Genomic DNA, 55133 nt, shown 5'->3' on the forward strand with positions numbered 1-55133 from the left:
ACGATCTCGCCCGCATGCACGTCGAGCGACAGGTGATCGACCACCGGCGGCCCGCCGCGCACCGTGCTGGCGACGGTCAGGTCCTGGATCGACAACACAACGTCACTGAACTCCCGGTGGGCAGGGGGCGAGCCGAGGTCGAAATTCTCGCCCGCCATATGCCGCACGATCCAGGCAAGATCGATATCCGCCACATCCGCGCGCGCCGTCATCGCACCGTCGCGCAGCACGACGGCATGGTCCGTGATATGCAGCGCCTCCTCAAGGTGATGCGAGATATAGACGATCGCCACACCGCGCGATGTCAGGTCATGAACAACGCGAAACAGCAGTTCCACCTCATGCGCGCTCAGGGCGGAGGTTGGCTCGTCCATGATCAGGATGCGGGCATTGATCGACAGCGCGCGGGCGATTTCAACCACCTGCTGCTGGCCGAGGCGCAATTGCTCGACGGGGGTGAGCGGATCGATATCCTGGTTCAGCCCGTCCATGAGCTGGCGGACCTGCCGTTCCTCCTCCGCGAAATCGACACCTCGTGTCGTGCGGATTTCCCGGCCCATGAAAATATTGTCGCGCACGTTGAGGTTGGGCGCGAGCGAGAGCTCCTGATGGATGATGGAAACGCCGCGCGCCCGTGCGTCGGTGGACGATGCGAAGGAGACCGGTTTGCCGTCCAGTTCGATCGTGCCTCCGGTCGGCTGTTCCACACCGGAGAGGATTTTCATCAACGTGGATTTGCCTGCGCCGTTCTCGCCGAACAGCGTGGTGACCTTGCCCCGCCGGATATCGAAGTCGACACCCTTGAGCGCATGCGTGCTGCCATAGATCTTCGTCACGTTGCGGGCCGAAAGCACCGTTTCGTGCGGATCATGGTCCATTTGCAGGGCGACGCTCATGGCGTGCCGACCTGTACCGGCGTCACCAGCCAGTTCTTCGGATTGATGAGCTGAAAGACGCCGACGACCGTGACGTTTTTTCCGGCCAGATTTTTCGTATCGATTTTCGACAGGACCTGCGTCTTCATCTCCTTGTTAAGCGCAGCACCGGCATTCTGATAATCGATCTGATTGGTAAACTGTCCGAACGTTACGGTTCCGGTTGCATCACGCAGGTCGGTGCCATTGATGGCAGGGCCCGTCTGCACCCGGACATGAATATCGTCCGGCAGTCCCGGCACTGTCACGGGATAGACGCCGGAAACGGGCGTGCCGGCCGTTCCGGTGAACTTCACCGAAATTTCCGGACCGATATTGCCGGGCACGCCATACTGGCTGGCGGCCTTGTCCTTATCCGCCATGACGGCCTTGGCAAAGACGGGAGCGTCGACGGCCTTCCTGACGACCTCGGCCTGGATTTTCGGAAATTCCGTTTTGCCGAAAGTCTCCGGCGAGAACGCCACCGCCCCGCCGGACGACGCGCCGATCCGGACAAAATGGGTGCTCAGACCCATCGCCACCAATAGGGCAATCGCGGGAATGGCAATCACGACGCCACGCCGGAGCGGGGATTTCATCATACCCATATCGGTGGGAACCGTTGCGGTTGATAGGCTCATTGCAACCTCCTAGAAAGCTGCGTTCGCGGTGCGTGCGGCTCTCGCTGCCGCCACCTGCGCGACGATGTTCAGATAGCCATCGACGTTCCATGCCGAACGCCCGATGAACAGGCCGTCGATATTTGGGCAGAGCGCCAGTTCCGTGCTGTTACCGGGATTGACCGAGCCGCCGTAGAGACATGGCACGCGCCGTCCGAGAATTTCCGCCGCAACGCCGACGATGCGTGCCTGACGGGCATCCGCGTATTCCGCGCTGGCCGGTATGCCGGCCTCACCGATCGCCCAGATCGGTTCATAGGCGAATAATATCGGCAGATGTCGCGTCTCGGCCGTCACGGCGCCGAGCGCACCTTGTACCTCCCGCGCCAGGATGTCGTCGGCCCTTCCCGCTTCCTTGTCCGCCAGGCTTTCGCCGACGCAGATCAGGGGGATAAGGCCGTGTTTCAGCGCCGCCGCGACTTTCAGCCCGACCGTCTCGTCCGTTTCGCCGAAGAATTCACGACGTTCCGAATGCCCCAGTTCGACGAGATCCAGCCCGCAATCCGTCAGCATCGACGGCGATATCTCCCCCGTCCAGGGGCCGTTTTCCGCCCAGTGCATATTCTGCGCGCCGACCAGGACAGGCAGATCGCGCAGCAGGTGCTTGACCTCACGAACAGCCGTGAACGGCGGGATAACGAAACGTTGTATGGCATCGCCCCAAGGCGCGGCCTTGCGCAGCCCCGCCGCGAAGGCCGTCGCTTCGGCAAGGGTCTTGTTCATTTTCCAGCTCGTTCCGACCCAGAACCGATCGGAACGGTCTTCGCCGGACGTCGCCTGCCGTGTTTCGGGCGTCAGCGAAAAAGACTGGATGTTTGTCTGCCGTGTCATCGGTCTGTCCAACGTGCGATTTCCAGATATTTGTCGTGCATGGCTAACCAACACTCAGGTCATGCGCGCCGGTGTCGATATACGGCGCCCAGAACGCCACGGACTCCGCCAGTTGCGGAATAACCTGCCGATCCGTGGGTTCGCGTTCGCGAAACGACAGTTCGAGACAGATTTCGTTGTTTTCCGCGCCGCCATCACGTAGCGCCGCAAGGAGTTGTCGCGGCTCGATCCGTCCGCGCGCATTGAATTCCGCCGTGAACGGGCGATGACCGCCCTTGTCCATCAGGGATTGCTTGATGTGGATGATGGGCGAATGACGCGGAACGGCCCGCGCCCACGCATACGGATCGTAATCGTCCGGATCGGCGCTCGTGACATCGCCGTGGTCGATATCGGCCATCATTTTCAGGGGAATGGCCAGTCCGGCGCGATCCAGCCGCTCCTGAAGCGCGCAGGCCTGTGCGATCGTCTCGCCGAACTCCCGGCCGACGGACATCGGCTCCCAGAAAAGATAGCGCAAACCCGCCGCCTTCGCCGTCTCCGCGACCTCGCCCCAGCAGTCGATGGCCGTCCGTACGGCGCTCTCGCGTCGCTCCGGATCGTCGAAATCGCGATAGGCCAGAATGGCGAATTGCGTGCCGATGGACGTGCCGCCAAGATCGGCGATGATATCGGCAAACCGTTGAAACCAGCCGATGTAATAGCGACGCACCGCCGCATCCGGCGCCCCGAAATGGCTCAGGCGACCGGAAGGGCCGGTCATGCCGGAGGTGATGCGCACGCCGGTCAGCATCTGCGCGCGCTGCATCTGCCGCGTGATGTGCCGGATCGTTTCCGCCGGCCACGCGGGATTGACGAATTCATGCGTCAGCTGCACGTCACGCACGCGGATATCACGCGCGATGGTGGTCAGCAGATCGTCCGGCGCCGCAAAGCGGTTCACCAACGGATTGGTGTTGATCGACAAGCTCAGCGCCATGTCACGCTCTCCCCTTCCGTGCCGATGTTCATGCCGCGTGCCGTATCTGGCGTTCGAACCACTGGCTGAGCGCCGCTTTTTCATCGTCGCTCATGAACATGCCCTGCTTCGTGCGACGAATGAGGATATCGTCCGCCGTTTCGGCCCATTCCTCGTCGATCAGATACCGGACTTCCGCCTCGTAAAGCTGCGCGCCGAAATATTGTCCCAGCCCCGCCAGATCGCGGGCGGCACCAAGTATCCTGCCGGTCAGCATGCCGTAGGTCCGCGCGTAATGCGCCAGAACATCGCGCGGCAGCCACGGCGCGATCTCACGCAGTTTCTCGTCGAAGAGAACCGGATCGCCTTCGGGAATATTGCCGCCCGGCAGGAAGCTTTTCGCTGTCCAGTCCTTGCCCATATCCGGAAAGAACGGCTGCAATTTCTGCACCGCATGCTCGGCAAGCTTGCGAAAGGTCGTGATCTTTCCGCCGAAAACATTCAGCAGCGGCCCGCCATCGACCACTTCGAGATCGAGCACGTAGTCGCGCGTGACGGCAGAGGGATTGCCCTTCCCGTCGTCGTAAAGGGGACGCACGCCGGAAAAGCCGAGCAGGATATCGTCCCGACGCAGTTTCTGTTTGAAGTAGCGATTGACCGCCTTCAGCAGGTAATCGATCTCGCCCTCGTCGATCGCGACATCCTCGGGCCGCCCGTCATAGGGAATATCGGTCGTGCCGATCAACGCGCGGTCGCCTTCATAGGGATTGATGAAAATCACGCGCTTGTCGTGGTTCTGCACCAGATAGGCCTGCGGCCCCTCCCAGAATTTCGGCACGACGATATGGCTGCCTTTCACAAGGCGCACCTTGCGTGGAGAAGCCCCGCCCTCGACACGCCCGATCACGTCACGGACCCACGGTCCGGACGCATTGACCAATGCGCGCGCCTGTACCTGCCGTCTGGCGCCGGTGCGCTGGTCCGTGATCTCGATATGCCACGTGTTTCCGGTCCGCACCGCCCCGGTCATGGCCGTGCGGGTCATGACGGTCGCGCCGAGACGGGCCGCATCCACCGCGTTGAGCACCACCAGACGCGCATCGTCCACCCAGCAATCCGAATATTCGAATCCCTTGCGGAAACGCTTCAGGATCGCGGCACCTTCAGGATCGCGCCGCAGGTCCAGAACCCGCGTTCCCGGCAACCGCTTGCGACCGCCCAGATGATCGTAAAGGAACAGCCCAAGCCGGACGAGCCACGCGGGGCGGTCGTCCGGGCTGTGTGGCAGGACGAACCGCATCGGCCAGATGATATGCGGCGCGCTGGCCAGCAGGACCTCCCGTTCGATCAGCGCCTCGCGCACCAGCCTGAATTCGTAATATTCCAGATAGCGCAAGCCGCCATGCACGAGCTTGCCGGAGCGCGAGGATGTGCCCTCGGCCAGATCGCCCTTTTCGCAAAGCGCGACCGACAGGCCGCGCCCCGCCGCATCCCGGGCAATGCCGCATCCATTGACGCCACCGCCCACGACGAAAAGATCGAATACCTCGCTCATGCGAGCCTCTTCTGCTGATCGGGAAAATTATTGCCGCTGCCAAGCGACGCGGGCGTCATTATGTCCCAGACGGGCGCGAGGCTTTCGCGCGCCTGCCGATAGGCCTGGAAACTCCGGCCATACAGCGCCGCCAGCGCCGGATCGGGCAGTTCGATGGCGCCCAGTCGCGGTGTCACCCAGTCATCCAGACAGTCGTCCATGGTGGCATAGGCGCCGATGGCGACAGCCGCGACCATGGCCGCGCCAGCCGCGCCGGCCTCCTCGCGATCCGTCACGCGGACGGGTGTGCCGAGCGTCGAGGACAGGATGCTCCGCAACGCGCGTGAGCGCACGGCACCCCCCGTCAGCCGCACCTCACGCGGGATCGGCCCCATGGCTTCGTAACAATCGCGGGCGGCCATTCCCAGCCCTTCCGCCGCGGCGCGGACGATATCGGCAAAGCGATGCTCGTCCGTCAGCCCGATGATCGAGGCGCGCGCGGCGGGGTTGACGAAGGGCCCGCGCTCCCCGGCTTTCGAGATATAGGGATGGTAGATCAACTCGCCCGGCCTGCCCGCCAGCAACCATTCGTTGATATGCGGAACGAGGTCGGCTTTGGTCACCTCCGGGTAGAGATGGGAAACGAGGTCGCTGGCGAGATGCAGGAGCCAGTCGATATTCAGCGTGGACGCCATGTTCGACTGGATCTGCGCCACCATGCCCGGCACGGGCAGGGGAATGACATAACCGGTCCGGTCCTGGTTCAGCTGCACCGCTTCGGCAGGCATGGCGCGCATATGCATGCCCGTCGATCCGACGATCGAACATGCCGATTGCGCGCCACGCGTGTAGATGCCCGCACCCAATGCGGTCGAGACGATATCGACGAAGCCCAGACAGACCGGCGTCCCGGCCAGCAATCCCGTCTCGCGCGCCGCTTTCGCCGAGAGCGGTTCGCTCGATTGCGTCCCGTCTATGATGTCAGGCAGCAGATGACGCCACGCCCGCAATCCCAACGCGTCGATTACCGACTCATCATAGCTGCGTTTGCGAAAATCGCCGAAGGTGAAGCTGGTCTCGGATGGATCCACGCGCCGCTGGCCGGTGAGCTTGAGATACAGCCAGTCCTTGCAATGCAGCGCAACCTCCGACCTGCGCAGGAGGTCCGGCGACGTCGCGGCCATATGTGCCAGTTGCGCGCCCTGCTGGCAGGCCGCAAGGCCGGTGCCGGTGGCGTCGAAGCGGCCCCGATCGGCGAATGTCGAGCGCAACTGGTTGACGGTCGGCGCGGCACGCGCGTCCAGCCATAACCACGCATCGCAGACCGGTTCGTCATCCGCGCCGACCAGCCATGTGCCATCGCCCTGCCCGGTCACGGCAATGGCGGCGCAACGGGACGGCAGATTATCGATCTTTTCGCCTAACTGGCGCAGGGCGCGCGCGCAATCCTCCCATGTCTGGCCGAGGGATTGCGTCACGGCACCGCCCTGGCCCGCGACATAGCGGTTCGGCGCGGCGGCGCAGGCTATCTGTTCGCCACTGAAACTATAGGCGATGGCCTTGATGACGGATGTTCCGGCATCGATGCCCACCAGCAAATCGGCCCGTGTCTGTTTCATGGTGATATCTCGACTGGACGGCTCGACATGACCGATGATCGCGCCATTCGGCGATCTCCGGCCGTATCCGTCATGGCAGGAGGAATGCTCAGGACGCGGGCCGTTGTTTCATCCGTGATGAGGCCCGACAGAAGCCCGCTCTTCAGCACGGACCGGAGGGCCGCGACCTTGCCCTCACCGCCCGCGATGGCGACGACGCGGCGATCGCGCAGGGCTGAAGCGGGCATGGACAGGATGCGTGCCGAAAGCGGTGTTTCGACGATCGCCCCGGCAGCATCGAAAAAATGCCCCAGCATTTCGCCGACACCGCCTAGCGCGACCACGTGGGCCATGTCATCGGGCGAAACGATCCGGGACGAGACAAGCTGGCCCTCGATATCCGCCGCGCCAATGCCGACGACCATCAGGCTTGCTGAATCCGCCATCGCCAGAACCTCCCGCACGCCCCGTTGGGCGAGGATCACCGCACGATCCTCCGGCGTATTGGCGAAGAACGGCGCAGGCATCGCATAGGCTTCGGCCCCTGTTTTCTCGGCGAGCCGGTGCATGACGTCGAAAGGATTTGCCGCGTAGTTGCGCGTCAGACCGCCGAGCAGCGAGACGAACCGCACATCTTTCGCCGCGATGCGCGACATGGCGGTCACCGCCGCCGCCAGGGAACGACCATTGCCAATGCCGATGACCGTGCTGGACGCCTTGTCGATTTCCGCATGCAGGAACGTGGCGCCCGCCGCGCCCAACGCCGTCAGCGGCAAGCCGGTCTCGTGCAGGTCGGGCACGACCTGGCACATCGTCAGGCTGTACAGACCACAAAGAGCATTTTCCAGGGCGACGCATTCGACGATGTCGCCTTCGACACGCACCTTGATCGCACCGCTCTGCTGCGCCCGTGCGATCAGCCGGTGCGCCTTGACGCCTGGAATTCCCAGCCGCGTCGCCACTTCCGCCTGCGTCATGCCGCCGACATAGTGCAGCCAGGCGGCGCGGATCGACTGACCTTCCTCAGCGTTGCGTGACATATGGCTCATCAGCCTCCCACTGGGACATGTGATAAATTCCAGTGGGTGAAACTTATTTCATAACACTCGTTATGTTCAACCTAACGTTCTAACTGTTATTTTCACGTTTGCGTGTTTCCGAAATGCGGACTGAATCTATCGCGGTCTCAGAGAACAACCCCCGAATATGCTGGCGACACGGACGACTGTCTTCGTCGCGCGGCGCGTCATGATCGGTGCGTGTTATCTGAACGGCGCCTGACATCGTCCATATGGGTAGTTAAGGACAGCGATCGTCTGATCCGGCGTTGAAACGGGTCCGGACTCTCTGACGCGTCTGCGCGGATAATGCTTCGATCAGGCAGAAACCGCCTGACCGCCCGCAAGCCGAATGGCGTGCGCATCACGGGCCGGTGGAACGCCGAACATACGCCGGTATTCGCGACTGAACTGCGACGGGCTGTCATATCCCACGGCAAATCCTGCTTCGGCAGCATCGACAGTGGCACTCAGGAGCTGTCGACGCGCCTCCTGCAAGCGCAGACGCGTGCGGTATTGCAATGGGCTCATCATGGTGGCGGCACGAAAATGCCGATGGAATGACGACGGACTCATGCCGGCGATCCGGGCGACGGTGGCGATATCGAACGCCTCCATATAATGGGTGCGTATCCAGCCGATCGCACGATTGAGTTGCGACAGATTGCTTCCCGCAGTGGCGATCTGTCGCAGGACATACCCCTGCGGCCCTTGCAGCAGTCGATAGAGAAGTTCGCGGATGATGGCGGGTTGGAGGATCGGAATATCCTGCGGATTTTCCAGCAGCCCGACAAGACGCGTAACAGGATCGAGGATATCGATGGTCAGGGCGCTGACGGTCATGCATGACGGGCAGGCCGTTCCCGTGGCGGGAAAGGCGTTTTTCATCTCCAGCAGCAAATCCGCAATCTGTGCGGGATTCAGCGAAAGGCAGAGTGCGAGATAAGGCTTGCCCGGCGAAGCCTGCGTGATGCGCCCGGTGACCGGAAGATCGACGGCCGTCACGAGATATTTGCTGGCATCGTAATCGAACACCTGATCGCACAGCATGACCTGTTTCGAACCCTGTACGATGACGCAAAAGCGCGGTTCGTAGACAACATCCGCAGGCGTCGTGGGCGCATCGGCGCGAAACAGCATCAATCCCGGAACAACCGAGCGCGTGGTGGGCTCGACGCAGTGCCGGTCGATCGTGTCACGCAGCCGCAACAGCATCTCATGCATGGGGAATATTCCGGTTTCCGTTCAATCGGACGAAGCGCCCATAGTATAATCATGCCTGATCCGGCCAAAAGAATAGCAGGGCAATTCTGGTCGGATTGTGCAAGCATATGATCGGATCGGGCATCATTCCATATCCTGCGAGCGACGTCTTGCAGCAAAGTCCTATGTCCGGCGGGACTTTTTCGATCCTTTTTGGTCAGCATGGACATTCCATTGCCGACGGTGCGGCAGGATCGTGCAATCATCTGATCGGATTGCTCTACCGGCGCACATCAATGCGGTTGCATGATCCGCCCACGCCGTGAATTGCGGAGCAGGTCGAAATGGCGCCGGATGTCTCCGACGCCGTGACGGGCACGCGACACGGCACTCTGACTGTCATGGCGAAAAGCTTGCCGATTTGTCCGCGCACCGCGCTGCGCCGGACAAGCGGGATGTGGATTCCGCATTCCAAAGCCATCCGAATAGAGACATTCAATGGGGATCGTCGCCTTTGCGCTACGGCGGCCTTACACGTTCCTTGTCGCGGGAGTCCTGATCCTGCTTCTGGGCGTGACAGCCGTCTTCCGAACACCGACCGATGTGTTTCCGAACATCGACATCCCGGTCGTGACCGTCGTCTGGTATTATGACGGGCTGGACGCCACCGAGACCGAGAAGCGGATCAGCACCTATACGGAATTTTCCGAAAGCTTCTTCGTCAACAACCTCCGCACCATCGAGAGCCAGACCACGCCAGGCCTCGTTCTGCAGAAACTGTATTTCCAGCCCGGCGTGAACGTCGATCTCGCCGTGGCGCAGACCGTTTCGGCAACGAACTCAATTCGCGCCCTGCTGCCACCGGGCGTTCAGCCGCCGATCATCATGCAATACAGCGCATCCAGCGTGCCGGTCCTCCAGCTTTCCCTCTCCTCGGAAAAGCTGACCGAAAGCGAACTTTACGACTACGGGATATATCGTGTGCGCCAGCAGCTCGCGCCCATTCCCGGAACGATGCTGCCGCCACCCTATGGCGGAAAAATCCGACAGGTGATGGTCGATATCGATGCGACGAAACTGGCCGGCGTGGGTCTGACACCACTCGACGTTTCCAACGCAATCAATGTCCAGAACCTGACCTTGCCCGGTGGAACGGTGAAATTCGGCCCGACGCAATATGACGTGCGCATGAATGGCATGCCGGATGTCGCTGCGCGCCTGAACGACGTGCCGCTCAAGCGCGACCCGAAAACCGGCGCCATCGTGCGCATCGCCGACGTGGCGCAGGTGCGCGATGGCACGGCGGTGCAACAGAACGTGGTGCGCCGCGAAGGCCGCCGCTCGGTGCTGCTGTCGATCATGAAGGCGGGCGATGCCTCGACATTGAATGTCGTCAACGCCATCCGCAATCAGGTTCTGCCGGTCACGCGGGCAGCAGCCCCGGCAGGCATGAAAATCGAGGAGTTGTTCGACCAGTCGCTGTTCGTGAAAGCGGCCATCACAGGCGTGGCGTCCGAAGCGGTGATCGCCGGGCTCCTGACGGCCGTGATGATCCTGGCATTTCTGGCCAGCTGGCGCTCGACGCTGATCGTGGCGGTGTCCATTCCGCTGGCGATCCTCTCCTCCATCGCCGTCCTGTCCTGGACTGGCGAGACGCTGAACCTCATGACGCTCGGCGGCCTGGCACTGGCGGTCGGTATTCTGGTGGACGACGCGACCGTCACCATCGAGAACATCCACCGTATCCGCCATGACGGCGTGGAGCTGCGTCAGGCCGTGCTCGACGGCGCGGCGGGTATCGCCCTGCCGACGCTGGTCTCGACGCTGGCGATTTCCAGCGTGTTCGTATCGGTTGAATTTCTTGTCGGACCATCACGCTTCTTGTTCACGCCGATGGCCCTGGCCGTGGTCTATGCCATGCTGGCGTCCTACGCGATCAGCCGGACACTGGTGCCGATTTTCGCGGCGCTGCTCCTGCGCTCCGAGGAGCGCCAGGCCGCCAGACGACGCGCCGCGGGATTGCCGCCAGATTGGATCACGCGCTTCGGTCTGGCGTTCGACCGGCGCTTCGACCGGTTCCGGGACGGGTATGTCCATCGGCTGCACGGGCTGATCGAAAGCGGCTGGAAAGTCCCGCTGTTCGCGGGCGTCACCATGACGGCCGCGGTCATCCTCGCGACGCAGGTGGGGCAGGATTTCTTTCCCGCCATCGATGCCGGCGAATTCAAGCTGCATGTCCGCGCGCCTGAAGGCACACGCATCGAGACGACGGAGCGGCTGTTCGATCGGGTCGAGGATGTCATCCGCAGTGTCGTACCCGAACGTGAACGCGCGCTCATCCTCGATAATATGGGCATCCCGTTCCGCTACTCCATGCCGTTCGACGACGGCACCACGGTCGGCCCCAATGACGGGCAGATCATGGTCGCACTCAAGGAGGGGCACCGTCCCACGGCGGACTATATCCGCACGCTCCGGACGGAGCTGACGCGACGCTTTCCGGAATGCGTGTTCTATTTCCAGCCTGCCGACATCGTGACGCAGATCCTGAATTTCGGCTTGCCGGCACAGGTGGATATTCGCGTGTCCGGATACGATGCGGCGAACAACCGCAAGGTCATGCAAGAGGTGCGGCAGGAGGTTGCGCGTATTCCGGGACTGGTGGACGTGCATCTGCACCAGCAGATCGCAGCCCCCGAACTGGCTGTGGCGATCGATCGCGAACGGTCGCTCGACCTTGGGCTGACACTTAACGACGTGGCGCGCAACGTAATGGTGTCGCTTGCGTCGTCCAATACCGTCACGCCCAATTTCTGGGTCGATCCGGCAACGGGCATCCAATACCCTCTGGCGGTGCAGACCCCGCAATATCGCGTCAACAATCTGGGTGACCTGCGCAATACCGTGATCGCGTCCGCTGTGGGCGCGCAACGCTCTTCGGCATTGTTGAACAACGTCGCGACCATCAGGCGTGGCATGTCCCAGAACGTCATTTCCCACAGCAACATCCAGCCGACGCTGGATGTGGATGCCAGCGCGGAGGGGCGGGATCTGGGCAGCATCGCGCGTGATATCGACCGGGTGATCGCGCGTCATCGTGGCGAGCTTTCGCCCGGCAACGTGATTGCCGTGCAGGGCCAGATCGAGAGCATGCGTTCCGCTTTCGCCCGGCTGGGGATCGGTCTGATGGTGGCCGCGATCGCCGTCTATCTGCTGATGGTGGTCAATTTCCAGTCGTTCATGGACCCGTTCGTGGTGGTGCTCGGCCTGCCGGGCGCGATGTGCGGGATCGTGTTCATGCTGTTCGTCACGGGCACGACGTTCTCCGTGCCGTCATTGATGGGCGCGATCATGAGCGTCGGCGTGGCAAGCGCGAACTCGATCCTGCTGGTGACCTTCGCCAAGGAGCGCCGCGCCGAAGGCATGAGCGCCGTCGAGGCCGCCATTGCCGCCGGTCAGGCCCGATTACGGCCGATCCTGATGACATCGCTGGCGATGGTGATCGGCATGTTGCCGATGTCGCTCGGGCTGGGCGATGGCGGCGAGCAGAACGCTCCGCTGGGACGCGCCGTCATTGGCGGGCTGATGGTGGGCACCTGCGCCACGCTGTTCATCGTCCCGTGGCTCTATACACGCCTGAGAAAACGAGAAAGCCGCATTCTTGAGGAATACAGTCATGTCTGATCCCGTCCTCTCCCGGACCGGCGACCGTGAAGAACGGCGCGGTCGTCCCGTCGCCCCCTTCGTGGGTCTCGGTGTCGTTCTTCTCCTGGGCTACGGCATCTACGCCCATGTGGAACGCGGCATCGCCGTGCGCGCCCTGGCGGATGTCCGCCAGAACCAGTTGCCCGATGTCGGCTATGTTGTGGCACGCGTGGAGACGGCACCCGTCGCCCTCGATCTTCCCGGTGAGACGGCGCCGCAGGAGACGGCCGCCATCGGCGCACGGGCATCGGGCTACGTGGCGGAACGGCGCGTCGATATCGGCGCGCATGTGAAAGCGGGCGATGTGCTGGCCATCATCCACGCACCGGAACTGGACCGTCAGGTGGCGCATGCGCAGGCCGCCCTGGCACAGGCCCGGGCCAATCTCGATCTTGCCCGCGTGACGGCGCGCCGGTCGGGCGGGCTTGTCGGCGGCGGCGCGGTCAGCAAGCAGAATTTCGATACCGATCGTATCACGCAGCAGGCGCAGGACGCCGCACGCGCCGCCGCCGATGCGGCGCTGGCCGAGACGGCGCAACGGCGCGCCTATACGACGATCACGGCGCCGTTCGATGGTGTCGTCACCGTGCGCAATGTGGAAGTCGGCGATCTCGTCAGCGCGGACAACGCGCAGGCCGCGCCACTGTTCGTGGTGACACGCACGGACCGGCTGCGCGTGCGGGTGCATGTGCCGCAGGAGGAAGCCGGCACGGTGCATGTCGGCACGCCCGTCAGCCTGACGGTGCCGGATCGGCCCGACGGAAGCTTCACAGGCACGGTGACGCGCACGGGCCATGCACTGGAACGTGACAGCCGGATGCTGCCGGTCGAGATCGAACTCGACAATCGCGAAGGCAAACTGGCGGCGGGCATTTACGGCGTCATTCATTTCGACCTGCCCCGACCGACGCCGACAATCCTGATCCCCGCGGAATCGCTGATCTACAACGCCGATGGATTATCGGTCGCCACGGTGGACGACGACAATCGGATTCGCCTCCACAAGGTGACGGTCGGGCGCGACTACGGCGACCGGATCGAAATTCAGGGCGGCCTGCCGGATGGCAGCCGACTGGTCATGCATCCGCCATCGGCCCTGGCCGACGGCCGTCGCGTAGTGCCACACGACGCGAACGCGACGAAGGGAGCGTAACGATGCGCGCCTTCATCAGACAACTCGGCACAGGCGCCTTGCTGTTGCTCGGCGGCTGCACGATGATCCCGGCCTATCATCGCCCCGCGGCCCCCGTCGCAGCGACATGGCCTGGTGAAACCGCTTCGCATACGGATCCGGGGGTCGCCGGTTTTGACGACTGGCGGACGTTTTACCGGGACCCGGTCTTGCAGACGTTGATCGCCACGGCGTTGAGCAACAACCGCGATCTTGAGATCGCGCAGCATCAGGTCGAAGCATCGAGCGCACAATTCGATATCGAGAATGCCGCGCTGTTTCCGACATTGAACGGCACAGCCGGCGCGAACGTGCAGAAAATGAACTCTCGCATCTGGAGCCTTTCCCAGGGCAACGGCCCGTTCTACATGCGACAGTATGCTGTCGGGTTCGGCGTCTCGGCATATGAGATCGACTTGTGGGGACGCATCCGCTCGGCCTCACATGCCTCATTCGACCGCTACGTCGCCGATGCACTCGGGCGCGAGAGCATGCGCCTGAGCATCATCGCCAGCGTGTCGACGGCGATGCTGAACTGGGTCGCCAATAACCAGGCACTTCTGGTCACGCGGAACGTGCTCGACAACCGCCGTCACACCTACGACCTCGTTCAGCAGACGGCGAATATTGGTTCGGGAACGCAGCTCGACGTCGCGGAAGCGGAGTCCGCCTTGCGCGACGCCGAGACCAATCTCCAGATTTATACGCGCCAACGCGAACAGGCGATGAACCAGCTTGAACTGCTGGTCGGCACGCCGCTGGATGCCGCAACACGCGCGGCGCTGGAACGCAAGTCCTCGCTTGAAGGCATCGCGCCCTTTCCCGACGTGCCGGAAGGGTTGCCGTCGGACATGATCGCACGACGACCTGATATTCTTTCCGCCGAACAAACATTACGTGCCGCCAACGACGACATCGGCGCCGCCCGTGCCGAATTTTTCCCGAAAATCCAGATTACGGCCGCCAATGGAACAGCGAGCAACAATATCACACGGCTTTTCCAGAGCGGCATGGGCGCGTGGAATGTGGCGCCGCAGATCACGCTGCCCCTGTTCGATGCCGGGCGTCTGACGGCGCAACTGCATCAGGCGAAAGCGCGCAAGAAAGAGGAAATCGCGCGGTACGAAAAGACGGTGCAGACCGCGTTCCGGGAAGTGGCGGACGCACTGGCCGGGCGCGGGACCTATCTGGAGCAACTCCGTGCACAGGTCGCACTGGTCGAAGCGAGCAGCCGGCAATATCGGCTGGCGCTGGCCCGGTTCAAGGGCGGTTACGACCCCTATCTCGACACGCTTGTCGCGCAACGAACGCTTTATGCGGCGCAGCTTGGCGCCATCACCACGCGCCTGCAACAGATCTCCAACGCCGTGACACTCTACAAGACATTGGGTGGCGGATGGAGCGAGACAGTCGCGCCACGCAGAAGTCCGATAACGGACCATCTGCTCTGACGGAGTACGGTAAAGCGACGGTCGGTCGGCTTGCCGACCACCGACGATCCGTTTTATCCAAAAGGCGAACGTCGTCAGGCGTGATGTCCAAATTCTCGCACGGCTCTGCAAGCACATGTTTCAAAACGCGATGATCATTTGCGGCACAGTCCATATCTTCAGGACGCACCTCGACATCCTCAATCAGACGAAGCGGATGCGTCTTGCTCTGGGCCAGACGAACGTGCAAGGCCTCCAAGCAGCTTTGCGGGATGGAACGGAGGGCCGGTCTTAAAAGAAAAATTCGCCAAACCGGACGTCCGCCCCGACGACACAAAATCTCAGTTTCTATCGACAGCCGAACAAACCGCCGGAGAAAAACTGACGATCAGAAATCGGCGCTAATCGTCCCGAAGAACTGCCGTGGCGCACCGAGCACGACCGACTGATAGTCGCCCGTAAGTGGGAAGCCATTCTGGCCCATGGTCGAAATGTAGTGCTCGTTGGCGAGATTATAGACATTCAGATCGAGCGTGACTTTATGCACGATCCGTGTCTGCAAGCGGTGCGCAAGCAGGCGGGTAAGGTCGTAACGGATGCCGGCATTGGCAAGCCAGTAGGCCGGCACTTTCTCGTCACCCGTATAGCTCAGGTTTCGTGTCCCGATATATTGCGCGTCGATATGGAAAAAAGCTTCGTGCAGGGAATAGGCAAGCTGTCCCTTCCAGGAAAGGCGGGGATAGGCTACGACCTGTTGTCCTTTGACGGCGTAGGTTTGCACGCCGCTTGAGGTCGTTTGCGTCACGTCGTTCGAATAAGTGGCGTGATCGTAACTGATGCTGCTGGCGAGCGATAATCCATGCAGTGGCCTGAGTTCAAAACCGGCGTCTACGCCATTCATGGCGACATCGCCGACGTTCTTGATGACCGTATAAGGATTATTCGGATTACCTGTTGAGATTTGCTGAAGGCGGTTCGAGAAGTCTGTGTGGTATGCATAGACGTTCCCGGTGAAGATGTGGCTCGTGTAGCGGTAACCGACGGCATAATTCCAGTCTGTCTCGGATGTGAGGCCAGCGCGACTGGCTTCGAAAGCAGCCTGGGTTGTCGCAAATGGTGAGGCGCCGCCGTTATAGCCCGCGACGGGAAGCACTTTCACATTATTCGCGACATCGAAATAAAATTGGTGACCAGGCAGAAAAGTCCATTCGCCGCTGACATGCGGCAGGAAAGGCTTCGTTGTCGTCACCCCGTCTCCCCCGGCGATTGCCGTCGTGCGCGTATAGGGTTCCCAGTTCGCCAGTGCGCCGACCCGTGTCGTGTTGATAACGGAACGGAAACCGGCATGAAGCGCGATCTGCGATGTTAGATGATATGTATCCTGGACATAGCCGACAAATGTGTTCGTATTGAAAATCTGATTATATTCCGTACGATAGGGCGAGGTCAGATGCATTCCGTCCACAGGCCGTGCCGTGCCATTCAGGACATCTTCAAGCAATGGCTCGTCGTATGCGCGTTTGTCGGCATCGAATTTCGTGTTTTCGTACCAGACGCCCCCGTTGATTTCGTTTCCCGCGATCGAATAACTCAATGACGAGAGAATACCGAAGCGTTGCGTACTGGGAATGGTCGCCTGTTCAACGAAAGGCGCGCCGGTTGTCGAACTCAGAAGGGGACTTGTGACGGTTCCGATCTGATAACTGCTATGACCGTAGGCTGTCGTATTCCAGCGAAGGTTATCCGTCAGGGCAAGGTCAGCATGAATATTTCCGAAATATTGCTGCTGGTTACCCGCACCGTCGAAGAACGAGGCGGTATAGGGGCTTGTGAGACGCTGATAGGCTGCGGGCACCGCGCCGCCGGGCCGGCCATTGGCAGCGAGAGCCAGCCGATAGGCGACTTCGTACCCATTGGGGGTGCCTTCAAGGTTGTCGATGCCGTAACCGCCATGATGGAACATGTTCAGGTTGTAATCCTGGTAATTTTGCATCGCCTGATCGGCCCAGTCGAAAAAGGCCGAAATATTGCTGTCATGGCCGATCGGCTGAACGAGTTTCGCGTTGACCTGCTGTTCGAACTGATCCTGCCCGCCGCGCCATTTGGATGTGTCGTTACGGGCGTAGGAGACGTAGAATCGTGTTCCGGTGCGGTTCAGGTCGCCGCTATCGCCGCGCACAAAGGTGTGGAACATCTCATTGCTTCCGAAGGTCTGCACAATGCGGGCGCCGGCCTTATGCGACGGATCGCGGGAAACGAACTGTACTGTTCCGCCGAGGTTACTGATGCTCGCCGCACCCTCCGAGCCGGCTGAAGCGGAAACGTCGATCCGCTCGATATTTTCCGAGGAAATTGCCACGGCGGGGTTGAGGCCGTTGTTATTGTTCCAAAGCTGGCTGCCGAGTGGTACGCCATCGAGGGTGAAGCCGATCTGGGTCTGGTCGAACCCATGCATGAGGAATGACTGTCCCCAAAGGTTGAGTCCCTGCGGATCGGCAGAATTATAGATCACGCCCGGCAGTGTCGTCAGCGCCTTGAGTGCATTCGTTCCCGGCGCGTAATTGGCGATCGTGCGTGAACTGATCGGCGTGACGACCCAGTTCGCCTGGCGTTGCGCGTGCACAAGGACCGTCTCGCCTCGAGGCGACTGCTTCACGGCTGGTCGCGAAGTATCATTAGGGGGCGTTGATCGCTTGGAGGTCGCTGCCAGAGCGCGGCTATCCCAACCGCTCAATATCGTGCAGGCGACAAGCGCTGCCAGGCAGGCGTGATGTGGGTAAAGACGGGCCTGGATGAGCATCGACGGTTCCTGATATACCAAACAACGACAGAATGTCGTGTTTAAAGCGGCGGAAAGATATCCTGCGCTACGAACGGTGCATAAACCAGAAACACGAGTCAATATCGTATCTAACGAATTGGTTTCTGTTTACACATACAGAAAGAGTGTTAAACAGAATATAGCGACCCTGATATGGGGAACCGCCTCAAGCAGCCCATCGTTGGGCGCCAAGGAGTTTCGAACGTGTCATATTTCGATCTCGATCGTCCCCGCAGCCTGTGGGGCGATGCGCCTCTGAGTGATGGGCTCGAAACCGCGAGATCCGCCTTCGCCCCGGTACTGAGCGCTATCGAAGAGGCTTCGCTTGCCGCCGAACTGCAACGCACCCTGCCTTTTGAGCCCATTGCGGAACTCAGGCAGGTCCGTTTCCCAGCGTTGCGCGTTCCGGAAAACTACGGGGGGTTCGGCGCTTCGCTTGTCGAACTGTTCGAGTTTATCATTGCCCTGGGCGCTGCTGATTCAAACGTGGCGCAGGCTTTGCGCGCGCATTTCGGCTTCGTCGAGCATGTGCTTTCCACGCCGGATGGTGATTATCGACGCCGCTGGCTGGATCGGCTGGGGCGAGGTGATATCGCCGGTGCGGCGGCGGCGGAAACACCGGGTGCTGCGCGCGATCGTTTCGAAACCGTCCTGTCTGAAAAAAATGGGCAATGGGTTATCAACGGCACGAAATTCTTCACCACCGGCTCGCTTTACGCCGATTGGCTTACGGTAACGGCAACCGCGCCGGATGGCCGGACAGCCAAATGTGCTGCTTCCCGCCATGATGCAGGTCTTGAGATTCTCGATGACTGGGACGGAATCGGCCAGCGACTGACCGCCAGCGGAACAGCGCATTTCCGCGATGTGCAGGCACAAGATAACGAACATCACTACGGTAACACGGAGTTTCCGCACTCGCAGGGATTCTTCCAGCTCTATCATCTGGCCACGACGGCTGGCATCGCACAAGCTGCGGCACGCAACCTGTCTGACGCGGTGGCCCGGCGACGACGCAGCTTTACCCATGCGGCAGGCGAACTGCCTGCATCCGACCCGCAGATTCTCGAATTGGTCGGGAGAGTGTCGTCTGCCGCACATGCCGCCACGGCCATCGTCCGTCAGGCGGCACGCACGCTTCAGTTTGCCCAGCAAAGCGGACAGGATGCGGACGGCCTGGCCATCAAGCGCGCCGAACTTGAAATTTATCAGGCTCAGGAAGTCGTCTTTCCTTTGACGCTTGATGCGGCCACGCTCCTGTTCGATGCATTGGGTGGAACGGCAACCTTGCGGCGTGCCGGTCTCGACCGCTTCTGGCGCAATATTCGGACGATCGCCTGCCATAATCCACGCGTTTATCGCACCCGCATCGTGGGCGATTATGCGGTCAACGGCACTTTGCCGCCGGCGCAATGGCGGGTTGGTGCCTCTTCCGTCTCGGGTGGCTGAAGCCTCCGCTTAACCTGACGCGACTGCCGCGCCCGGCTTCGCTCTTCCTGTTCTTTCTCATGCCGAAGGGACCGCGTTCATGCCCGACGCCCCCATCTTGCTCAGTGCCTTTACCATGGCGACGGTTTCTCATCTCAACTACGGCTTATGGCGCCATCCGGACGACCAGACGCATCGTTATACGGACATCTCTTATTGGGTCGAACTTGCGCAATTCCTGGAAAAATCCGGGTTCGATTGCGTGTTCATCGCTGATGCCCTCGGTATGATCGATGTCTATGGCGGTAGTGCGGATGCGTCGCTTCGGCATGGGGTGCAGTCTCCACTGATCGATCCGCTTCTTCTGGTTTCAGCAATGGCTGCGGCCACCGATCGCCTGGGCTTTGGCGTCACATTGTCGACGACATATGAATTTCCCTACATCGCAGCACGGAAATTTTCGACGCTCGACCATCTGACGCATGGCCGGATCGGCTGGAATATTGTGACATCGCAGCAGGAGAGCGCGGCACGCAACCTGGGTCTCGATCAGCAGATTCCGCACGACGAGCGTTACGCGCGGGCCGAGGAGTTTATGGAGGTCGTCTATAAACTCTGGCAGAATTCGTGGGAGGACGACGCTGTCGTGCGCCGCACCGGGCCGGATGGCGAAAGCGTTTATACCGTGCCCGAGAAGGTTCATCCGATCCGTCATGAAGGACGGTATTTCCGCGTGCCTGACGGTCATGTTTCCGCGCCCAGTCCCCAGCGTGTGCCCCTTCTTCTGCAAGCGGGCGCCTCCTCAAGTGGTTCCGACTTCGCGGCGCGCCATGCGGAGGTGATTTTTGTCGTGGGTGCTGGCGCCCGGGGCGTGCGCGACAACGTCCGGCGCATCCGAGCCAAGGCTGAAGGTTTTGGGCGAGACCCGCGCAGTCTGAAGTTCCTCACCGCCGTTGCGATCGTCACAGGCGAAAACGACGAAGAAGCGCTCGACAAGCTATGCGAATACCAGCGTTATTATGACCCGACGGCCTCCATCGTGCATTATGCCTCAATGACCGGCGTGGATTGGGCAGCGACCGCATCGGACGCCGTGCTGCATTATCGGACTACCCAGGCAAGTCAGTCCGTCCTGAAGCAGTTCGATCCGGAAGTCAGTGGCCGGACATGGACCTTGTCCGAAGCTGCCAATCCGAAGGACGGCTTCGGGCGCGCCACGACCTTTGTCGGCGGCCCGAAAACCGTTGCCGATGCACTTGAAGCCTGGCTTTCCGATACCGAGACGGATGGGATCAATCTCATCCAGCTCATCAACCCTGCGAGTTATGCCGACTTCGCCCGGTATGTGATGCCTGAACTTCGAGCCCGTGGACGGCTTCGTGCGTCGGACGCCACAACCCTGCGCGCGCGAATTTTTCCGGAGCATGGTTCGTCACGTCCACGTTCCGATCATCCGGCTGCCCGCCATGCCCGATAATACTTCATTCCTTCGATCTGCGGATATGTTACCCAGCAGGGCGCGCGGGGATCGTTTGCCACGCGATTTCTCCTTTCAGTATGCCGGGTTGCTGCTCTTCATGATCGGCGATGGAATCGAGACGGGATTCCTGTCGCCTTATCTCGTTCATCTCGGCTTCGGCGTGCGCGATGTCTCGCTGGTGTTCACCATCTATGGCGTGGCCGTTGCGGCGGCGGCCTGGGCGTCGGGATTGTTGTGCGATGCGTTTGGTCCGCGCCGCGTAATCCTTACCGGTTTCGGCATCTGGCTCCTGCCGCAGCTGGTATTTCTGTTGATTGCCGTTCCCCATCAGTCTTTCTGGTTGGTTCTGATGAGTTACGGCATACGGGGGGCCGGGTATCCTCTGCTGGCATATGGCATCCTGACGCTCCTGATGACGGAAGTGCGTCGGGAGGCGAGGGGACTTGCATCCGGCTTGTTCTGGTTTTGCTTTACGGCCGGTTTGCTGACGCTCGGCACGTTGCTCGCGCAGATATCCCTGCCGCATCTGGGCGAGTATCGGACACTCTGGGCTGCACTTATCGCCGTATTGGGCGGCGGCCTTCTGGCGCTCGTTGGGCTTGATCGTCGCGGTGGCTCGACAACCGTATCGGGTGAGGTCGGCGCAAATGGTAATATCGCTGCGCGAAAACGCCTTTCGCTCTCGGCGCTCGTGCCGCTTGCGCGCCTGCCGCGGTCGGTTCTGCTGATCTGCGTGGTGCGGGCCATCAATTCCAGCGCAACGCACGGGATCATTGTTTTCCTGCCACTATTCTTCGTTCAGGATGCTCATATGACCACGGGGGAGTGGCTCACCTTCCTCGAAATCACCTATCTCGCGAATATCATTGCCAATGCGATCGTGGGCGCGGTGAGCGATCGCGTTTCCTGGACGGGGATCGTGATCTGGGTGGGCGGTGTTGGCAGTGCCGCAACGTGTCTGCTGCTTTACTGGGTACCGCACTGGTATGGGGGCGCCGATCCATCGCTCGTTTATATGACCGGCGCGCTCTTTGGCGTGGCACTTGCCGGTTATGTGCCGCTTTCGGCGCTTGCGCCAACTTTGCTGCCTGAAAATCCGGGGCTGGCGATGTCCTTTCTCAATTTCGGCGCGGGGTGCAGCGTCTGGATCGGCCCCTTGGTCGTCTATCTTTTCCTGCCAGCGCTCGGGACCATAGGGGTCATTATCATTTATTCGGCGCTCTTCCTTTTGAGCAGTGTCCTCACGCTTGGGATCAGCGAGCCTGTCCATGCCCGTCGCGCGTCCATCACCGCGCCACTCAAAGGAATAAAATCATGACGAACACAACAGCGGTACAGTTCGGGCTGGAGAAAGTCGGTGCCAGGCTCGGCGCGGTCATCCATGGGATGGATGCGCGTCAATCGCTTGACGCGGAACAGCAATCCTTCCTTCGCGACGCGCTCCTGCGTCACAAGGTGATTTTTCTCCGTCATCAACATCTCGACGATGCCCAGCATGAAATTCTGAGCCGCGTTTTCGGCGAGCCGATCCGTCATCCGACCATTCCTGCTCCGGATGGCACGGACTTTATTTTCGACGTCAAATCCCGCCATGGTCGCTCAACCGATTCCTGGCACACTGATGTAACGTTTGTGCCGAATTATCCCAAGGCCTCGATCCTGCGTGCCGTGCAGATTCCGCCGTATGGCGGCGGCACGATCTGGGCGAATACGGCGACGGCTTACGACGATCTTCCGGAACCGCTCAAGGCGTTGGCCGACACTGCCTGGGCGATTCACAGCAACGATTACGACACGAATTTTCATAAGCATGATGCGCGAAAGGAAGAGATTGCCGATTTTCGTGCGGCATTCGTCTCGACAATCTATCGTACTGAGCATCCGGTCGTGCGCGTGCATCCAGAGACTGGTGAACGTACGCTTGTGCTGGGTCACTTCGTCGTGGGACTGCGCGGCATTCCGACCCGTCAGGCCAATCGCATTGTTGAAATTCTTCAGGACTATGTCACGCAGATTGACAATACGGTCATCTGGCGCTGGCAGCCGGGTGACGTCGCGATCTGGGATAATCGTGCAACACAACACTATGCGCCCGCCGATTTTGACGAGGAAGGGCGGCATCTGCGGCGTATCACGGTCGAGGGCGATATTCCGGTTTCAATCGACGGACGTCAAAGCCGACCTTTCTGACTGGCTCCTGTTGTCGATAGTTGGTGACCCTGTCTCCTGGAATGCCCTCGATTTGAAGCAAGGTCTGTTTTCTGGAGACGGATAATGAAGAAAGCCCGATTTATGCAGGACCAGATCATCGGGTCCTGAAAGAGCGTCGGGCTCGCGGCGAGAGTCTGGTATTCAGTCTTCTGGCTTGTGATTGTAGCACTGCTGATGCTGGCCCTTGTCAGGCTGTCATTTCTGGCAGCCTGACGGACACGTTATTCTTTATCGGCAGAGCTACGCTTTTCATGCGCGATGGCTTTCGCGGCCAGATCTTCCGTGTGAGACTGATAGTAGCGGTCCAGAGATTTGATATCCTTGTGGCCGGTCACGCGGCGGAGTTCGAGCGGGTTGGTGTAAATTCTTGCGAGATGGATCGTGGCCTCATGGCGAAGGTCATGAAACGTGAGGTCCCTGAGGCTGGCTTTGTTCGTCACATCCCGACCGGCTCGCGATGGTCATTCGCCAAGGCGTGCGAACGGGCCGGGCTGACGTGGAAATCCACGCCCCACCATCTCAGGCACTCGGTCGCATCCTGATTCGCGATGGACCATGTGCCGATCGATCAGGCGGCGGACTGGCTGGCGACAGACCCTGCGACGCTACGGCGCGTCCATCGCGAGTTCGACCCGTCTTATCTTCGTGGCATTGCGGATGATTTTGAATGATAGTGGTCCATCTGGACCACAACACACCTTGTGGGTAACTAAAATTACCCAACAGAATCAATGGCGTCCCGTACGGGATTCGAACCCGTGTTGCCGCCGTGAAAGGGCGTAAGTGATTACGCTATTTCAAGGCATTATATGCAATCATCAACAGGTATGCGGGCTCGTAAAACGGCTATAAACAGCCATCCACGAAACCGTTGATGTTCAGGTGAACATTTTCACTCCCCCCTGTACTCCGCCGCCCGAATGTGAGATTCTGCGTGGGCTGCGGTGACCCGAGAAGAACGGCTGGGTAAAGCCAGTGGGCCGGTGAAACTCCGGATAAGCCGCAGCACATGACGTAGGGTGGAGCAGCCCGGTAGCTCGCCAGCCTCATAAGCTGGAGGTCGTCGGTTCGAATCCGGACCCTGCAACCAGAAGCCGCGCGCCTATAGCTGCTGTATGGGTAACGCGGCACCTGCACGCAGCACAGACCGGGAAGAACCTGGGCGGCCGGTGGAAGCCCGGCGATCAAGGTTCGAAGGCCGAGTCGCAGGTAATTGCCACGACATTTTACCGAACAATTAACGATTTATACCAGTCGCGGGACGTTCCAAGAACGGATTGTTGCTAAGTGCTTGGAATAGAGTCGTTTTTCGGCTAGCTATGACTCTCTTGATACGCGAAAGGGCCGGATTGGCGTCCGACCCTTTCAGCCACCAAAGCGAAGCAACCGCCTGGTGGGATGTGCTGAACATAGCACGCGGGGTGTACCTGCGTGAAGCACTATCAGTCAAGGAGGCGGTTGCGAACTTTCGGAGTAATAGTTCGTGAGCGAGTCCTCGAACCCGCGACAGCCGTCGCGGAAACTGACGGAACACGAAGCCGTCATCATCATCAATCGCATCAAAGGCCGCGAATTTCAGAACCGCATTGCGGCTGACTTTGATGTCAATCCTGGTCGTATCAGCGACATAAAGATGGGGCGACTATATCCACATCTCCCACGGCCTCCACACTGGACGTGGCCGAAGAAAACAGACTGACCAAAGGAGGGACGCTTCGGCGTCCCTTTTTCTTTCACCCCCGCCAGTCCCGCATAACGCCCCAGCAGACGACGGCCACGTAAGCGACGACGACCGCCGTCCAGTAGGCGACCTCAGCCACGCCGTGAACTGAGGCCGCAAAATCGCGCGATACCGAGCGCGATCAGCGGGTAGGCGAGGATGGAGACGGCGACGAGGGTCACGACGACTGAATCGCCGCGTTCGTCGCTTGCGCCTGGGTGACCGCGGACGCGATCTGGTCGTTCGTCGGGCCCGTCCCGGATTTGGATGCCGCAATGGCTTCCTCGATCACCTCGACGATGTTCGGGACTTCCTCAGCGGCAGCGACGACGCCCTGCACGATGGCAGTGATGAGGGCTGCATTCATTGTTCCGTTTCCTCATGAAGGCGGCTCCGAAGGTGGTATCCTTCCAACTGCCAGATTTGTTCGCGCGCATTCTGTAGCGCGATCTTGCGGCCAATTTCGGCGTCGAAGTTCTCTGGGCTTGCACACGCTGACGTCCCGACGAGCGTGAAGCCATTCTTGAGAACGACCACCCCGATTGTCAGGCATTCGAGCGCCGGATGGTGCGGGCGGAATAGGTCGCTTGCGCGCCCCCAGAACTCGGCTGAGATCGTATCGTCGATATGCGACGGGGTTAAGTGTGCCCTGCCGCCACGACTTGTTGGCCTGCTGGCTGGATGCCTGCCCTTGAACCACGCCGTTGACGAAAGTCCCACCAGTCGCGATGGCCGACTGATAGGCGGAGTCCGACAGGACATTTGCGCCTGAGCCGTAGGCAAACGGAACAAATCCGTTCGTGCCGCTCATGAGATATCTCCGCCGAAATCGTTATCGATGACGAATTGAGGAATGAAGAAGAACGAGACGTCGATGCCGACCGGCTTGATCGGCAGATAGCCGCCTTGAAGCACGGCCTGGAGCACGCGAGAGATGACGGCCGTCACTGTGAACTGAACGGCCATATCCTGCTCGTCGACTTTGATCGGTGCGGTCGTGCTGCCAACCGCCGTCTGGATGATCTCCACGGCGTCCGGCAGCGATCCGTCCCAGCGGTTGCAGAGGATCTTGGCGCGAATGGACGGTCGCGTTGACCGTCAGCACGCGGTTGGCCAACGAACTGCCGTAGGATGAAATCGCCTGAACGCCGGGCGTCGCCAGAATTCGGGCCTGAATGACGGCGTCATAGGTAGGTGTGGTGCCCCGGCCGAGAACCTGCGTTGCCCAGGGCATGCCATCGGACGTGTCAGCGAACCACTCGCCAAGCCAGAGCTTGAGGCGTGTTTCAACGAGTTGACCTACCGCTGCTGGCGTATTCTGCTGGAATGCGGCCTGGCCTGTGCCGAACTGCATGTCGCCGTTCGCATCCATCATCCGCACACGCATGGTCTATTCCGGTTTCTGGGTGGTCCCGCTGCCGGTCTGCACGCCGGGGTGAATATGCGAGGTGAGCGAGATCGGTCCGGCCTGAACGTCAGTGTCCGACGTGATCTTTCCGCCCGTTACTGCCAGGCCCGACGACGTCAGTTGCATCCTGCATCCGCCCACCGTCATCGTGATCGAGCCGCTTTTGACGTCGATGACCGTCTGGCCATCGTCGGAGCGAAGCTGGGCACTGGCCTGACTGATGTTTGCAAGCGGGCGTGCGGCGCTGGTCAGCCCGACAAGGGCGATTCCGTCTGAGAGGTCGTGTTGGCGAAGGTCGTAGGCTGGCTGCGCCTCTCCATTTCTAAACCATTCATCCAGCGAGCGGGATGCGAAGACGAGCAAGCATTCGTCCCCCTCATTGACTGGGAATGTCAGTGAAAAGCCGCCGCCCCGCGCAAAGTGAATTGGGCAATGAGGCAAAAGAGGCAGGTCGTGCCAAGCAATTGTCAGGTCGTCGTTGACAAATCTTCCTTTGACAGCAGGCTGCACAGAAGCGAACGGAGCGCCGTTCTCGAACGAGACGCTTTGTATGACCCCGGGAAGGGCGGTCCACATGCGGGCCTGAAGGCCATGCAATGAGTCGACAAGATTTTGGTCTTTGTCGAAGAATCGCTCGCGGATATCCATAGCATTAACTCGTTGCTGATATGGCCGCCTGACTGGTTACGGCCGAGGAATCGACGTCGATCGCCATGATGGTGGTGAGCCAGTCATTACCGCGGGTGTCTCCCATATGTTCAGCATAGGCCACGCGGTATTGCCCCGTCGCCGACAAGCCCGCTACCGACGCAGTGCCATCAGCGTTGACCGTGTAGTTTCCGCCGTTGACGCCGACACCAGGGTCGACCTCTTCTTGTGCGATAGTCGTTTTATGGCCTGTGTCGTTGCGAGAGTAGATGGCGACTACGGCGTCTGGGACCATTCGAGGGTCGAGCAGGCAAGTCGCCTGAACACCCCCCTCGGTCTGCATCGGGATTCCGACTAGGCCTGTCGTCGGCGACAGATGAATTGCCGAGGTCGCGTTGGAACTTGCGGACTTTTTGGCCGGCTGAAAGAAATTGATCGTCGAGCCATCGCATCGACCGAAGGCCGAAACATTGGCGGCTACCGTTCGCAGTGCATCACGGGCGTGCCCGTATATAACCTTGGGGCGGCCGCCGGATCCGGGAACGGCAGGAATTGTCCCCACCGTAATACCGTCGTCGCTCGCAGCCTGCGCGATCGCATGCGCCACGTCCGCATGCGTCCAGCCCTCGGCAAGAGATTGGTTCATTCCAGCTTCGGCATACCAGTCGTCATTCGTGACCGCGAGAATATCGAGGTATGTGTCTACAGGGCTTTCACGGCCGAAACGGAACTGACGGATGTCGCCGGAGAACAGGAGGTCGCTCTTGCCGTTGTAGCCAACGGACAGCGAGACCGCCTTGTTATATTGGGCCTTTATCAGTGCCGCGCTATCATCGGACAGATTATAAACGCGAGCCCGTAGGGTCTTGGGCGTCGAGACTACTCCATGCACGACGCTGAAGGTTATGCGCAGTTGAGACAAGTCGACGGTGCCGCCATTCCCATTTGCCGCAACGAGCGAGCAGGTACGGATAAACTTTCGGCTCACGTAGTTATCGCCACATAAAGGTGAGAGGTGGTGCCAAGATTGTCGAAGGTCGGCACCGCATCGGGGTCGCCGTCCGTCGTGACGAACAAGCCGGCGCCAAGCCCGAGGTAACCATACTGAGCCAGTAGGTCTGCGCCGGTTACAAGCGGGATGCCCTGGACAATCGCGTTTCCCGACGCATCGGCGATGTCGAGCACCCAGCCGCCCTGGTCCACGTTCTGGTAAGTGAAGCGCAGGTTGTATGTCGTGCCATTGATGCTGGCAGAGAACGTCTGCGGCGCGCCTGATAGCGGGACTTCATAGAAGGTTGTCGCCATGGATCTCAGCGCAATTTTGGGGATTTAATCGACCAATACGCTTATTTGTGCACGCGTACAAGTGGAGATTGCATGGCCGATTCCTTAATGCTTAATCGGCCGAGATGGGAACCTCGCAAAATTCAGTTCGGCAGTGTATCATGACAGCCATGTCATGCAGAATGCTACCTGTCCTCAATGGTTGTCATGTCGGTCAACGCTCTGAAGAACGCTGCATCGTCGAGCATCGCTCGCCCGAATCTCTCTAACAAAGACTTCGGACGTCATCCCGCTGAGGTCGCGGATGATTTAATCCGTCTGCATGCGGGGGCAACCGCCAGGTTGCTCAGCAACGAGCATGCGTATTGGCTCATTCATGGCATTATCGCCAAAGCCGACTTCTGTTTCAAAGTCCTTGAATATGTTAGGCAGAAATCTCTTGCTCATTCGCGCCAACGAGTGCCCAGGCAGCCATCATGACCGTCCACGAATTCAGCCTCGACCGCATCGCCGCCGACCCGGAGAAGGGTGCCGAGCAGATGCAACGCTTGTTTGGTGCGGATGCTGACGAGGCCGCTCTACGCCAGGCTCAGCACTTCATTGCAATCAACGATGTCGACCGCGCGTGTTTCTGGCTGGAGGTGAGGGCGCTCCTGCGGGAGATGGAACTGCGCGGGCGGATGGATACGGTGCATTGAAGCTGGCCCGCGGCCACTATGCTTCTTCGCCGTTTGTGGAGCGCCCCGTTTTCTGACTTGAATGATCGCTTCGCTCTGACTTCACGATTCGACGCAGCAAGAGAGCGCCGAATCCTATGGTCAGCGTTGTGGTCGCCAAGATACCTGCGGTTGTAGGATGATCATGATCTGCCGCAGTAACGGCGCCATACAGCGCGGCTAGACCAAAAATAAGAGCCGCCAATACCGACGCCAAATCTCTTGCAAGGGCAAAAATCTGTTCCCGCCGAACAGTAACATTCTGCGTCGTGTTGTTCTCGCGTGCCATCGCTACAATGGCGCTTGCAATGGCGGGGTCGATATCTGCGTAAGCTTTTAGCTCGCTTGCCTGCGGCAGCGGACCGCGATGCGCCTTAACGAAGAGATGCTGCTGCGTGATTTGCTGCGTAGCGCGCACATCTCTCTGCCGCTGACCTGGTCCTTCAGTTGAAAGGCGTGGCGCTGCCTCGTAGTCCCCCAAAGGAGACTGATACTCTTCTATTTCATTATCAGACACAGAGGCGGGTTCGGTCGCTGGCCTCTTGGCTCTTCAGCGCATCGCGCATAGCTTTCCCTGTTTGGTCCCAAGCGGCGCGCGAGATTTCGTCTGCTGATGTGGAAGGGTATGCTCTCGGAGGGCCACCTAAAGAAAACATGTCCGCAACAGCAGACACAAAAAGGCGGCCAAAGCCGCCACGTTCTATCTGTTTCCGCATCATGATCTCCTGTGTCAAACGTAGGATTCTTCCGTTGCTTCCGCCCGTAGAACACTACGCTTGCGCAGAACGTCATGCGGGCACCCGAGTTGTCAACCCTAGACCCATATTTTCAGGTCAAAGGTGGGCCGCGCTTTCACCCCATCTTCAGCCGGTCATTGCCGCCCATCGCGTCCATAGCATCAGCGGCCTTATGAACGGAGGCCTTCACGGTCGCCTTCGTTTGCTCAACAACACGTCGCGTGACTGAGGGCGCTTTTTGCTGCCTATGCTGCGCGGCATAGAAGCGCGCCATCGCGAGGCTTTTGTAGAACTCCAGCACACCGGACATTGATACGATCTCCCCCGTTTTCGTGTAACGCCCCCAGAGAATATGGCATCTCGCCGCAAAGTGGCAAGATTTTGCAATGCACCATGCAACCCGCCATCTGCGTGATTCATTGCCCCGGAGGCAATTGAAGGGAGGATATCATGATCAGAATGATGGCAGACTGCGCTCACAAGCCGTTTGCGCCGCCGCCATTCCCACCCATGGACGAACCACCGCCCAAGCCAGCGCCCGATCGGGATGAGGACGAGCCATTTGAGCCGGACGAAGGCCCTGCGCAGACGCATTAGCCGGCGCGCCCGAAGCATTCAGGAAAAGCCGCCCCGAAGGGCGGCTCCTGTTACGCATGTTCGAGACGGCGCGTCTTTCGCACGCGGTTGCGACGCTCGAGGACGTCGGCACACGCATCAAACGAGTTGCGTTGCTTCCGCTTCCGCAGGGTAGCGAGAGACGCCTCCATCCTCGGCAGGAGATCCCCGTATTCCTCTCGCGGCATCGTTTTCGCAATTTCCGGATCGGCCTTGATCGCTTGAGTCTGCTTCCAGAGGCGGGAGATGATCACCGCCGCGCCATAAAGGCTGCGCTCGCAGTTCGCGACGTTTGCTTGCTCCGGTGCATGCCGCAGCCGGTCCTCGACGATCTTTGCGCGTGACAGCCAGTCGATCTCGTCGAAGTCGTCCGGGACTGCATCCGTCGAGAGAAGGGCCAGCGCGTTCATGACACTGCCTCCGGCGTCTTGGCGAAAGGGACCACTGATCCTTCTGTCGCCATGTCTGCGCGGAGGGCGTCAACCAAGCTCGGATGCCAGTGCCACGCCTGCGCTGTCCCTGCAGAGTGCTGGCGATTGGTCTCATCCAGCTTGGCAAATGGCGCACCTTTCTTCGTTGGCTGCCAATGTCCACGATCATCTTTTTCCTGGTAGCCGTGGTGGAATATCAGCTTGTTCGCAGCCATCGCGGCGGAGCGCCCGGAACCGAGGCTTAAACGCTCTCCAACCTCAGTTGCGAGAAGGTAGGTGACCTGCTCGACGGCCGGCTGATAGGTAATACCCATAATTTCGAGAGGGTTCTCACCGCATTTCTTTTCGCAATAGCGCGCGCCGTAGAGGCCAGCCTGCGTGGTGTCCATACCCATCAGCAGTGCAATGCCGTGACCAGTCTTGAAGGCAGACAGCGGGCTGGGGCGGCGGGAACGTGACTTGGGCAACATGATCTTGCCGGTCACCATCGCATCGAATGCGTCCAGCACAGCGAGGTGGAACGATGCGCTTATCCATTCACCATAGGCATATACGAGCAAACGATGTCCAAACGTTCCTGGTGTTTTCCCGCCATTGATGACCTTAAGTGGTTGAAATTGCTCACTCGGGAAATTCCCCGACTGGCTCAATTCTGCCACCAGAGCTTTTGTCTGGGCGTTCTTCACCCATTCAGAAGGCGCTTTATTCGGATCGCCGCCGGAAGCTCTGTGACAATCGTTTAAGCTATAGCGGCCTTCGGCATCCTGTCGGATCGAGGTCGATAGGATGGTGAGTTCGTTGCCGACAACTGACGGTCCGTTTTGTGTTGCCGGGGACGAGGCTCTTTTGATAGTAAGGGTCATTGCGGTGATTTCCTCACAGGTTTCATTGTGCAGAGGCGTCGGGGGTTGCTTGCAGGCCGTTCCCCGACGCCTTTTCCTTTTCCAGACCTTTCTGGATGAGATGTCTTATTGCCGCGGTTCTAGACGGCATCCCTGCCTTTATTCCCCAATGGTCGATCAGAAAGACTTCATCGTTGGGCATTTCCACAATGAGGCGACTGAATGACCCGGCAGGCCTTTTCCGGGGGTATTTAGGTGTAGCGCGAGACACTATGCACTCCGTCATTCGCATATGCACTGAATGTGCATTGCGTTTATGAAGCAATGCATTGCGCTGCGTCAAGCAAGATTTGCATGGAAAATGCTGTGCGTTTAATGATTATTGAAATTGCAGATTCGAGGATACAGCGTGGCAAACCAGCGAAGTCAGAAGAAGGTGTCAAAATCTGAGAGCCTGACTATTCGTCTCGACCCGAAAATGCGGTTTGCCCTAGAGTTTGTCGCAAGACTGAAGGGCCAAACAATCACTAAAGTCATTGAGCGAGCAGTGCTTGATATGGCTGACAGGACTGTTGTGGAGTATAAAAACGCCCCAGAGGGCTGTGACAGTGCCGATTGGAGAGATTTTTGGGATGTGAATGAGGGGATTCGCGCATTAAATATGGCGCGCACACCGGAGACACACCCAACTTTTGAAGAAGACGAGATTCTAGACTTCGTTCAACAACACCCGTCTTATTTCTTTCGGAATGGATACGAGCGCTCCTTCAACCGAGAATACATCGATGTGCTCTGGCCCGAGATCGAGTTTCTCCTAGATGTGTGGCGAAGCACGAAATCGACAAATCGCGGGGCAGTTGTGGACATGATGGAGACTGCTCTCGCGAAGGCGGGATTGGAAACCCCACGAGCAGGCACGCCTCCGATTATCTGATTAAGAGCATGCAATGTCGTGCGTGCCATTGGGAATGATTGACCCGAATCCTCAAGTGCTGGCTTGGTATCCAAGCGAGTGTGCGAGGAGGGGATGATGGAAATCCGTGACATGGGCCCCGGCAATGGTCCTGACGGCTTTGAATACGAGGTCAATAAGGAAAATAAGACAGCACGGATTGGTATCAAGCAAGGGCTCGTCACCAATTGGAGCGACGACCTCACAAAGGACCAATTGACGGCTGTCTTGTGGCATTACGCACGCGCGCGTCGGCAGCTTGAAGAGGGTGAGGAGGTTCCACCACCCGAGGAGCAAGTTGCACATGTAGTCGAAGACCCTAGATGGTTTTCGGCCGCCGTCCCCGACAAAGGCGGTTCGCTGCTAATCTTCAATCACCCATACTTTGGCGCTCTGGGGTTCGTCACGCCGTTCAAATGGGCGGCGACGCTGATGCGGCTATTGGCGCAGCAAATAGAAGTATTTGTGCAGAGCAGCACGGAAAAGGCCGATCAAAAGGATGGGGCTGAGAGATGAGTGCCCCAGAGTCTAACAGCGGTCACCTTGTGAGGATTTTTCCACCTGGCCCGAAGGCGCGGGCAGCTAACGATTCAGGCCTTGGTACGGGAGGTGGAAACACCTTGCCACCAGATGGCAGTGGCCCATATGATTCAGATATGGAGCCACGCATCGTAAAGCTTGAGACGAAAATGGACGCGGTCCTTGATACCCTCAAGGAGATCCGGACTGATATGCGCGAATTCCGGGTAGAGACGCGTGATCTGCGCAAAGAAATGGCCTCTGAGTTCAAGGCCGTTCGCCATGAAGGTATCAAGGTCGCGCTCTGGCTGCTTAGCGCCGGCGTCGCAGCATTTGCGATACTCGCTGGTATAGTAGCCAAAGGGTTCCACTGGTTCTAACGACGAAATAAAGACTTCGTCTGGGGCCGCACAATGACGGAAGCCACGCCTTGCTGACTTTGCTCACAATTGCCGCCGCGCTCTATTTCCTCCCAACCGTCATCGCGGCAGTGAGAGGCGTCAATCGACTTGCATCTGTGCTCGTTGTGAATGCTTTCCTCGGCTGGACACTGATCGGCTGGGGCTGCCACCCGCACTCCTTCGGGAGATCAATCTGCATTTGCTCGCGAACTTGAGCATTCGCCTTTAGGCGCGCCTGCGTGAGGTCCATTCCCTCACGCTTGTTGTAGGCGAGCAATGAGCCATGGAGTGCAATCGCCTTGCGAAGAAGTGCGGCACGAGCAAGGGCCTCTTTCTCGATGGACGGCAGACCTGACGACTTCCTGGCATCTTCCTTCGCGCGGAAATAGCTGCGGACCAACTGCCGCTGGACTTGCCATGAGAGATCGTCGGTCAGTGATTTCGCCAGCATGGCATAGCCGGACGCGGTGAGAATTATTCCCTTTGGGGTCCGAGGCTTAAAAGCCTGTGCAAGCGACTGCCGACGAATTTCGTCGGAAGTCAGTTCAAAGAAATCCTCGGCCTCAACGAAGTGGCTGCGGTTTTCGCGAAAGTTACGCCCCGCTGTTCCCGCAGGGCGTTGATGGAGTGTATCAATCATCTCAAAAGTGATGACGCGTTGGGCCTGATACTCCACGACGTTCACGGCACGGGCGTTGATAATGATCTGGGTCATGCCACGTCTCCCGCGCCCGAAGAGAGTTCGCGCAGATGAACCGTCTTATTCTGCTCTCGATCAAGTTGCGTTAGCCATGCAGTATCTTCAGAGAAACGAGATTCCAACGCGTCTCTAAACTCCCAGGCGATCTTGCGTTCTTCGATGCCGGCTTCTGGATCGGAAAGAACAGCGTCCGCGATCTCGAAGGCGTATCCAATACGCAAAGCCTGTTTGCGGCATTCCGCGAGTAGTTCCGCACGGCCTAGAGTGATGATGTAACCTTCGTAGGTCGGATCATTGATTGCCCCACTGGGGGCGGGTGTGCTATCCGCGTTCATCGCAGTTTTCTCCAGATTACTGTTGAAAGGCGTCGGGGTTTGCCGCCAAGCTTGGCCCCGACGTCGTTTCTGGCTTCAGAATTTCCCGCAAGATTGCTGAGATTTCTCCGTTCGCTGACCGGTCATTCATGACGCCACGAATTTTCAAGGCGCGGATTATTGACCTTTCGAGCCGAAAGGTGATGCTTGTTGTGTCTTTCATGGCTTCTCCAATTCGCACTCCAAGAGTGCAAAGCCATAATGCACAGCACTCTTGGAGTGCGCAATAGATATTTTCGTGCTGTTGGATATTATGCACTCATGCAAGACCTGAAACGCGCCTCGATCACAATCCGACTTGGTGAAGATCTCCTTCACACCTTGCGTGTGGAAGCGGCTAAGCGCCCACAATCGGTCAATGCCGAGATTGTGCAGCGTCTTGTAGAGTCACTTGTCCGACCGCAAGTGAACTCACTGCCAATGGATGGAAGTTTTACTCAAGAAGAGATGTCCTTGATCGGGCTGTGGCGTGAAATGAACTACAAGGAGAGGGCTGCCATTTTGTCGGTGGCAGAGAGAATCGTTGATCATGCACCTGTAGCTTCGTCATGGACGCCGCCCTCGCATCAGATGCTGCCCCGCCAAGATAATAGGAGTGGCATAGCAACTAGCTCCGAGATTATTGATGCGTGGAATGCGATAAGCGACGAAGACCGGGTCGCTCTGAGTATTGCGATTAGAAATGCGCTAATCGCGTCTTCGCGCGACGCCAGCTAGCTACCGATAGCTAACCGTGAGCGAGCATATGCAACCCCTCACAGCCCCGGCTTGCGCACCAGTGCTCGGATGTCGGAAAGGTCAGGGCCATATGCCATCGCGCGCGGACCTACCGACAGATAACCCTTGAATATGCACTCAAGGGAATATATAGAAGCACTATGCCGTGGGTCGTTGAGCACACTGACGAATTCGAGGCGTGGTTTGATTCGCTATCTGAGAAAGAACAGGAAGACGTCTACGCGTCAGGCCTGTTACTGGAGGAGCGCGGGCCAAGCCTGCGCTTTCCGATGTGTTCAGGTGTCAGCGGTTCCCGTCATGACCATATGCGTGAATTACGGATCCAGAGCGGCGGCCTACCTATCCGGGTATTCTACGCGTTCGATCCTCGCCGCGCCGCCATTCTGTTGATAGGGGGCGGAAAGGTAGGGAACGACCGCTTTTATAGCCAGATGATCCCGGTTGCCGATGATTTGTATGACGCGCATCTCTCCGAGTTAAGAAGGGAGAAGCTGATATGACCAAACGCAAGACACTCGCATCGCTCGGCGCGAAACTCACGCCGACAGCCCGCGAACGTGCGTCCGTCAAAGCCCGCGCGATGTCAGACGCCATGGACCTCGCAGAGCTTCGTAAAGCACATGTCCTGTCGCAGAAGCAGATTGCTGAACTTCTGGGCGTCAACCAAGCATCCGTCGCAAAGATGGAAAAGCGCGCAGACATGTATGTCAGCACCCTCCGAAGCTACATCCAGGCGATGGGCGGCGAGTTGGAGATCGTAGCGCGTTTTCCTGACCATGCGGTGCCCATTCGCAGCTTTGCCGAGATCGGGCAGGATGAGGAACTGTGCGACGCCTGATCACCTATCGTCCCCACATTGACCCGACTCCGCCCGTACTGATCCTGTGGCGTAATGAGCGATGAGAAGAAGCCTGAGCCGAAGGATGACTCCAACAAGGCAGCCAAACCGCCTTCTGCTGAAGAGTTCCAGAACAGGCTTTCAAAGACCCGGCAAATGGCCTTCGATCATATGCCAGAAGACCTGGCGAAGCGGCTGCGAAGTGGCGATGCCGACAAGGGCAGAGAGTAGAGCGCCCGATAAGGCCAGTTTCCAGGATTGTCGCAACAGCGCCTGATCGTGAATGACGTAGCCTATATTCTTCTCAGTGGCGGCATTGCTGGCGTGCGCAAGCCATAACGTGCCGTTCGCCTCTGTTTGCGGCGTCATGCCACGGAGAACCTCGTCAAGCCCATCAGGCGATGCGTTCTTGGATAGCCACTTCGTGGAATAGAGAACGCGGAAACTCTGAACCGCTGCCGCTCCGAAGAATACGGCGGCGCATGCTGCCGCGATCCAATATCCCTCACCATGCAGCGCATACGCCGTCGACGCGCTACCCAGCGTGAGGGTCCATCCCAAAAACGCAGAAGCGCGCGACTTAACCCGCTCAAGCGTCGTCACCGCTTCCGCATACCGCGCATCGGCAGACACCCGCTTCTCTTTCGCCAGCCATAGCTCGAAGTTCTCGTCGGTCATGTGGGGTCCTTTTGGTGGGGAGGGGGCAGATAGTACAGACCGAGCGCTCGATCTGCGTTCTATCTGCTCTCGTTACGCTCTCTTAACGCTCTTCGGTTTGGGTTGACGGGAGCGCTAGAGAGGAAATGTCTCGCCGAATTGCAGCAAGCTCAGTAGAATTCGAGCACGGTCCCGGCATATAAGATCGATGTCTGACTGTATTTCCGAATGGAAACGAAGATCAATATGGTGACTCCGGAGGCGAAATGCGAAGAATACTACTGACGTGTGCGCTGCTGTTCGCGACCTCGTCCGAGGCTCAAGAGTGGCCATATGCGCCTGTGCCACCGATGGACGGCCCGTCGATATCAACCTTACCGCCAAATATGATCCCACCGGAGTATTATTCCGCTCGGAACTCCGTAACGGGGGACCCAATCGTTGACGCGATGCGGATGCCATCAGGGGTGGCGGTTCCTTGGTCGTCTTCGTCTTTGCCTGAAGTCGATTATGTCGCTGCTTGCGGCTCCATGCCGACTGCAAATCAGAAACAGATTTGCGGAAACTACGAGGCAATGTCGAAAGAGGATTTGACCGAAAATTGGCAAGAAATACCAATTGCCATTCAGGCACGCTGCGAAGCATCTGCAAAACGCCAGGGATTTGCTCTTTATTATACCTCTCTCGACTTGTGCATTGCTAATGCAGTTCGTGGGTCCGCCGCAAATGTTGCCCCTCCTACTCAACCAGAATCCAATCAAGAGGTCGAAGGGAAGCCAGTGGGTCCGATCTACCCTGAGTCAGAACTCGAGGACAACAAAACAGGGTTTGTCAAAACGTCCTGTCGCATGGTGAGAGGGGAACACGGCTTGTGGCGCGCGAGAGAATGCCGAGTATTATCATCAGCCGGCGGGCAAGATTTTATTAATAGCGCGGCGGAAGCGGACGCTCGATCTACCTGGTCTGACGATCAGATTGCTGGCAAAATAGATTCAAATGGGCGCATGGAAAGAACGCATTCGTTTTCTGTCAACCAAGAGTAGAAATTGAATCTCACTTCAATCCTATCATGCCCGCCCATTTCGAGTAGGTTTCGCTTAACGATGGGTCGTTCACGGGCGTGAGTTGCTTTGTACCCATGTATAAAACTGACTGGGTGTTGGCCGGCGTTGCCTGAGTAGAAGCGTCTGACAAGTTCGATGAAGCGCTTGCATTCGCTGTCACACTTCTTGCCATCAGCACCTCTTGGCAGGTTGCGGTGACGAACATCGAATATGCACTCTCGGGCGTCGTTTCGGTGGCCACGCTCGTGATGATCATGTTTTTGTAGAGATGTTTCATCGTCACGATCGTGCATAGCTCTCGCCTCTTCTGAAGTGCCAGCAATGCATCATAAACTTTGCGGACATACCCCTCGCCAAGATTTTGCAGAGAACTGCTGTCAGCAAAGTCGTCGGCAACATCCGCCAGCGCCTGCATGCTGGCGTTTGACCATCCGTACGATAGCTCAAGTTGAGCTGGCATCTTGAAGGCGTGGTCAGATATCCCATCCTTGATGCCCTGCTTGTCAGCATTGCCATGCACGGTGACGTTCACGGTGGCATTGTTGTGGATCGCCGAGTTGTCGTTGTTCTGTGTGGCGTAGGACGGATTGCGAGAAAGAATATCCGCTGCAATGGCGGCACGGTTGGACTCTTCTGTGCCGAAGCGATTGGCTGGCCGCTCGAACTGGTCGCTGAAAATCGACGAGGACTGAGCAAAGTCTTGAGCGCTGCGCAGCATAGCGAGCGCGTTACGCGCGCCAGGGTCTCCCCCCTGCTGCATTTCTAGAGCGGCAGCCCTCAACTGCTCCGTGAATGGCGCTGTTCGCACATCAATTCCGAACCGACGCAGAATATCGTCGGCGCGCGCTTGATGCCATTGGAATACGCCAAATGCCTTGCCGCCGTCTCCGCGCCGTCCTTCGTTTAGGCCGCTCTCTTGGACCCCGCTTGCAACGATGCCCGCGGCTTGCTCCCGGGTAAGGCCCAGTGTTTTCTGGAAGAAGTTGAGCGCCATCTGCTCGCGCGACAAAACCTCTCCTTGCGGGAGAGAGCCGATCCGTCCTTGCGCCCTAAGGCGCGAGATCGCAGCACCCTCATTTGTATTGGCTGATGTAGGGTGGAACGCTTCATACACGAGTCCCAAGGGGCCAAGGACGCGCAAGCGTGTCCTGATGCTCGCCTTCGCCGCGTCGGAGATGTGTCAGCGTTCCGCGCGAAAATGCCTGGTAGTTGTCCGGATTCAGCATCACACCCGGCGGGTGATTGAGCGTGACGGGCACCCCCTCAAACGAGGAGATGGCATCCGGGTGGAACAGGGTCTCGGCGTCACGGTGAACCGTGATTGTGCCGTCCTTCGCAGGCTCTGCAGGTAGTTCGCTCTGGTCGTAGGTCATCTGACCCAGTCGCGCGATCGGCACATTGCGGCAGAGCAGAGAACCATCTGGCAATCGCTCTCGCGTTTCGCCTATTCTCTGCACGGAATAGATATCCGCGCCACGATTAGGCGCGAAGTCCAGCGTGGAGATATGTTTGAGCACAGGCAATAATCCTGAACCGATCGATATCGGTTGGGTGGTCGATGAACTACGCATGACGGCGTATGAGAATGCCGATTGCGGCGCGCTTGAGCCGCTGCTGATGATGCGGCAGTCGCCGGAATATTCAGCGGCGTGGCTGGTCGTTCAGTGGTGGCGCATTCTGAAGTCTGCCGCCCCGAACGATGAACGGGCGGCGGCGATGCTGACGCTGGTGAAGGGTAGCGTGACCAAGGAAGACTGGCCCGAAGGCGCGGATGACATCACACCGCCGGATTTGAAGCTGGTCGGACTTTAATGAACTGCCCAGCGGTCATCGGACGGGACGTCTTCACAGCACGGCACGGTTTCGATCCGCGCCTCCTGAAGAACTATGCCGATCGCGAGTAACTTTGCACGCAACTCGCCGATGCTCATGTCCTCCGCCAAGGCGCCAATGGTAAGGATGACGGGGCTTTTGAACGTGATCGCCATCAGTCAGTCGTCTCCGTCAAGGATCGGCACCTGGTAGCACCTGCAGTTGTAAATGCCCCCAGGCATAAGGGGCTGGCCATCTACCACCGGCGGATTGGCATACTCACAGATCACGCCGTTCATCGCTCGATGGCTGGCCCGCGTCCGCGTGTCACGATGACTGCGCCACCGGAAATGCGTGCACCCGGCCGCCTGCGCTCGAACCTGAGTGAGGACTGAAGACGCCCGCGCCGTCTCGGTACGGGCGATGCAAACCGCCCGAAGCGCACAAGCGCCTGATCGAATGCACTGTGCCGCTAAAGGAAAAACTTGGACACTTGCGCGTGGATCAGATCAGCCAACGGCAATGGAACGAATACGCAGCCACGCGCGTGAAAAAACCAAACCCGAGAAGAAAAACGCTCGAAGGATACGAGCCGACTCCCGTATCCTCGGGAACCCTGCGACGAGAGTTTAACGTTCTGCGCGCGGCTCTCCGTCAGTCATGGAAGGATGGCAATCTTGTAAAGCCGCCAGTTCTCGAGGTGCCGCGCGACAGTGCGCCACGCGACAAGTTCCTGACCAAACAGGAGGCGCGTCGGCTTCTTGATGCATGCGAAACGCCGCACGTGCGCATATTCGTCGCTCTCGCCATGTTCACCGGCGCGCGCAAGGGGTCGATCTTGGCTCTGACCTGGGACAGGGTGCACTTTGATTCCGGCCGCGTTGATTTTCAGGAGCCAGGACGGACCCTCACGGTAAAGCGCCGTGCTGTCGTGCCAATGGCGCCAGCGCTGCGAAAGGAACTGGAGGACGCTGCGCGATTTCGCACGTGCGATTACGTAGTGGAATGGAACAGCAAGCGCGTGACATACGGATTGCGTTGGTCGTTCCGCAAACTCTGCCAGAGAGCGGGTCTATCGTGGATGCCAACGCCTCATCATTTTAAGCATAGCGTGGCATCGTGGATGGCGATGAACAAAGTGCCGATCGACCAGGCGGCCGACTGGCTGGCGACCGATCCCAAGACATTGTGGAACGTCTACCGCAAATTCGACCCAAGCTATCTGGAGGAGGTAACATCGACGTTCGATCTATAGGTGTTCACTTGAACACCTAAGCCATCTGTGGATAACTAGAATTACCCAACAAGATCAATGGCGTCCCGTACGGGATTCGAACCCGTGTTGCCGCCGTGAAAGGGCGGTGTCCTAGGCCTCTAGACGAACGGGACTGGAGGCGTGAGCGGTGGGTATCCCAGGCTGGTGCCGGGGTCAAGCCTAAATTAGTGCGATATCGGCAATGAATAACGTCAGCGTCTCGCGATCCTGCCATCGCTCACTGCGCAGATGCCCGGCAACATGCAGCAGTGGGGCGCTGGAATCTTCCAGAACATCCGCGAAAGGCTTGTCCGCCGCGCGGAACACCAGGCCGCGCAGGCGTCCGCCATCCTCGCCCTGCAGGATGGCCCGCAGCGTATTGCCGTCCCGGCCGATACGCTCGACTTTCACGCAGCGCACGCGGCTGATCGCCAGCAGCGGTTCCTCATTCCCCATGCCGAAGGGTGCAAGACGACCGATTTGCGCGGCGACTTCGGAAGTCGCACCGCGAAGGCTCAGTACGCCGTCCAGCAGCAGGTCATCCTGCGCGGGACGTTCTCGCGCGGCGGATAGTCGTTCATCCAGAAAATGATGGAAAGAGTCCGCCTGCCCGGCGGCAAGAGAGAATCCGGCCGCCATGGCATGACCGCCGCCGGTCAGCAGCAATCCGGCCTGGCGCGCCGCAATGACGGCGGCGCCGAGATCCAGGCCGGGCACGGAGCGTGCTGACCCCTTGATGACGCCGTCTTGCAGGGCACCGACCAGGGCCGGACGGTTGAAGCGTTCCCGCACGCGACCGGCAACGATGCCGACCACGCCGGGGTGCCACGCATCGCCGCGCAGGAACAGGACGGCATGACCGGCATCGACCTGCGTCTGCGCCTGTTGCAGGGCCGAGGTAAGGATGTCCGCCTCCACCGTCTGGCGTTGACGGTTTACCTCATCGAGCTTTTCGGCGAGCGTCCGTGCCTCGAAAGCATCATCGGCCAGCAGCAGTTTCAGCCCGAGATCGGCCTGCGCGATGCGACCGCCGGCATTGATGCGGGGACCGAAGGCAAAGCCGCAGGCCATCGCGCTGGCGCTCTCCTTCACCATCGCGACGGAAGCCAGCGTGGCGAGGCCGAGGCGCTCTCCACGCCCCAGAACGCGCAATCCCTGCGCCACCAGCGCGCGATTGAGGCCCTGCAACGGCATAACGTCGCAGATCGTCGCGAGCGCCACGAGGTCGAGGCGACGCAGCAGGTTGGGTTCGGGGTGTTCGGTGAACCATCCCTGCGCCCGAAGATCGCGCAACAGCGCGACGCCGGTCAGGAAGGCGACGGCCGTCGCGCAGAGCGTGCCGAGTTGGGATGTGCAGTCGAGCCGGTTCGGATTGACGACGATACCGCGCGGCAAAACGCCGCCGTCCGGCTTGTGGTGGTCCAGCACGATCAGGTCGACGCGCCCGGCGAACGGGTCGAGGATCGGTGCGGCAGCGGTGCCGCAATCCACGCAGACCAGCAGTTGCGCACCGCGCGCCATCAAGCCGTCGAGCGCGGCGGCATTAGGGCCGTAGCCCTCTTTCTGGCGATCGGGGATGTGGGTTTCCACGGCGCAACCGAGTTCGCGCAGCAGGTCCGTCAACAATGCCGTGCCGCAGGCGCCATCCACGTCATAATCGCCGAAGACGCCGATGCATTCCCGCTCCCGCACGGCACGCGACAGTCGCGCCGCAGCCGCCTCCATGTCCTTCAGGCAGGACGGATCGGGCAGCCAGTCGCGCAGTCGTGGATCGAGAAAGGCTTCCGCGCGGCCGAGCGCGACGCCGCGCGCCGCCAGAATACGACCGAGAAGCTCGGGAATACCGGCGCGCTGGGCGATGGCAAGACTGTGGCGCAGGCCATCTTCCGCAAGTGCGGCGTCGCGCCAGACCCAGCGTCTCCCGCCGGCGCTGTGGCCGACGTTGAGAACGAGAGGCGCGGGGTCGAGGCAAAGTGCGGCATCGGACATAGCCGCACTATAAACCGGAATGGAAGGATCAGCGACCCGTCCAGGTCTTTGTCGAGAAATCGTGGCGGCCTTCGACGAATCGCACGGTGCCGGATTTCGAGCGCATGACGATCGAATGGGTCCGAACGCGCGTGGGGCTGAAACGCTGCACACCACGCAGCAGCGCACCGCCGGTCACGCCCGTCGCGGAGAACAGCACGTCCCCGCGCGCCATGTCGTGCAGGCCCAGCTTGCGGGTGGGGTCCTTGCCGGGTGCCATTTCGCGGGCGCGTTCGACCTGGGTGTTGTCCTCGAACAGCAGGCGGCCCTGCATCTGGCCGCCGACGCAGCGAACGGCCGCGGCAGCCAGTACGCCCTCCGGCGCACCGCCGGACCCCGCGTACACATCGACACTGCTCTCGTCGATACAGGCGGCAATGGCGGCGGCGACATCGCCATCCGTCAGCAGCGTGACGCGCGCGCCGGCTTCACGGGCGCGGGCGATCAGTTCCTCGTGGCGTTCGCGATCCAGCGCGCACATCACCAGTTCGCTGACCGGCTTGCCCTTGGCCTTGGCGAGATCCCTCAGCGTGGTCTCGATCGGGGCATCGATGTCGATCAGATCGTCGGGCAGGCCCGGGCCGACCACCAGCTTTTCCATGTAGATGTCCGGCGCGTGCAGGAAGTTGCCGCTTTCGGCCAGAGCCAGCATGGTCATGGCATTCGGCAGGTCCTTGGCGCACAGGTTGGTGCCTTCCAGCGGGTCCACGGCGATGTCCATCGCCGGGCCGCCCGCACCGACCTTCTCGCCGATATAGAGCATCGGCGCTTCGTCCATTTCACCTTCGCCGATAACGACCGTGCCATCGATGGCGACCGTGTCGAAGGCGTGGCGCATGGCTTCGACGGCCGCGCCGTCAGCTTCGTTCTTCTTGCCGCGTCCCGTCCAGTTGGAGGACGAAATGGCGGCGGCTTCGGTCACGCGGACCAGCTCAAGCGCCAGGTTCCGATCGGTGACCTGATAGCGGGGCTGCGAGTTCGGCACTGTCGATATCTCCTGCAAAAAAACGAACGGCCCGGATGTTTGGGGCCCTGTTTTCCCTTTATGCAGCCATACGGCGAAAAAGCGGCATCACACCGTCTCGATTTTGAGCAGAAGCGGTGTGCCGACGACCGATTCCAGTGCTTCCAGCGCGCTGATGACCGAGATCATCGCTGCCTCTGTCGTGTGATGCGTCACCAGCGCCAGCGGCACCGTGCCACCCGGCTCGCGCGCGGCATCATGTTGTGACAGCGCACGCAGGGAAACGCCCGCATCGCGCAGGGCCGCCGCGATATCGGCCACCACGCCCGGGCGATCGCGCACGATGACGCGAAGATAGTATTCGCCCCCGAGCGCGCTGCGCGGGGCGCAGGCGATTTCGGCTTTTGGCGCGACACCCCAGACCGGCAGGGCCGTGCCTCGGGCCAGGTCGATCACATCCGCGACAACAGCGCTCGCCGTGGGACCGGCACCGGCGCCGCGCCCCTCGATCAGCATCGGGCCGCTGAAGGCGCCTTCCGTCACCACGGCGTTGAAAACCCCATCGACATGCGCGATCGGTGCATTCTTCGGCACGAAGCAGGGGCGCATCCATGCTTCGATCGCATCGTCACCGGTGCGCCGTGCCGTGCCGAGCAGTTTGATGCGGTAACCGAGTTCGCGTGCGAAATGCTGGTCGCAGGCCTGAATGGCGCGGATGCCATCCACATGCAGGCCGTCGAAAGCGACCGGCTGGCCGAAGGCGAGCCCGGCGAGGATGGCCAGCTTGTGCGCGGCATCCCATCCGTCCACATCCGTCGACGGATCGGCTTCCGCGTAACCCAGGGCCTGCGCTTCCGACAGCACGTCATCGAAATCGCGACCGGTGTCGCGCATGGTGGTCAGGATATAGTTGCAGGTGCCGTTCAGGATGCCGCCGACGCGCAGCAGACGATCGGCGGCAAGCCCCTCACGCACCAGCTTGATGGCGGGAATGCCGCCGGCGACGGACGCCTCGAACAGCAGGGCCGCGCCGCTTTCGCGCGCTATGCGCGCCAGATGCGCACCGTGCAGGGCAAGCAACGCCTTGTTGGCTGTCACCACGTCGCGCCCGCGTGACAGGGCGGATTCGACCAGCGTGCGCGCCGTTCCTTCCGCGCCGCCGATCAATTCCAGAACGACGTCGATGCCATCGTCGCCGGCCAGGGCGGCGGCATCGTCATGCCAGCGCAGGCCGGCCAGATCCACGCCGCGATCCCGTGTCCGGTCACGCGCGGAGACAGCGACAACCTCGATAGGCCGTCCGGCGCGCGCTGTAATGGCGGCGGCATTGTCGCGGAGGAGCTGAAGAACGCCGACGCCGACCGTACCGAGGCCCGCGATGCCGAGACGAAGGGCCGGTTTGCCGCTGGCTCCGCTCAAGGGATGGACTCCATCGTCGCCGCCTGCGGCACGCCATGCCGTCCGAGGAATCCCTTGATGGCGCGCGTCGCCTGACGCAGGCGCTGCGTGTTTTCGACCAGACCGATTCGCACAAAACCCTCACCGTATTCGCCGAAGCCCAGGCCCGGCGCGACCGCGACGCCAGCCTCCCTGAGCAGCAGCTTGCTGAAATCCACACTGCCCATCGACGCGAACTTCTCGGGGATCGGCGCCCAGGCGAACATCGAGCCTTGCGGCGCGGGCACGTTCCATCCGGCGGCATCCAGGCCGCGCAACAGGACGTCGCGCCGCTCCTTGTAGAGCTGGCGGATTTCCGCGACGCAATCCTGCGGGCCACTGAGCGCGGCGACGGCCGCAACCTGGATCGGCGTGAAGGCGCCGTAGTCCAGATAGGATTTGATGCGCGTCAACGCCTGGATCAGGCGCGGATTGCCCGCCGCGAAACCCATGCGCCAACCCGCCATGGAGTAGGTCTTGGAAAGGGACGTGAACTCGACGGCGATGTCCTTGGCGCCCTCGACCTGAAGAATCGACGGTGGCGGCTCATCGCCGAAATAGATCTCGCAATAGGCGAGATCGGACATGATCCAGATCTCCTCCCGGCGGGCGAAAGCCACCAGCTCCTTGTAGAAATCGAGCGATGCGGTGAATGCCGTCGGGTTCGACGGGAAATTGACGATCAGCGCGGTCGGTTTGGGGACGGAGTGGCGCACGGCGCGTTCCAGCGCGCGCAGCATGTCCTCGTCCGGCGTGGCGGGAATCGAGCGGACGGACGCGCCGGCGATGATGAAGCCGAACTGGTGAATCGGATAGGAGGGATTCGGCACCAGGATCGTATCGCCCGGGCTGGTGATGGCGACGGCCAGATTCGCCAGGCCTTCCTTTGAGCCCAGCGTGGCGATGACTTCCGTTTCCGGATCGAGATGGACGCCGAAGCGGCGATCGTAATAACCCGCGAGGGCACGCCGCAGGCCCGGGATGCCGCGGCTCACCGAATAGCGATGCGCCCGCGGGTCGGCCACGGTCTCGACCAGTTTCCTGACGATATGCGGTGGCGTGGGGCTGTCGGGGTTGCCCATGCCGAGATCGATGATGTCCTCGCCCCGGGCTCGGGCAGCGGCCTTGGCCTTGTTCACTTCGGCGAACACGTAGGGCGGCAGGCGGCGGATGCGATGGAACTCTTCGGTCATGGGTGCCTCGACGGCGTAGGAAAGTTGATATTCCGGCGTGACGGACACGCCGGAATCATTACTAGACGGGATCGGAAAAGAGGGAAACCGGCTTAAGGGCGGAGGCTGATCCGTGCGCCATGACCGATGGCGCTGGCGGCGATGCGGATATCGGCTCCGTCCACGCCCTGGGCAATCAGCGCATCCGCCAGGGTGCGTGCCCGCAGCAGGCCAAGGCGCAGGCTGGCGGCCTGATCGATGATGGCAAGCGATGTCGCATCGCCGAAGCCCGTCACGTAAACCGGCGCATGCGGTCCGCGCCCGTCCAGAGCATGGCCGATGTCCTGTTCCTGCCCCGGTGCGAGCTGATCCGAGGATTGGCCGAAGCGGAACAGGCGGCCATGCGGATCGGCAAGGGCGTAGGCCGGCGCCGGACGGTCCGGCAGGGCCGCATCGCGCGGAATATCGAAACCGGGAAACTGCGGCGCGGCGGGCGGCAGACTGCCGATCTGCGGCAGTTCCCCCGGCTTGATGGGGGGTGGCGCGAATTGCGTGACGGCCGGCATCGCCAGTTCGGGCGCATGCTGGTCGGCTGTCGCCTGCGTATGCCGCGCGGGCGCGGGCGTCGTGGACGACGCACCGGACGTGGCCGTCGTGCTGGTGTTGCCCGTCGTCTGGCCGGGGGCATCGACCGTCATGGAGGAGCCGCTGTCGCTATCGGCCGACGGTGTTCGTGGCTTCGGCGCCGGCGGACGGGGTGGTGCAGCGGTGGACGCAACCGGCAACGGCCCGTCGGCGGCCGCCAGCCGGTTGCCGAAATTGCGTTGCGCTTCCATCTGGTCGGTCAGATTGGTGCGGGCGGCGGGGCTGGGCATCTCCGGCGGTGTCGTGGGCGTCAGGCCGACATGGGGATAGGGGTTATGGGCGCCCGGCGGCGGCGGACGCTGCTGCGCGATCGCGCCGCCTTCGTATTGATGCCACCAGTTGCCCACCGTATCGACGGCATCGCGATGGGCGCAGCCGGTCAGGCTTCCCAGGAATGCGGATGCGAAGAGGATCCGTCTGCCGGTTTCTTGCCAGTCGTTGCGCAAAATTCGTTCGTCCCCAGTCTCGGCAGCATGTTCGGCACCTTATATCAGAACCTTACCGTCTTGCCGCTACTCTGGCGAGAGTCCGGCAAAAACGCGCCCGGCCCTTGTGGCTCGCGCGGTCAAGGCGCAGGATAGAGGACATGACCATGCAGTCGGCACATAGGAACAAGACCATGCGCGGCACGACGCCCAACGGCATCCCCGGACGCTCCGTCCGCCTCGATGACGAACCCGATCCCCGCAACCCGGACGTGCCGGAGCCCGAAGGCCCGGAGCCGAAGGAGCCGGACGACAACAAGACGCTGAACTCGCCCATCAACGAACTTGAGGGCAAGCTGTTCGAACAGCGCAAGGTGCTGATCTTCGGCGCGATCAACGACAAGATCGCACGCGACGTGACGGGGCGCCTGCTGGCGCTGGCCGGGGCATCGGACAAGCCGATCGATGTCTACGTCAATTCCCCGGGCGGTCATGTCGAGAGTGGCGACACGATCCATGACATGATCCGGTTCGTCGATTCGGTGGCGCCGGTCAACATGATCGGAACGGGCTGGGTCGCCTCGGCGGGCGCGCTGATCTATGCGGCGGGCAGGCCGGAGCGCCGCGTCTGCCTGCCGAACACGCGCTTCCTGCTCCATCAGCCGATGGGCGGCGTGCGTGGTCCCGCGACCGATATCGACATTGAGGCACGCGAGATCATCAAGATGCGCGAGCGCCTCAACCGCCTGTTCGCGCGCGAAACCGGACAGCCGTACGAGAAGATCGCCAAGGACACCGATCGCAACTACTGGATGTCGGCGGAGGAGGCGATTGCCTACGGTCTCGTCAACCGCGTCATCAACGCGATGAACGACCTGGGCTGACCCTGTGTTCCATGCGCTCTCGCGGGCGCATGGTTTTCATGGATTCAATCAGCGCACGTCGGTGACGGTCGGCGTGCGCGCCGTCTTGCAGAGCGCACCTTCATGAACAATCTCGCCGATATCTATCGCCACCTCCCCGATCAGCCCTCCGAAAAGACACTGGCCCGTGCCGACTACGAATCGCGGCACTGGAGCAGCAGCATCCCGGGGCCGCTCAAGCCGGGAACGGAAGATCACAAGCGGGCCGTGGCGCAGATGTTCCGCGAGACGTTCAATCCTTACAAGCCGTCGGTCATCGCCTGGCCGAAACTCGATCCCGATACGCTGCACCGCATCACCTCCCTGCCGATCTGGGACATCGCGGTCGAGACCGAAGGCAAGGCCCGGCTGCGCATGGCGGCGTATGCGTCCATGCTCGACGACCCGGACATGAAGGATGCGCTGTCGCGCAATGCCTGGGAGGAGAACCGGCATAAGGAAGTCCTGACCAAGCTGGTCGAGGCCTATGACATCAAGCTCCCGCCGGAACCGGACTATATCGAGCCGAAAGATACCGAATGGGCCTATCTGGTCACCGGTTTCTCGGAGTGCGTTGACAGCTTCTTCGCCTTCGGGCTGTTCGCTCTGGCGGAACGCGCCGGCCTCTTCCCGATGGAGCTGATCGAGACCTTCGAGCCGGTGATGCAGGAAGAGTGCCGGCACATCCTGCTGTTCGCCAACTGGCTTGCGTGGCATCGCGCGACCATGCCCTGGTGGAAGCGACCTTGGTTCGAAGCCCGCGTTCTCGCTGTATGGGTGTTCCTCGGCTACGAACGCGTCGGTCTGGCCCGCTCGCTGGACGGCGAGGGCAACGAACGTGCGCAGGATAACAACTTCACGGTCAGCGGCGCCAAGGACATGACCAACATGGATATCGCGCTGCCGGACCTCATGCAGCTTTGTCTGAGCGAGAACGACCGGCGTTTTGCCGGCTACGATCACCGTCTGCTTCGACCGACGACCATGCCCAACATGGTTCGCGCAGCGCTGGCGGGCATGAAGCTATGGAACAATGTGGCGGCACGCTTCACGAAAATAAAAGAGGCCGCATGAGCCTGCTCGAAGCCGGGTCGGACGCACATAAAGAGTTCTTCTGCCGACAATTCATCGACACGCATCAGGTCTTCGACCCCGAAGCGCTTCCGTGGCCCGAATTGACCGAGGCGGAACTGGAACGCCTGCGTGCGGTGCCGTTCTGGCAGGAGGTCTATCATACCGAGCGTCGGGCAGGCGCGATCGTGGATGCCTTCACACCGCAGGTGACCGACCCGGCCGTGCGGGAGGCCGTGCGTCTGCAAGGTTATGAGGAGGCCCGCCATGCGGACCTGATCCGCGTGATGATCGAGCGCTACGGTCTGGACGCGCACAGGCAGCCAATCGAGGCATTCCCGGCCGATCTGGAAACGGCGTTCATCGATTTCGGCTTTGGCGAATGTCTCGATGCGTTTCTGGGCTTCGGCGCATTCAAAAGCGCTCGCCAGTCGCAGTTTCTGCCTGAATCGATGTTCGAAATCTTCGATGTTCTGATGTTCGAGGAAACGCGGCACATCGTATTCTTCATCAATTACATGGCCTGGCGCGAGCGCCAACGCGGGCTCGGTCGCCTCCGCCGCGAGGCGAAATCCTTGCGTTTCTATGGGCGCGCCCTGGGGCGGCTACTGGGTATGGTCCGGCGCGGCCAGCAGCCCAACGATGGACGGGACTTCGCCGTCACCCAGACGAACCTGTTTCTCGACGGCTTCTCGTTTCGCGGCTTCGTCGAGGACTGCTATCGCGAAAATGCCCGGCGCATGCATGCCTTCGACCCCGACCTGATGCAGCCGCGGCTTCTGCCCGGTATCGCCGACCTTGCGCTACGCGGCCTGGGCGTATGGGACAAAGGGCGCCCATTTTTGCGCCGCCGCACGATATGAGATCTGCCCCGGCGGTGTTCGCGCCGGGGCAGGTCTGAGTTTTTACTCTGCGTCCGCAATGGCGTCGGCAGCTTCCTGTTCGTCGGGCGTCGTCATCATCGCATCGGCAACGACCCCCGCCTGTTCACGGACCCGACGCTCGATATCGGCGGCCATTTCCGGATGATCGCGCAGAAACTGCTTGGCGTTCTCACGACCCTGGCCGACGCGTTGGCTGTCATAGGAGAACCATGCGCCGGATTTCTCGACGATTCCGGCCTTGACCCCGAGGTCGATGAGTTCGCCCATCTTGCTCACGCCTTCGCCATACATGATGTCGAATTCGACCTGGCGGAAGGGCGGCGCCATCTTGTTCTTCACGACCTTGACCCGCGTCTGGTTGCCGACAACCTCGTCACGATCCTTGATCGAGCCGATACGACGGATATCCATGCGCACGGATGCATAGAACTTGAGGGCGTTGCCGCCCGTCGTGGTCTCCGGGCTGCCGAACATGACACCGATCTTCATGCGGATCTGGTTGAGGAAGATCACCATCGTGTTGGAGCGCGACACCGAGCCTGTCAGTTTGCGCAACGCCTGGCTCATGAGGCGCGCATGCAGGCCGACATGGCTGTCGCCCATGTCGCCTTCCAGTTCCGCGCGCGGCACCAGGGCGGCGACGCTATCCACGACAAGCACGTCGACCGCGCCTGAACGAACCAGCGTATCCGCGATCTCCAGGGCTTGCTCACCCGCGTCCGGCTGGCTGAGCAGGAGGTTGTCGACATCGACGCCCAGCTTGCGGGCATAGCCCGGGTCCAGCGCGTGCTCGGCATCGATGAAGGCGCACGTGCCGCCTTTCTTCTGCGCTTCGGCAATCGCATGCAGGGCCAGCGTCGTCTTGCCCGAACTTTCCGGTCCATAGATTTCGACGATGCGGCCACGCGGCAGACCGCCGATGCCCAGCGCGATGTCCAGCCCCAGCGAACCGCTCGAGATGACATCGGCCTGTTGCTTGGGCCTCTCGCCCATGCGCATGATCGATCCCTTGCCAAATGCGCGCTCGATCTGGCTGAGCGCGCCTTCCAGGGCCTTGGTCTTGTCCATGGTCATCCCTCGTTGTCCGCTTTCTTCATTGTCGTTCAAGTACGATACGACGGCAATGCGTCTCGCGCATTAACCTTTTGTTCGCATATGTTCCTATTGAGAACATATCATGACCAAACCCCCGTTTGCCAAGACCCTTCATCGAAAAATCCCGCATGTTTCATCACCGGTTCATCCCGCGCTTGATGCGCCAGACCTGAGCGATGATCGCGGCCACGATCCGGAAATGCTCGATCGGAATCTCGGTATCCAGCGGTAGAGGAAAAAGCGCACGGGCCAGGGGTGGGTTCGGCATAATGGGCACATTATTCCGACGGGCCAGATCCCGGATTCGCGCGGCAACGTCATCCACACCCTTGGCGACGATCCGGGGTGCGCTGGGCGACTTCTGATCATACATGAGGGCGACAGCGTAGTGGGTCGGATTGGTCACGACGACTGTGGCGGTCTTGACGGCTTCCATCATGCGTTGCCGTGCCAGGCGCGCGCGCATCTGCTTCAGCCTGCCCTTGATATGGGGATCGCCTTCCATCTGGCGATATTCTTCCTTGACCTCCTGCAACGTCATTCGCAGTTTTGAAACACGTCGCTGCCAGTTCCATAGGATATCGATGCCGGCAAAGACGATCTGCGCACAAAGCAATGCCGCGCCGACCTGAACGATCGCGTGCATCAATCTCGCCAGAAGGATCGGAAGGCTGTAGCCGATAAGCGATGCGCTTTCATGAAGCAGGCTGCGAGCCTGCCAGAACATGATCGCACCGAAGGCCGCGCATTTTCCGATGGACTTCAGAGCGTCCATGAGCGCGCTGGCGCCAAGGATGCGACTTAGCCCCTTCATGGGCGAAAGCCGGCCGGGGTCGGGTGCCAGCGCGGAGAGGCGAAACAGGAAACCGGTTTGCAAAAGGCCGATGGCCAGGGCGAAAGTGGCGACCGCTCCGCCGAAGGGCAGGAAGAAGGTCAGCGCCGCGCGCAGACTGACCCGCATGGCAAGCTGCGGCGAAAGATCACCATCGCCCGCATGCAGCATCAGTCCACGCAGGATGGCGCCCTGCCGCGCGGCGCTTGCGGGTACGAATGCCACCATCATCAGGACGGCGACCAGCAGCATGGCAGCGGATATTGCCTCGCGCGAGAAAAGAACGTTGCCCTCCTCTCGCGCCTGTTCGAGGCGCCGCGCCGAGGGGGCATAGGGTTTTTCCTCCGACTCGGCCAAGCCTCACAGTCCCGGCAGATGACTGAGCATGTCGAACGACCAGTTACCCCAGACGACCGTCATCGGGCGCAGCAGCAGGGCCAGAAGCGCCAGACCGCCAATAATCTGAAGCGGCGTTGCCAGATTATATATCTGGAGATTGGGAATCACACGGCTCACGATGCCAAGCGCGATCTGCCACAGGACAGACAGCAGCAGGAACGGGGCGATCAGTTCGAGCGACAGCACGAACATCCGCTCTGTCGTCTGGATGACGACATGCGTCGTATCCTCCAAAATCGGCCACTGAACCGCGCCCCAGAGGGCGCCGCCGGGCGGGATGAAGTCATAACTGCCGACGAGGGCACGGATCGGGTAAATGTAGATGCCGCTCGTCAGCAGCAGGACAGGCGCCAGCAAGCTGAAGAAACGACTGAGCACGGACGTCTCCGCGCCCAGTTCGGGGTCGGGCTGAAGGACGCTCGACAGTCCCGTCAACAGCGAAAGGAACTGACCGGCCAGCGGCAGGATCATCGCCGCGAGCCGCGCGAGCCAGCCCAGGAAAAGGCCGACGAACAACTCGACGGAAGCGAGTGCCAGGACGCGCAAGGGCGCGGCATCGGTCAGACCGTCGGCGGCAAAAATGGACGCTGCCGTGGGGGCGATGAGAAAGGTCAACCCAACGGCCAGTCCGGCACGGACCGTCATCGGCGAACTCGTCTCGCCAAGGCCGGGCATCAGCATCACAACCGCACTGACACGGCATAGCACAAGCGCGAACAGCAAGGCCGTTGCGGGCAGCGAGACCAGCAGGATGCTGTCGGCGGGGCCGCTCATGTTCCGCCAACGAGGATCAACTGGTCGAACATGAAGCGGGCGAAATCAAGCAGTGTCGCTGTCATGAAGGGGCCGGAAAAGACCAGCAACATGGCGATGGCCAACAGTTTCGGCACGAAAGCCAGGGTGGCTTCGTTGATCTGCGTCACGGCCTGAAGAAGCGAGATCAGCAATCCGACGACCAGTGCGGCCAGCAGGGCCGGTGCGCTCAGCTTGAGCGTAACGATCAGCATCTGGTGCAGGATCGCCGGAAGATCGATCGCCTCCATCAGATCGACATGCGCATGACGTCCTGATACGCCTGCACGAACCGATCGCGCAGCGCCGTCGTCGTTTGCAAGGCTAGTTGCGCGTTGGATACGGCCGTGACGATCTGCGTCATGTCGCCGCCGCCCTGAATTCCCTGCGCCGCCTGTTTTTCCGCGTCATGGCCGGTCGCGATCGCATCCGAGACGGCCTGTTTCAGCATGCTGCCGAAACTGCCGGTGCCGTCGGTCGTGCCGTTGTCCACCGGGGCGGTCGCATCGAGGCCCTGCAGGGTCCGCGCATAGGCGTTGCGTGCCTGTGTGACATCGCCGATCATTTCAGAAGGTCCAGTGTGCGCGACAGCATGGAGCGGGTGACCTGCATCGTATTGAGGTTGGCCTCGTAGGATCGTTGGGCTTCGTGCATGTCCATCATCTCCACCATGGTATCGACGTTGGCGACCTTGACGTATCCGCGTGCATCGGCGGCGGGGTGCGAAGGATCGAAACGCGTCTGGAAATCAGACTGGTCTCGCCCGATCTCGCTGACCTGCACGTTGCTGGCGCCGGTTTCCGCATCGATGGCTTCCGAAAAGGTGATCGTCTTGCGGCGATAGGGATCGGCGCCAGGCGTGGAACCCGTCGTGTCCTGATTGGCAAGATTCTCGGCGACCACGCGCAGGCGCTGGGCCTGCGCATCCATCCCACTGGCCGAGACGCCGATTGCACCGGAAAGATTCATGGATCGTCTCCGTTATTTGCCAAGCACGGTCTGGAACATGTTCATGTATTTACCGTAGAGATTGACGACCAGATGCTGCTGGTCGCTGACATCGGCAATCTGCTCCATCTCGTGCTCAAGCGAGACGCGGTTGCCGTCCAGCGCCCGCTCGGGCGAGGGCCTTGCCATCGTTTCGGCGCTTCCGTCGCCATCGCCGATATGGGCAGGGTTGGTCCGTACCGGCGTTACGTCGTCCGCGTTCAGCGACGGTTGAAATGGCGTGACATCACGAGGCGTGTAGTCCGGTGTGTCGGCATTCGCCACGTTGCTGGCGAGAACCTGCTGCCGGGTCTGCAACCAGGCCATGCGGTTCTGGCCGAGCGCCAGAAGATCCGTTCCGCCCGTGGTGTTCTGTCCCGCACCGACACGGGTCATGGCGATATCGGCATTCAGCATGGTGGCGGCGTCTCACTGCTTTCAATTGTCCGTTCTGGCGGCAGAATGACGGCGGATGGTTAATGTTTCGTTGCTGGCTGTTCCTGGAATCGGAAAAATTTCCTGACGTCGGTCCGGTTGGAATTAACCGGATCTTCAGGAATGCGCGCCTACATCCGTCGGCACGGGACCACGGAGGGCGCGGAACATGGCGATTTCTGAAATATTGCAGTCTTGTGCTGCCTTGCTGGCTGTCGTGGCAATCCTGTTGTCGGTTCGGCCCCTGCTGCGCCGTGTCAATGCCCTGCGCTCATCCGGTTTGAATGGCGCGATCAATGTGCAGGGCGCCCTGAACCTGGACCGCAACCGGC

The 55133-nt window shown here is 60.4% G+C and carries 62 protein-coding genes, 2 tRNA genes and 2 pseudogenes (2 of these 66 cut by a window edge); 25 read left to right on the top strand and 41 right to left on the bottom strand.

Annotation, left to right across the window (positions count from 1 at the left end; all coding sequences use genetic code 11):
- The 8 genes from A0U93_RS09750 to A0U93_RS09785 all read right to left on the bottom strand — a co-directional run.
- Window positions 1-896 carry the 5' portion of a sugar ABC transporter ATP-binding protein gene (locus tag A0U93_RS09750; protein WP_077807171.1) on the bottom strand. Its footprint begins 649 nt before the window's first position, so the window shows 896 of its 1545 coding nt (coding positions 1-896); the start codon lies at window positions 894-896; its stop codon lies beyond the left edge, outside the window.
- Window positions 893-1555 (bottom strand): DUF2291 family protein, encoded by a 663-nt coding sequence (locus A0U93_RS09755; protein ID WP_077807172.1) that lies wholly within the window; start codon window positions 1553-1555, stop codon window positions 893-895. Before A0U93_RS09755 ends, A0U93_RS09750 begins: the two co-directional genes overlap by 4 nt.
- A 9-nt stretch (window positions 1556-1564) precedes the next feature.
- On the bottom strand, window positions 1565-2425 hold the full coding sequence (locus A0U93_RS09760; RefSeq protein WP_077807173.1) for a triose-phosphate isomerase: 861 nt from the start codon (window positions 2423-2425) through the stop codon (window positions 1565-1567).
- A gap of 43 nt (window positions 2426-2468) precedes the next feature.
- Complete coding sequence (locus A0U93_RS09765) at window positions 2469-3404, bottom strand: TIM barrel protein (RefSeq protein WP_077807174.1); 936 nt, start codon at window positions 3402-3404, stop codon at window positions 2469-2471.
- Window positions 3405-3432: 28 nt separating this feature from the next.
- Complete coding sequence (locus A0U93_RS09770) at window positions 3433-4938, bottom strand: glycerol-3-phosphate dehydrogenase (RefSeq protein ID WP_077807175.1); 1506 nt, start codon at window positions 4936-4938, stop codon at window positions 3433-3435.
- Window positions 4935-6536: an FGGY-family carbohydrate kinase gene (locus A0U93_RS09775; protein WP_077807176.1), complete on the bottom strand. Its 1602-nt coding sequence runs from the start codon at window positions 6534-6536 to the stop codon at window positions 4935-4937. The genes A0U93_RS09770 and A0U93_RS09775 overlap by 4 nt, the downstream gene beginning before the upstream one ends.
- Window positions 6533-7564 (bottom strand): sugar-binding transcriptional regulator, encoded by a 1032-nt coding sequence (locus tag A0U93_RS09780; protein ID WP_211274000.1) that lies wholly within the window; start codon window positions 7562-7564, stop codon window positions 6533-6535. Before A0U93_RS09780 ends, A0U93_RS09775 begins: the two co-directional genes overlap by 4 nt.
- A gap of 327 nt (window positions 7565-7891) precedes the next feature.
- On the bottom strand, window positions 7892-8797 hold the full coding sequence (locus A0U93_RS09785; RefSeq protein WP_077807177.1) for an AraC family transcriptional regulator: 906 nt from the start codon (window positions 8795-8797) through the stop codon (window positions 7892-7894).
- Window positions 8798-9274: 477 nt separating this feature from the next.
- Here A0U93_RS09785 and A0U93_RS09795 point away from each other — a divergent pair, with 477 nt between their 5' ends.
- From A0U93_RS09795 to A0U93_RS09805, 3 genes are read left to right on the top strand one after another with little or no spacing between them, the layout of a single operon-like run.
- Window positions 9275-12460 carry an efflux RND transporter permease subunit gene (locus A0U93_RS09795; RefSeq protein WP_077807179.1) on the top strand — a complete coding sequence of 1062 codons (3186 nt, stop codon included), beginning with the start codon at window positions 9275-9277 and terminating at the stop codon, window positions 12458-12460.
- Window positions 12453-13634 carry an efflux RND transporter periplasmic adaptor subunit gene (locus A0U93_RS09800; RefSeq protein WP_077807180.1) on the top strand — a complete coding sequence of 394 codons (1182 nt, stop codon included), beginning with the start codon at window positions 12453-12455 and terminating at the stop codon, window positions 13632-13634. Before A0U93_RS09795 ends, A0U93_RS09800 begins: the two co-directional genes overlap by 8 nt.
- Window positions 13635-13636: 2 nt before the next feature.
- Window positions 13637-15103, top strand: coding sequence for an efflux transporter outer membrane subunit (locus A0U93_RS09805; RefSeq protein ID WP_077807181.1), 1467 nt, complete (start codon window positions 13637-13639; stop codon window positions 15101-15103).
- Window positions 15104-15470: 367 nt separating this feature from the next.
- Here A0U93_RS09805 and A0U93_RS09815 read toward each other — a convergent pair whose 3' ends face one another.
- Window positions 15471-17705, bottom strand: coding sequence for a TonB-dependent receptor (locus A0U93_RS09815; RefSeq protein WP_245824803.1), 2235 nt, complete (start codon window positions 17703-17705; stop codon window positions 15471-15473).
- Between the two features lie 402 nt (window positions 17706-18107).
- Here A0U93_RS09815 and A0U93_RS09820 point away from each other — a divergent pair, with 402 nt between their 5' ends.
- The 4 genes from A0U93_RS09820 to A0U93_RS09835 all read left to right on the top strand — a co-directional run bounded on the left by A0U93_RS09820 (window position 18108) and on the right by A0U93_RS09835 (window position 23001).
- The gene (locus A0U93_RS09820) at window positions 18108-19352 is read left to right on the top strand and encodes an acyl-CoA dehydrogenase family protein (protein WP_169852735.1); all 1245 of its coding nucleotides are present in this window, start codon (window positions 18108-18110) and stop codon (window positions 19350-19352) included.
- 79 nt (window positions 19353-19431) lie between these two features.
- Window positions 19432-20808: an NtaA/DmoA family FMN-dependent monooxygenase gene (locus A0U93_RS09825; RefSeq protein WP_077807184.1), complete on the top strand. Its 1377-nt coding sequence runs from the start codon at window positions 19432-19434 to the stop codon at window positions 20806-20808.
- A gap of 55 nt (window positions 20809-20863) precedes the next feature.
- Window positions 20864-22129: an RbtT/DalT/CsbX family MFS transporter gene (locus A0U93_RS09830; protein WP_211274001.1), complete on the top strand. Its 1266-nt coding sequence runs from the start codon at window positions 20864-20866 to the stop codon at window positions 22127-22129.
- The gene (locus A0U93_RS09835) at window positions 22126-23001 is read left to right on the top strand and encodes a TauD/TfdA dioxygenase family protein (protein ID WP_077807186.1); all 876 of its coding nucleotides are present in this window, start codon (window positions 22126-22128) and stop codon (window positions 22999-23001) included. Before A0U93_RS09830 ends, A0U93_RS09835 begins: the two co-directional genes overlap by 4 nt.
- 242 nt (window positions 23002-23243) lie before the next feature.
- On the opposite strand, the pseudogene A0U93_RS09840 reads toward A0U93_RS09835, so the two are convergent.
- Window positions 23244-23477, bottom strand: a pseudogene (locus tag A0U93_RS09840) (tyrosine-type recombinase/integrase); the annotation flags it as partial.
- A gap of 93 nt (window positions 23478-23570) precedes the next feature.
- Between A0U93_RS09840 and A0U93_RS16970 the strand changes: the two are divergent.
- The 3 genes from A0U93_RS16970 to A0U93_RS16620 all read left to right on the top strand — a co-directional run bounded on the left by A0U93_RS16970 (window position 23571) and on the right by A0U93_RS16620 (window position 24721).
- Window positions 23571-23693, top strand: coding sequence for a hypothetical protein (locus A0U93_RS16970; RefSeq protein ID WP_255318273.1), 123 nt, complete (start codon window positions 23571-23573; stop codon window positions 23691-23693).
- Window positions 23694-24035: 342 nt separating this feature from the next.
- Window positions 24036-24112, top strand: a tRNA-Met gene (locus tag A0U93_RS09845).
- Window positions 24113-24505: 393 nt separating this feature from the next.
- Window positions 24506-24721: a hypothetical protein gene (locus A0U93_RS16620; protein WP_077807187.1), complete on the top strand. Its 216-nt coding sequence runs from the start codon at window positions 24506-24508 to the stop codon at window positions 24719-24721.
- A gap of 199 nt (window positions 24722-24920) precedes the next feature.
- On the opposite strand, the gene A0U93_RS09855 is transcribed toward A0U93_RS16620, so the two are convergent.
- The 6 genes from A0U93_RS09855 to A0U93_RS09885 form a co-directional block, all read right to left on the bottom strand.
- Complete coding sequence (locus A0U93_RS09855) at window positions 24921-25109, bottom strand: hypothetical protein (RefSeq protein WP_077807188.1); 189 nt, start codon at window positions 25107-25109, stop codon at window positions 24921-24923.
- A complete protein-coding gene (locus A0U93_RS17125) occupies window positions 25106-25504 on the bottom strand; it encodes a Gp49 family protein (protein ID WP_077807189.1) in 399 nt (132 codons plus the stop codon). The genes A0U93_RS09855 and A0U93_RS17125 overlap by 4 nt, the downstream gene beginning before the upstream one ends.
- Before the next feature lie 45 nt (window positions 25505-25549).
- Window positions 25550-25771, bottom strand: a complete 222-nt coding sequence (locus tag A0U93_RS09865) for a hypothetical protein (protein WP_245824805.1) — start codon at window positions 25769-25771, stop codon at window positions 25550-25552.
- Between the two features lie 361 nt (window positions 25772-26132).
- Window positions 26133-26798 (bottom strand): Gp138 family membrane-puncturing spike protein, encoded by a 666-nt coding sequence (locus tag A0U93_RS09875; RefSeq protein WP_077807191.1) that lies wholly within the window; start codon window positions 26796-26798, stop codon window positions 26133-26135.
- A 4-nt stretch (window positions 26799-26802) separates the two neighbouring features.
- Window positions 26803-27786, bottom strand: coding sequence for a hypothetical protein (locus A0U93_RS09880; RefSeq protein ID WP_077807192.1), 984 nt, complete (start codon window positions 27784-27786; stop codon window positions 26803-26805).
- Window positions 27783-28103, bottom strand: a complete 321-nt coding sequence (locus A0U93_RS09885; RefSeq protein WP_077807193.1) for a phage baseplate plug family protein — start codon at window positions 28101-28103, stop codon at window positions 27783-27785. The genes A0U93_RS09880 and A0U93_RS09885 overlap by 4 nt, the downstream gene beginning before the upstream one ends.
- 455 nt (window positions 28104-28558) lie before the next feature.
- Here A0U93_RS09885 and A0U93_RS09895 point away from each other — a divergent pair, with 455 nt between their 5' ends.
- Window positions 28559-28780 (top strand): hypothetical protein, encoded by a 222-nt coding sequence (locus tag A0U93_RS09895; protein WP_077807195.1) that lies wholly within the window; start codon window positions 28559-28561, stop codon window positions 28778-28780.
- 16 nt (window positions 28781-28796) lie between these two features.
- Here the strand turns inward: A0U93_RS09895 and A0U93_RS09900 are convergent, their stop codons facing one another.
- Complete coding sequence (locus A0U93_RS09900) at window positions 28797-29315, bottom strand: hypothetical protein (protein WP_147150853.1); 519 nt, start codon at window positions 29313-29315, stop codon at window positions 28797-28799.
- 335 nt (window positions 29316-29650) lie between these two features.
- Complete coding sequence (locus A0U93_RS09905) at window positions 29651-29845, bottom strand: hypothetical protein (RefSeq protein WP_077807197.1); 195 nt, start codon at window positions 29843-29845, stop codon at window positions 29651-29653.
- Window positions 29846-29985: 140 nt separating this feature from the next.
- Between A0U93_RS09905 and A0U93_RS16450 the strand changes: the two genes are divergently transcribed.
- The gene (locus A0U93_RS16450; protein ID WP_169852737.1) at window positions 29986-30132 is read left to right on the top strand and encodes a hypothetical protein; all 147 of its coding nucleotides are present in this window, start codon (window positions 29986-29988) and stop codon (window positions 30130-30132) included.
- 50 nt (window positions 30133-30182) lie between these two features.
- On the opposite strand, the gene A0U93_RS09910 is transcribed toward A0U93_RS16450, so the two are convergent.
- Window positions 30183-30560, bottom strand: coding sequence for a hypothetical protein (locus A0U93_RS09910; RefSeq protein ID WP_077807198.1), 378 nt, complete (start codon window positions 30558-30560; stop codon window positions 30183-30185).
- Window positions 30557-31444, bottom strand: a complete 888-nt coding sequence (locus A0U93_RS09915; protein ID WP_077807199.1) for a KilA-N domain-containing protein — start codon at window positions 31442-31444, stop codon at window positions 30557-30559. The genes A0U93_RS09910 and A0U93_RS09915 overlap by 4 nt, the downstream gene beginning before the upstream one ends.
- A gap of 388 nt (window positions 31445-31832) precedes the next feature.
- Between A0U93_RS09915 and A0U93_RS09920 the strand changes: the two genes are divergently transcribed.
- Both A0U93_RS09920 and A0U93_RS09925 read left to right on the top strand, forming a co-directional pair.
- Entirely contained in the window at window positions 31833-32357 is a 525-nt protein-coding gene (locus A0U93_RS09920; protein ID WP_147150851.1) for a hypothetical protein, read from the top strand.
- 93 nt (window positions 32358-32450) lie between these two features.
- Window positions 32451-32891: a hypothetical protein gene (locus A0U93_RS09925; RefSeq protein WP_147150849.1), complete on the top strand. Its 441-nt coding sequence runs from the start codon at window positions 32451-32453 to the stop codon at window positions 32889-32891.
- A gap of 134 nt (window positions 32892-33025) precedes the next feature.
- Here the strand turns inward: A0U93_RS09925 and A0U93_RS16455 are convergent, their stop codons facing one another.
- Window positions 33026-33178 carry a hypothetical protein gene (locus tag A0U93_RS16455; RefSeq protein WP_169852738.1) on the bottom strand — a complete coding sequence of 51 codons (153 nt, stop codon included), beginning with the start codon at window positions 33176-33178 and terminating at the stop codon, window positions 33026-33028.
- Window positions 33179-33384: 206 nt separating this feature from the next.
- Between A0U93_RS16455 and A0U93_RS16805 the strand changes: the two genes are divergently transcribed.
- The gene (locus tag A0U93_RS16805) at window positions 33385-33510 is read left to right on the top strand and encodes a superinfection immunity protein (RefSeq protein WP_245825185.1); all 126 of its coding nucleotides are present in this window, start codon (window positions 33385-33387) and stop codon (window positions 33508-33510) included.
- A gap of 233 nt (window positions 33511-33743) precedes the next feature.
- Here A0U93_RS16805 and A0U93_RS16975 read toward each other — a convergent pair.
- Both A0U93_RS16975 and A0U93_RS09945 read right to left on the bottom strand, forming a co-directional pair.
- A pseudogene (locus A0U93_RS16975) lies at window positions 33744-34010 on the bottom strand (ORF6N domain-containing protein); the annotation flags it as partial.
- Window positions 34007-34330: a hypothetical protein gene (locus A0U93_RS09945; RefSeq protein ID WP_077807205.1), complete on the bottom strand. Its 324-nt coding sequence runs from the start codon at window positions 34328-34330 to the stop codon at window positions 34007-34009. The gene A0U93_RS09945 and the pseudogene A0U93_RS16975, both read right to left, overlap by 4 nt.
- A 240-nt stretch (window positions 34331-34570) precedes the next feature.
- Here A0U93_RS09945 and A0U93_RS09955 point away from each other — a divergent pair, with 240 nt between their 5' ends.
- From A0U93_RS09955 to A0U93_RS09965, 3 genes are all read left to right on the top strand, one after another.
- Window positions 34571-35086, top strand: a complete 516-nt coding sequence (locus tag A0U93_RS09955; protein WP_211274002.1) for a hypothetical protein — start codon at window positions 34571-34573, stop codon at window positions 35084-35086.
- Window positions 35087-35247: 161 nt separating this feature from the next.
- Complete coding sequence (locus tag A0U93_RS09960) at window positions 35248-35607, top strand: type II toxin-antitoxin system RelE/ParE family toxin (RefSeq protein WP_077807208.1); 360 nt, start codon at window positions 35248-35250, stop codon at window positions 35605-35607.
- Window positions 35604-35945 carry an XRE family transcriptional regulator gene (locus A0U93_RS09965; RefSeq protein WP_077807209.1) on the top strand — a complete coding sequence of 114 codons (342 nt, stop codon included), beginning with the start codon at window positions 35604-35606 and terminating at the stop codon, window positions 35943-35945. Before A0U93_RS09960 ends, A0U93_RS09965 begins: the two co-directional genes overlap by 4 nt.
- A gap of 141 nt (window positions 35946-36086) precedes the next feature.
- Here the strand turns inward: A0U93_RS09965 and A0U93_RS09970 are convergent, their stop codons facing one another.
- On the bottom strand, window positions 36087-36623 hold the full coding sequence (locus A0U93_RS09970; RefSeq protein ID WP_077807210.1) for a hypothetical protein: 537 nt from the start codon (window positions 36621-36623) through the stop codon (window positions 36087-36089).
- A 428-nt stretch (window positions 36624-37051) separates the two neighbouring features.
- Between A0U93_RS09970 and A0U93_RS16200 the strand changes: the two genes are divergently transcribed.
- Complete coding sequence (locus A0U93_RS16200; RefSeq protein WP_211274003.1) at window positions 37052-37645, top strand: hypothetical protein; 594 nt, start codon at window positions 37052-37054, stop codon at window positions 37643-37645.
- A gap of 10 nt (window positions 37646-37655) precedes the next feature.
- Here A0U93_RS16200 and A0U93_RS09975 read toward each other — a convergent pair whose 3' ends face one another.
- Window positions 37656-38675 carry a phage tail tip lysozyme gene (locus A0U93_RS09975; protein WP_147150847.1) on the bottom strand — a complete coding sequence of 340 codons (1020 nt, stop codon included), beginning with the start codon at window positions 38673-38675 and terminating at the stop codon, window positions 37656-37658.
- A 97-nt stretch (window positions 38676-38772) separates the two neighbouring features.
- A complete protein-coding gene (locus tag A0U93_RS09980) occupies window positions 38773-39183 on the bottom strand; it encodes a DUF2213 domain-containing protein (RefSeq protein WP_169852740.1) in 411 nt (136 codons plus the stop codon).
- Here A0U93_RS09980 and A0U93_RS09985 point away from each other — a divergent pair.
- Window positions 39176-39478: a hypothetical protein gene (locus A0U93_RS09985; protein WP_169852741.1), complete on the top strand. Its 303-nt coding sequence runs from the start codon at window positions 39176-39178 to the stop codon at window positions 39476-39478. The two genes, A0U93_RS09980 and A0U93_RS09985, sit on opposite strands and share 8 nt — an antisense overlap.
- Here the strand turns inward: A0U93_RS09985 and A0U93_RS09990 are convergent.
- Window positions 39475-39654: a hypothetical protein gene (locus A0U93_RS09990; RefSeq protein WP_077807214.1), complete on the bottom strand. Its 180-nt coding sequence runs from the start codon at window positions 39652-39654 to the stop codon at window positions 39475-39477. The two genes, A0U93_RS09985 and A0U93_RS09990, sit on opposite strands and share 4 nt — an antisense overlap.
- 3 nt (window positions 39655-39657) lie before the next feature.
- On the bottom strand, window positions 39658-39939 hold the full coding sequence (locus A0U93_RS17130) for a minor capsid protein (protein WP_077807215.1): 282 nt from the start codon (window positions 39937-39939) through the stop codon (window positions 39658-39660).
- A 38-nt stretch (window positions 39940-39977) separates the two neighbouring features.
- Here A0U93_RS17130 and A0U93_RS10000 point away from each other — a divergent pair, with 38 nt between their 5' ends.
- Window positions 39978-40733, top strand: a complete 756-nt coding sequence (locus A0U93_RS10000) for a tyrosine-type recombinase/integrase (RefSeq protein ID WP_169852742.1) — start codon at window positions 39978-39980, stop codon at window positions 40731-40733.
- Between the two features lie 58 nt (window positions 40734-40791).
- On the opposite strand, the gene A0U93_RS10005 is transcribed toward A0U93_RS10000, so the two are convergent.
- The 6 genes from A0U93_RS10005 to A0U93_RS10030 form a co-directional block, all read right to left on the bottom strand.
- Window positions 40792-40867: transfer RNA gene (locus A0U93_RS10005), tRNA-Glu, on the bottom strand.
- Window positions 40868-40913: 46 nt separating this feature from the next.
- Window positions 40914-42722: a single-stranded-DNA-specific exonuclease RecJ gene (gene recJ / locus A0U93_RS10010; RefSeq protein ID WP_077807217.1), complete on the bottom strand. Its 1809-nt coding sequence runs from the start codon at window positions 42720-42722 to the stop codon at window positions 40914-40916.
- Between the two features lie 28 nt (window positions 42723-42750).
- Window positions 42751-43746 (bottom strand): class II fructose-bisphosphatase, encoded by a 996-nt coding sequence (glpX, locus tag A0U93_RS10015; protein ID WP_077807218.1) that lies wholly within the window; start codon window positions 43744-43746, stop codon window positions 42751-42753.
- Between the two features lie 87 nt (window positions 43747-43833).
- Entirely contained in the window at window positions 43834-45144 is a 1311-nt protein-coding gene (locus tag A0U93_RS10020; RefSeq protein WP_077807219.1) for a homoserine dehydrogenase, read from the bottom strand.
- Window positions 45141-46355, bottom strand: a complete 1215-nt coding sequence (locus A0U93_RS10025; protein WP_077808454.1) for an LL-diaminopimelate aminotransferase — start codon at window positions 46353-46355, stop codon at window positions 45141-45143. Before A0U93_RS10025 ends, A0U93_RS10020 begins: the two co-directional genes overlap by 4 nt.
- Window positions 46356-46447: 92 nt before the next feature.
- Window positions 46448-47425, bottom strand: coding sequence for an OmpA family protein (locus A0U93_RS10030; RefSeq protein WP_077807220.1), 978 nt, complete (start codon window positions 47423-47425; stop codon window positions 46448-46450).
- A gap of 173 nt (window positions 47426-47598) precedes the next feature.
- Here A0U93_RS10030 and A0U93_RS10035 point away from each other — a divergent pair, with 173 nt between their 5' ends.
- From A0U93_RS10035 to A0U93_RS10045, 3 genes are all read left to right on the top strand, one after another.
- Window positions 47599-48288 (top strand): ATP-dependent Clp protease proteolytic subunit, encoded by a 690-nt coding sequence (locus tag A0U93_RS10035; protein ID WP_077808455.1) that lies wholly within the window; start codon window positions 47599-47601, stop codon window positions 48286-48288.
- Window positions 48289-48390: 102 nt separating this feature from the next.
- Window positions 48391-49380 (top strand): hypothetical protein, encoded by a 990-nt coding sequence (locus A0U93_RS10040; protein WP_077807221.1) that lies wholly within the window; start codon window positions 48391-48393, stop codon window positions 49378-49380.
- A complete protein-coding gene (locus A0U93_RS10045; protein WP_077807222.1) occupies window positions 49377-50240 on the top strand; it encodes a hypothetical protein in 864 nt (287 codons plus the stop codon). Before A0U93_RS10040 ends, A0U93_RS10045 begins: the two co-directional genes overlap by 4 nt.
- Before the next feature lie 42 nt (window positions 50241-50282).
- Here A0U93_RS10045 and recA read toward each other — a convergent pair whose 3' ends face one another.
- The 7 genes from recA to A0U93_RS10080 all read right to left on the bottom strand — a co-directional run bounded on the left by recA (window position 50283) and on the right by A0U93_RS10080 (window position 54783).
- On the bottom strand, window positions 50283-51329 hold the full coding sequence (gene recA / locus A0U93_RS10050) for a recombinase RecA (RefSeq protein ID WP_281251196.1): 1047 nt from the start codon (window positions 51327-51329) through the stop codon (window positions 50283-50285).
- 163 nt (window positions 51330-51492) lie between these two features.
- Window positions 51493-52545, bottom strand: coding sequence for an EscU/YscU/HrcU family type III secretion system export apparatus switch protein (locus A0U93_RS10055; protein WP_077807224.1), 1053 nt, complete (start codon window positions 52543-52545; stop codon window positions 51493-51495).
- 3 nt (window positions 52546-52548) lie between these two features.
- A complete protein-coding gene (locus A0U93_RS10060; RefSeq protein ID WP_077807225.1) occupies window positions 52549-53361 on the bottom strand; it encodes a flagellar biosynthetic protein FliR in 813 nt (270 codons plus the stop codon).
- A complete protein-coding gene (locus tag A0U93_RS10065) occupies window positions 53358-53630 on the bottom strand; it encodes a flagellar biosynthetic protein FliQ (protein ID WP_077807226.1) in 273 nt (90 codons plus the stop codon). The genes A0U93_RS10060 and A0U93_RS10065 overlap by 4 nt, the downstream gene beginning before the upstream one ends.
- Complete coding sequence (gene fliE / locus A0U93_RS10070) at window positions 53630-53944, bottom strand: flagellar hook-basal body complex protein FliE (protein WP_077807227.1); 315 nt, start codon at window positions 53942-53944, stop codon at window positions 53630-53632. Before fliE ends, A0U93_RS10065 begins: the two co-directional genes overlap by 1 nt.
- Window positions 53941-54348, bottom strand: coding sequence for a flagellar basal body rod protein FlgC (flgC, locus tag A0U93_RS10075; RefSeq protein WP_077807228.1), 408 nt, complete (start codon window positions 54346-54348; stop codon window positions 53941-53943). Before flgC ends, fliE begins: the two co-directional genes overlap by 4 nt.
- 12 nt (window positions 54349-54360) lie before the next feature.
- On the bottom strand, window positions 54361-54783 hold the full coding sequence (locus A0U93_RS10080) for a flagellar basal body rod protein FlgB (RefSeq protein WP_245824807.1): 423 nt from the start codon (window positions 54781-54783) through the stop codon (window positions 54361-54363).
- 187 nt (window positions 54784-54970) lie between these two features.
- Between A0U93_RS10080 and A0U93_RS10085 the strand changes: the two genes are divergently transcribed.
- Window positions 54971-55133: the 5' portion of a flagellar biosynthetic protein FliO gene (locus A0U93_RS10085; RefSeq protein WP_147150844.1), read on the top strand. 104 nt of this gene lie beyond the right edge of the window; 163 of the gene's 267 nt are visible here — the first part of the coding sequence; it begins with the start codon at window positions 54971-54973; the stop codon falls past the right edge of the window.

The sequence above is a fragment of the Neoasaia chiangmaiensis genome, from assembly GCF_002005465.1.
Classification (GTDB): domain Bacteria; phylum Pseudomonadota; class Alphaproteobacteria; order Acetobacterales; family Acetobacteraceae; genus Neoasaia; species Neoasaia chiangmaiensis.

What these genes read in the sequence shown, in the direction of transcription:
- A0U93_RS09755 (WP_077807172.1), bottom strand. Translation starts at nt 1,555, where the DNA reads ATGAGCCTATCAACCGCAACGGTTCCCACCGATATGGGTATGATGAAA.
- A0U93_RS09760 (WP_077807173.1), bottom strand. Translation starts at nt 2,425, where the DNA reads ATGACACGGCAGACAAACATCCAGTCTTTTTCGCTGACGCCCGAAACA.
- A0U93_RS09765 (WP_077807174.1), bottom strand. Translation starts at nt 3,404, where the DNA reads ATGGCGCTGAGCTTGTCGATCAACACCAATCCGTTGGTGAACCGCTTT.
- A0U93_RS09770 (WP_077807175.1), bottom strand. Translation starts at nt 4,938, where the DNA reads ATGAGCGAGGTATTCGATCTTTTCGTCGTGGGCGGTGGCGTCAATGGA.
- A0U93_RS09775 (WP_077807176.1), bottom strand. Translation starts at nt 6,536, where the DNA reads ATGAAACAGACACGGGCCGATTTGCTGGTGGGCATCGATGCCGGAACA.
- A0U93_RS09780 (WP_211274000.1), bottom strand. Translation starts at nt 7,564, where the DNA reads ATGAGCCATATGTCACGCAACGCTGAGGAAGGTCAGTCGATCCGCGCC.
- A0U93_RS09785 (WP_077807177.1), bottom strand. Translation starts at nt 8,797, where the DNA reads ATGCATGAGATGCTGTTGCGGCTGCGTGACACGATCGACCGGCACTGC.
- A0U93_RS09795 (WP_077807179.1), top strand. Translation starts at nt 9,275, where the DNA reads ATGGGGATCGTCGCCTTTGCGCTACGGCGGCCTTACACGTTCCTTGTC.
- A0U93_RS09800 (WP_077807180.1), top strand. Translation starts at nt 12,453, where the DNA reads ATGTCTGATCCCGTCCTCTCCCGGACCGGCGACCGTGAAGAACGGCGC.
- A0U93_RS09805 (WP_077807181.1), top strand. Translation starts at nt 13,637, where the DNA reads ATGCGCGCCTTCATCAGACAACTCGGCACAGGCGCCTTGCTGTTGCTC.
- A0U93_RS09825 (WP_077807184.1), top strand. Translation starts at nt 19,432, where the DNA reads ATGCCCGACGCCCCCATCTTGCTCAGTGCCTTTACCATGGCGACGGTT.
- A0U93_RS09835 (WP_077807186.1), top strand. Translation starts at nt 22,126, where the DNA reads ATGACGAACACAACAGCGGTACAGTTCGGGCTGGAGAAAGTCGGTGCC.
- A0U93_RS16970 (WP_255318273.1), top strand. Translation starts at nt 23,571, where the DNA reads ATGGACCATGTGCCGATCGATCAGGCGGCGGACTGGCTGGCGACAGAC.
- A0U93_RS09855 (WP_077807188.1), bottom strand. Translation starts at nt 25,109, where the DNA reads ATGAATGCAGCCCTCATCACTGCCATCGTGCAGGGCGTCGTCGCTGCC.
- A0U93_RS17125 (WP_077807189.1), bottom strand. Translation starts at nt 25,504, where the DNA reads ATGTCCTGTCGGACTCCGCCTATCAGTCGGCCATCGCGACTGGTGGGA.
- A0U93_RS09875 (WP_077807191.1), bottom strand. Translation starts at nt 26,798, where the DNA reads ATGGATATCCGCGAGCGATTCTTCGACAAAGACCAAAATCTTGTCGAC.
- A0U93_RS09885 (WP_077807193.1), bottom strand. Translation starts at nt 28,103, where the DNA reads ATGGCGACAACCTTCTATGAAGTCCCGCTATCAGGCGCGCCGCAGACG.
- A0U93_RS09895 (WP_077807195.1), top strand. Translation starts at nt 28,559, where the DNA reads ATGACCGTCCACGAATTCAGCCTCGACCGCATCGCCGCCGACCCGGAG.
- A0U93_RS09905 (WP_077807197.1), bottom strand. Translation starts at nt 29,845, where the DNA reads ATGTCCGGTGTGCTGGAGTTCTACAAAAGCCTCGCGATGGCGCGCTTC.
- A0U93_RS16450 (WP_169852737.1), top strand. Translation starts at nt 29,986, where the DNA reads ATGATCAGAATGATGGCAGACTGCGCTCACAAGCCGTTTGCGCCGCCG.
- A0U93_RS09910 (WP_077807198.1), bottom strand. Translation starts at nt 30,560, where the DNA reads ATGAACGCGCTGGCCCTTCTCTCGACGGATGCAGTCCCGGACGACTTC.
- A0U93_RS09915 (WP_077807199.1), bottom strand. Translation starts at nt 31,444, where the DNA reads ATGACCCTTACTATCAAAAGAGCCTCGTCCCCGGCAACACAAAACGGA.
- A0U93_RS09925 (WP_147150849.1), top strand. Translation starts at nt 32,451, where the DNA reads ATGATGGAAATCCGTGACATGGGCCCCGGCAATGGTCCTGACGGCTTT.
- A0U93_RS16455 (WP_169852738.1), bottom strand. Translation starts at nt 33,178, where the DNA reads ATGGCGAACGGCCTTGAACTCAGAGGCCATTTCTTTGCGCAGATCACG.
- A0U93_RS09945 (WP_077807205.1), bottom strand. Translation starts at nt 34,330, where the DNA reads ATGAACGCGGATAGCACACCCGCCCCCAGTGGGGCAATCAATGATCCG.
- A0U93_RS09955 (WP_211274002.1), top strand. Translation starts at nt 34,571, where the DNA reads ATGCACAGCACTCTTGGAGTGCGCAATAGATATTTTCGTGCTGTTGGA.
- A0U93_RS09960 (WP_077807208.1), top strand. Translation starts at nt 35,248, where the DNA reads ATGCCGTGGGTCGTTGAGCACACTGACGAATTCGAGGCGTGGTTTGAT.
- A0U93_RS09965 (WP_077807209.1), top strand. Translation starts at nt 35,604, where the DNA reads ATGACCAAACGCAAGACACTCGCATCGCTCGGCGCGAAACTCACGCCG.
- A0U93_RS09970 (WP_077807210.1), bottom strand. Translation starts at nt 36,623, where the DNA reads ATGACCGACGAGAACTTCGAGCTATGGCTGGCGAAAGAGAAGCGGGTG.
- A0U93_RS16200 (WP_211274003.1), top strand. Translation starts at nt 37,052, where the DNA reads ATGCGGATGCCATCAGGGGTGGCGGTTCCTTGGTCGTCTTCGTCTTTG.
- A0U93_RS09990 (WP_077807214.1), bottom strand. Translation starts at nt 39,654, where the DNA reads ATGGCGATCACGTTCAAAAGCCCCGTCATCCTTACCATTGGCGCCTTG.
- recJ (WP_077807217.1), bottom strand. Translation starts at nt 42,722, where the DNA reads ATGTCCGATGCCGCACTTTGCCTCGACCCCGCGCCTCTCGTTCTCAAC.
- A0U93_RS10025 (WP_077808454.1), bottom strand. Translation starts at nt 46,355, where the DNA reads ATGACCGAAGAGTTCCATCGCATCCGCCGCCTGCCGCCCTACGTGTTC.
- A0U93_RS10035 (WP_077808455.1), top strand. Translation starts at nt 47,599, where the DNA reads ATGCGCGGCACGACGCCCAACGGCATCCCCGGACGCTCCGTCCGCCTC.
- A0U93_RS10040 (WP_077807221.1), top strand. Translation starts at nt 48,391, where the DNA reads ATGAACAATCTCGCCGATATCTATCGCCACCTCCCCGATCAGCCCTCC.
- A0U93_RS10045 (WP_077807222.1), top strand. Translation starts at nt 49,377, where the DNA reads ATGAGCCTGCTCGAAGCCGGGTCGGACGCACATAAAGAGTTCTTCTGC.
- recA (WP_281251196.1), bottom strand. Translation starts at nt 51,329, where the DNA reads ATGGACAAGACCAAGGCCCTGGAAGGCGCGCTCAGCCAGATCGAGCGC.
- A0U93_RS10060 (WP_077807225.1), bottom strand. Translation starts at nt 53,361, where the DNA reads ATGAGCGGCCCCGCCGACAGCATCCTGCTGGTCTCGCTGCCCGCAACG.
- A0U93_RS10065 (WP_077807226.1), bottom strand. Translation starts at nt 53,630, where the DNA reads ATGGAGGCGATCGATCTTCCGGCGATCCTGCACCAGATGCTGATCGTT.
- fliE (WP_077807227.1), bottom strand. Translation starts at nt 53,944, where the DNA reads ATGATCGGCGATGTCACACAGGCACGCAACGCCTATGCGCGGACCCTG.
- flgC (WP_077807228.1), bottom strand. Translation starts at nt 54,348, where the DNA reads ATGAATCTTTCCGGTGCAATCGGCGTCTCGGCCAGTGGGATGGATGCG.
- A0U93_RS10080 (WP_245824807.1), bottom strand. Translation starts at nt 54,783, where the DNA reads ATGCTGAATGCCGATATCGCCATGACCCGTGTCGGTGCGGGACAGAAC.